Source organism: Hominiventricola aquisgranensis (genome assembly GCF_040096225.1).
Lineage (GTDB): Bacteria > Bacillota > Clostridia > Lachnospirales > Lachnospiraceae > Hominiventricola > Hominiventricola aquisgranensis.
The window spans coordinates 1-57671 of record NZ_JBBMFC010000020.1; the positions used below are offsets into that span (position 1 = coordinate 1).

Annotated in this window: 45 protein-coding genes and 1 pseudogene (1 of these 46 running past the window's edge); 42 read left to right on the forward strand and 4 right to left on the reverse strand. The window is 46.8% G+C overall.

The annotated features are described in order from the left end of the window. Positions 1 to 194: 194 nt before the first annotated feature. Together clpX and WMO62_RS11225 are read left to right on the forward strand one after the other, a co-directional pair. Complete coding sequence (clpX, locus tag WMO62_RS11220; protein WP_349144690.1) at positions 195 to 1607, forward strand: ATP-dependent Clp protease ATP-binding subunit ClpX; 1413 nt, start codon at positions 195 to 197, stop codon at positions 1605 to 1607. A 3-nt stretch (positions 1608 to 1610) separates the two neighbouring features. Further along, entirely contained in the window at positions 1611 to 2078 is a 468-nt protein-coding gene (locus WMO62_RS11225) for a signal peptidase II (RefSeq protein WP_118511283.1), read from the forward strand. A gap of 21 nt (positions 2079 to 2099) precedes the next feature. On the opposite strand, the gene WMO62_RS11230 is transcribed toward WMO62_RS11225, so the two are convergent. Continuing rightward, positions 2100 to 2534, reverse strand: a complete 435-nt coding sequence (locus WMO62_RS11230; RefSeq protein WP_117499137.1) for a hypothetical protein — start codon at positions 2532 to 2534, stop codon at positions 2100 to 2102. A 182-nt stretch (positions 2535 to 2716) separates the two neighbouring features. On the opposite strand from WMO62_RS11230, the gene WMO62_RS11235 reads away from it, so the two are divergent. Genes WMO62_RS11235 through ftsX form a run of 3 tightly spaced genes read left to right on the forward strand, consistent with a single transcriptional unit; the run spans position 2717 to position 5443 of the window. Beyond that, a complete protein-coding gene (locus WMO62_RS11235) occupies positions 2717 to 3802 on the forward strand; it encodes a helix-turn-helix domain-containing protein (protein ID WP_147601706.1) in 1086 nt (361 codons plus the stop codon). Between the two features lie 55 nt (positions 3803 to 3857). Beyond that, entirely contained in the window at positions 3858 to 4538 is a 681-nt protein-coding gene (gene ftsE / locus WMO62_RS11240) for a cell division ATP-binding protein FtsE (protein ID WP_117499133.1), read from the forward strand. After that, positions 4535 to 5443 carry a permease-like cell division protein FtsX gene (gene ftsX / locus WMO62_RS11245; RefSeq protein WP_117499131.1) on the forward strand — a complete coding sequence of 303 codons (909 nt, stop codon included), beginning with the start codon at positions 4535 to 4537 and terminating at the stop codon, positions 5441 to 5443. The genes ftsE and ftsX overlap by 4 nt, the downstream gene beginning before the upstream one ends. On the opposite strand, the pseudogene WMO62_RS15915 reads toward ftsX, so the two are convergent. Beyond that, positions 5422 to 5619, reverse strand: a pseudogene (locus WMO62_RS15915) (hypothetical protein); the annotation flags it as partial. The gene ftsX and the pseudogene WMO62_RS15915 overlap by 22 nt on opposite strands. Before the next feature lie 154 nt (positions 5620 to 5773). Here WMO62_RS15915 and WMO62_RS11250 point away from each other — a divergent pair. The 3 genes from WMO62_RS11250 to WMO62_RS11260 are packed head-to-tail and all read left to right on the forward strand — an operon-like array spanning position 5774 to position 10659. Next, the gene (locus tag WMO62_RS11250) at positions 5774 to 6733 is read left to right on the forward strand and encodes a murein hydrolase activator EnvC family protein (RefSeq protein WP_435390487.1); all 960 of its coding nucleotides are present in this window, start codon (positions 5774 to 5776) and stop codon (positions 6731 to 6733) included. Between the two features lie 42 nt (positions 6734 to 6775). Continuing rightward, complete coding sequence (locus tag WMO62_RS11255; RefSeq protein WP_118439515.1) at positions 6776 to 7963, forward strand: S41 family peptidase; 1188 nt, start codon at positions 6776 to 6778, stop codon at positions 7961 to 7963. 14 nt (positions 7964 to 7977) lie between these two features. Next, positions 7978 to 10659 (forward strand): transglycosylase domain-containing protein, encoded by a 2682-nt coding sequence (locus tag WMO62_RS11260; protein WP_349144692.1) that lies wholly within the window; start codon positions 7978 to 7980, stop codon positions 10657 to 10659. Positions 10660 to 10967: 308 nt separating this feature from the next. Here the strand turns inward: WMO62_RS11260 and WMO62_RS11265 are convergent, their stop codons facing one another. Next, entirely contained in the window at positions 10968 to 11687 is a 720-nt protein-coding gene (locus WMO62_RS11265; RefSeq protein WP_349144693.1) for a metallophosphoesterase family protein, read from the reverse strand. A gap of 209 nt (positions 11688 to 11896) precedes the next feature. On the opposite strand from WMO62_RS11265, the gene WMO62_RS11270 reads away from it, so the two are divergent. The 32 genes from WMO62_RS11270 (at position 11897) to WMO62_RS11425 (ending at position 52625) form a co-directional block, all read left to right on the forward strand. Then, complete coding sequence (locus WMO62_RS11270) at positions 11897 to 13873, forward strand: transglycosylase domain-containing protein (RefSeq protein WP_349144694.1); 1977 nt, start codon at positions 11897 to 11899, stop codon at positions 13871 to 13873. Positions 13874 to 13986: 113 nt separating this feature from the next. Then, positions 13987 to 15969: an excinuclease ABC subunit UvrB gene (uvrB, locus tag WMO62_RS11275; RefSeq protein ID WP_349144695.1), complete on the forward strand. Its 1983-nt coding sequence runs from the start codon at positions 13987 to 13989 to the stop codon at positions 15967 to 15969. 2 nt (positions 15970 to 15971) lie between these two features. Continuing rightward, positions 15972 to 18827: an excinuclease ABC subunit UvrA gene (gene uvrA / locus WMO62_RS11280; protein ID WP_349144696.1), complete on the forward strand. Its 2856-nt coding sequence runs from the start codon at positions 15972 to 15974 to the stop codon at positions 18825 to 18827. Between the two features lie 49 nt (positions 18828 to 18876). Next, entirely contained in the window at positions 18877 to 19773 is an 897-nt protein-coding gene (gene murB / locus WMO62_RS11285; protein WP_349144697.1) for a UDP-N-acetylmuramate dehydrogenase, read from the forward strand. A 23-nt stretch (positions 19774 to 19796) separates the two neighbouring features. Further along, positions 19797 to 20672 carry an RNase adapter RapZ gene (rapZ, locus tag WMO62_RS11290; protein WP_117499115.1) on the forward strand — a complete coding sequence of 292 codons (876 nt, stop codon included), beginning with the start codon at positions 19797 to 19799 and terminating at the stop codon, positions 20670 to 20672. A gap of 15 nt (positions 20673 to 20687) precedes the next feature. Beyond that, positions 20688 to 21635, forward strand: a complete 948-nt coding sequence (gene whiA / locus WMO62_RS11295; RefSeq protein ID WP_349144698.1) for a DNA-binding protein WhiA — start codon at positions 20688 to 20690, stop codon at positions 21633 to 21635. 5 nt (positions 21636 to 21640) lie between these two features. Next, the gene (locus WMO62_RS11300; protein WP_147601692.1) at positions 21641 to 21898 is read left to right on the forward strand and encodes an HPr family phosphocarrier protein; all 258 of its coding nucleotides are present in this window, start codon (positions 21641 to 21643) and stop codon (positions 21896 to 21898) included. Positions 21899 to 21985: 87 nt separating this feature from the next. Continuing rightward, complete coding sequence (locus tag WMO62_RS11305; RefSeq protein WP_349144699.1) at positions 21986 to 22747, forward strand: class I SAM-dependent DNA methyltransferase; 762 nt, start codon at positions 21986 to 21988, stop codon at positions 22745 to 22747. A gap of 58 nt (positions 22748 to 22805) precedes the next feature. Next, positions 22806 to 23684, forward strand: a complete 879-nt coding sequence (gene hslO / locus WMO62_RS11310) for an Hsp33 family molecular chaperone HslO (protein ID WP_117499107.1) — start codon at positions 22806 to 22808, stop codon at positions 23682 to 23684. A 1-nt stretch (position 23685) separates the two neighbouring features. After that, the gene (locus WMO62_RS11315) at positions 23686 to 25608 is read left to right on the forward strand and encodes an NAD(+) synthase (RefSeq protein WP_349144700.1); all 1923 of its coding nucleotides are present in this window, start codon (positions 23686 to 23688) and stop codon (positions 25606 to 25608) included. Positions 25609 to 25796: 188 nt separating this feature from the next. Further along, a complete protein-coding gene (locus tag WMO62_RS11320; RefSeq protein ID WP_349144701.1) occupies positions 25797 to 26912 on the forward strand; it encodes a galactose ABC transporter substrate-binding protein in 1116 nt (371 codons plus the stop codon). 74 nt (positions 26913 to 26986) lie between these two features. Beyond that, positions 26987 to 28495, forward strand: coding sequence for a sugar ABC transporter ATP-binding protein (locus WMO62_RS11325; RefSeq protein ID WP_349144702.1), 1509 nt, complete (start codon positions 26987 to 26989; stop codon positions 28493 to 28495). A 21-nt stretch (positions 28496 to 28516) separates the two neighbouring features. Next, positions 28517 to 29506: a galactose/methyl galactoside ABC transporter permease MglC gene (locus tag WMO62_RS11330; RefSeq protein ID WP_349144703.1), complete on the forward strand. Its 990-nt coding sequence runs from the start codon at positions 28517 to 28519 to the stop codon at positions 29504 to 29506. A 90-nt stretch (positions 29507 to 29596) separates the two neighbouring features. Then, on the forward strand, positions 29597 to 31228 hold the full coding sequence (locus WMO62_RS11335) for a response regulator transcription factor (protein ID WP_349144704.1): 1632 nt from the start codon (positions 29597 to 29599) through the stop codon (positions 31226 to 31228). Beyond that, entirely contained in the window at positions 31225 to 33069 is a 1845-nt protein-coding gene (locus WMO62_RS11340) for a cache domain-containing sensor histidine kinase (RefSeq protein WP_349144705.1), read from the forward strand. The genes WMO62_RS11335 and WMO62_RS11340 overlap by 4 nt, the downstream gene beginning before the upstream one ends. After that, entirely contained in the window at positions 33056 to 34033 is a 978-nt protein-coding gene (locus WMO62_RS11345) for a sugar ABC transporter substrate-binding protein (RefSeq protein ID WP_349144706.1), read from the forward strand. The genes WMO62_RS11340 and WMO62_RS11345 overlap by 14 nt, the downstream gene beginning before the upstream one ends. Before the next feature lie 10 nt (positions 34034 to 34043). Beyond that, entirely contained in the window at positions 34044 to 35075 is a 1032-nt protein-coding gene (locus WMO62_RS11350) for a galactose ABC transporter substrate-binding protein (RefSeq protein ID WP_349144707.1), read from the forward strand. 4 nt (positions 35076 to 35079) lie between these two features. Further along, entirely contained in the window at positions 35080 to 35385 is a 306-nt protein-coding gene (locus WMO62_RS11355; protein WP_349144708.1) for a hypothetical protein, read from the forward strand. A 101-nt stretch (positions 35386 to 35486) separates the two neighbouring features. Further along, positions 35487 to 36752 carry a peptidoglycan-binding protein gene (locus WMO62_RS11360; protein WP_349144709.1) on the forward strand — a complete coding sequence of 422 codons (1266 nt, stop codon included), beginning with the start codon at positions 35487 to 35489 and terminating at the stop codon, positions 36750 to 36752. Positions 36753 to 36874: 122 nt separating this feature from the next. Then, a complete protein-coding gene (locus tag WMO62_RS11365; protein WP_118627496.1) occupies positions 36875 to 37882 on the forward strand; it encodes a rod shape-determining protein in 1008 nt (335 codons plus the stop codon). Positions 37883 to 37993: 111 nt separating this feature from the next. Continuing rightward, a complete protein-coding gene (recD2, locus tag WMO62_RS11370; protein WP_349144710.1) occupies positions 37994 to 40216 on the forward strand; it encodes an SF1B family DNA helicase RecD2 in 2223 nt (740 codons plus the stop codon). Continuing rightward, positions 40207 to 40920, forward strand: coding sequence for a ComF family protein (locus WMO62_RS11375; protein WP_349144711.1), 714 nt, complete (start codon positions 40207 to 40209; stop codon positions 40918 to 40920). The genes recD2 and WMO62_RS11375 overlap by 10 nt, the downstream gene beginning before the upstream one ends. A 40-nt stretch (positions 40921 to 40960) precedes the next feature. Further along, complete coding sequence (locus WMO62_RS11380) at positions 40961 to 41407, forward strand: hypothetical protein (RefSeq protein ID WP_118627493.1); 447 nt, start codon at positions 40961 to 40963, stop codon at positions 41405 to 41407. Continuing rightward, entirely contained in the window at positions 41391 to 42344 is a 954-nt protein-coding gene (locus WMO62_RS11385; protein ID WP_349144712.1) for a hypothetical protein, read from the forward strand. Before WMO62_RS11380 ends, WMO62_RS11385 begins: the two co-directional genes overlap by 17 nt. Positions 42345 to 42386: 42 nt before the next feature. After that, a complete protein-coding gene (gene cdaA / locus WMO62_RS11390) occupies positions 42387 to 43256 on the forward strand; it encodes a diadenylate cyclase CdaA (RefSeq protein WP_147601677.1) in 870 nt (289 codons plus the stop codon). Then, positions 43237 to 44493, forward strand: a complete 1257-nt coding sequence (locus WMO62_RS11395; protein ID WP_349144713.1) for a CdaR family protein — start codon at positions 43237 to 43239, stop codon at positions 44491 to 44493. Before cdaA ends, WMO62_RS11395 begins: the two co-directional genes overlap by 20 nt. Before the next feature lie 79 nt (positions 44494 to 44572). Further along, positions 44573 to 47170: a DUF2142 domain-containing protein gene (locus tag WMO62_RS11400; RefSeq protein WP_349144714.1), complete on the forward strand. Its 2598-nt coding sequence runs from the start codon at positions 44573 to 44575 to the stop codon at positions 47168 to 47170. A 20-nt stretch (positions 47171 to 47190) separates the two neighbouring features. After that, positions 47191 to 48726, forward strand: coding sequence for a lipopolysaccharide biosynthesis protein (locus WMO62_RS11405; RefSeq protein WP_349144715.1), 1536 nt, complete (start codon positions 47191 to 47193; stop codon positions 48724 to 48726). 6 nt (positions 48727 to 48732) lie between these two features. Then, a complete protein-coding gene (locus WMO62_RS11410) occupies positions 48733 to 49743 on the forward strand; it encodes a glycosyltransferase family 2 protein (protein WP_349144716.1) in 1011 nt (336 codons plus the stop codon). Continuing rightward, positions 49740 to 50723, forward strand: coding sequence for a glycosyltransferase family 2 protein (locus tag WMO62_RS11415; RefSeq protein WP_349144717.1), 984 nt, complete (start codon positions 49740 to 49742; stop codon positions 50721 to 50723). Before WMO62_RS11410 ends, WMO62_RS11415 begins: the two co-directional genes overlap by 4 nt. Next, positions 50720 to 51796 carry a glycosyltransferase family 2 protein gene (locus tag WMO62_RS11420; RefSeq protein ID WP_349144719.1) on the forward strand — a complete coding sequence of 359 codons (1077 nt, stop codon included), beginning with the start codon at positions 50720 to 50722 and terminating at the stop codon, positions 51794 to 51796. Before WMO62_RS11415 ends, WMO62_RS11420 begins: the two co-directional genes overlap by 4 nt. Beyond that, entirely contained in the window at positions 51789 to 52625 is an 837-nt protein-coding gene (locus tag WMO62_RS11425; protein WP_349144721.1) for a Cof-type HAD-IIB family hydrolase, read from the forward strand. The genes WMO62_RS11420 and WMO62_RS11425 overlap by 8 nt, the downstream gene beginning before the upstream one ends. 58 nt (positions 52626 to 52683) lie before the next feature. Here the strand turns inward: WMO62_RS11425 and WMO62_RS11430 are convergent, their stop codons facing one another. After that, positions 52684 to 54087 (reverse strand): CotH kinase family protein, encoded by a 1404-nt coding sequence (locus WMO62_RS11430; RefSeq protein WP_349144722.1) that lies wholly within the window; start codon positions 54085 to 54087, stop codon positions 52684 to 52686. Between the two features lie 212 nt (positions 54088 to 54299). Between WMO62_RS11430 and WMO62_RS11435 the strand changes: the two genes are divergently transcribed. Beyond that, positions 54300 to 56171, forward strand: coding sequence for a DUF6020 family protein (locus tag WMO62_RS11435; RefSeq protein ID WP_349144723.1), 1872 nt, complete (start codon positions 54300 to 54302; stop codon positions 56169 to 56171). 623 nt (positions 56172 to 56794) lie between these two features. After that, a protein-coding gene (locus tag WMO62_RS11440) for an aldo/keto reductase (protein ID WP_349144724.1) crosses the window boundary here: on the forward strand, positions 56795 to 57671 show its 5' portion. Its footprint extends 305 nt past the window's final position; the window shows 877 of its 1182 coding nt (coding positions 1-877); its start codon is at positions 56795 to 56797; the stop codon falls past the right edge of the window.

Genomic DNA, 57671 nt, shown 5'->3' on the forward strand with positions numbered 1-57671 from the left:
TTTTTACTGAATAAAATAAACGCAAGAGAAAAGTGGTGCCTGGCCTAACGGTCAAACACCACTTTGTCTACAGTCTGGGGCTGAGGCAGTTACTGCCGCAGCCTTTTTTTAACAGGTTGTTTATAAAAAGTTCACTTGCGGATGGCAAAACGGTACTATATAATTGAACCAGTGAAAAGAGGAGAATAACAAGTATGAACATAGACGAAAAAGATACAGAATTAAAAGAAGGACAGAATCCGGATGACAACAGCAGCCAGGAGGCATGTTTTGTCTGCCACAGACCAGCCAGCAAAGCGGGAAAGATGATCCATCTGACCGATGAGATCTGCATCTGCCAGGACTGCATGCAGAAGACACTGGATATGATGAATAATGGCAATGTGGATTACAGTAAGATGGATTTCTCCAGAATGCCCAATATCAGTATGGTGAATCTGTCAGATCTTCAGAATATCTTTCCGGGTCGTCAGAAAGTAAAGAAAAAAGCACCGGACAAGGAAAAACAGCCGGAAAAAGTACTGGATATCCATTCAATCCCGGCACCTCATAAGATCAAAGCCAGCCTGGACGAATATGTAGTGGGACAGGAGCAGGCGAAAAAAGTGATCTCCGTGGCAGTGTACAATCACTATAAAAGAGTAGCTGCAGGACCGGATGCAGATGGTATCGAGATTGAAAAATCCAATATGCTGATGATCGGACCGACTGGAAGCGGCAAGACTTACCTGGTAAAGACTCTGGCCAGATTACTGGATGTACCGCTGGCCATTGCAGATGCTACGTCTCTTACAGAGGCCGGCTATATCGGTGACGATATTGAGAGCGTATTGTCCAAGCTTCTGGCAGCTGCAGACAATGATGTGGAGAAGGCAGAAAAAGGAATCGTATTCATTGATGAGATCGATAAGATCGCCAAGAAGCGCAATACCAATCAGCGTGATGTGAGCGGAGAATCTGTGCAGCAAGGACTGCTGAAGCTGCTGGAAGGTGCAGAGGTAGAAGTGCCGGTGGGAGCTAACAGCAAGAATGCCATGGTTCCGCTGGAGACTGTGAATACGAAGAATATTCTGTTTATCTGTGGAGGTGCATTCCCGGATCTTGAAAATATTATCAAGGAGCGTCTGAATAAACAGTCTTCTATCGGTTTCCGGGCAGATCTGAAGGATAAATATGATCATGAAAAGAATCTGATTCGGAAAGTGACTGTAGAGGATCTTCGTAATTTTGGCATGATTCCGGAATTTCTTGGAAGATTACCGATCATCTACACGTTGGATGGACTCAGTGAAGAGATGATGGTGCGTATCTTAAAAGAGCCGAAAAATGCGATCCTGAAGCAGTATCAGAAGCTGCTGGCGCTGGATGAAGTAAAGCTTGATTTTACAGATGATGCGCTGTCTGCGATCGCCAGAAAAGCGATGGAAAAAGATACAGGTGCGAGAGCACTGCGTGCGATCATTGAGGATTTTATGCTGGATATTATGTACGAGATCCCCAAAGATGATAATATCGGACAGGTGACGATCACCGGCGACTATATTGAACATAAGGGAGGACCGCTGATTACCATGCGCGGAGTGCCCGCACTGGAAATGCAGGGTTAAGAGATGAAATTATTATATGTACAACTTGCTTTGGGACTGTTTCAGCTGGATCATGCAGTGAAGCAGGAGATCGAGCAGCTGCCTGAACAGGAAGAAGAACATCTTCTTCCTGGAGGGCTGGCAGGGATTAAGCGATTACATAATTATGGAACAGCCGGAGGACATGCCAGGGGACACATGGACAAGATCATCCGCTGGAGTGGCTGTGTAACTGCAGGAATTGCTGCTATGTTTGCGTGGGTGCTGACAAAGCCGGATCGGAAGATGGAGAAGACCGGATATACGTTCCTGCTGGGAGGAGCATTGTCCAACCTTTATGATCGTTGCAGGAAAGGTTATGTAACAGATTATATCCGTTTCCATTCACCATGGAAACGGTTGAATGAGCTGGTATTTAATCTGTCAGACTTCTTTATTATGGCAGGTGCTGTGCTTGTCTGGCTTGGAAGAGAAGGCCATTCCCGAAGATAAGACTTCCGGGAGTGGCTTCTTTTATTTTTCGGCTTTTTCCAGAGCAGTGCGGATGGTACTCATGAGCATCATGGAGGTATACTGGCTGTCTTCGGAATAAGAGACATCCTCCGCAGACTGCTTTTCGCAGATCTGAGCAGAGAGATCATGAAGAGCTGGTTCCATCAGAGGATACATGGCTGCTACAGTCTCATCCAGCTGATGAAAGGTGATGGAAGAGATGTAGTCCCGGTCCACAGTGACTGCGATTTCCACCGGGCTGCCGCCAAGAGTCATGGAAGCAGTGTAGATCCCGGCTGTATATTTACCGGAGAGATCCGTAAGAGTGCGTTCTGAATGGTCTTCTGAGAACATAAAGATCAGGAGCAGAAGCAGTACGATGCCCAGTACAACAAAGATGGCGGTATAGATCAGTTCTTTCATATGGAAGACCCATATTCTGGTTTTTGAACTCATGGATGGACTCCTGTATCGGGGTTTCTTTGACTACACTTTATGTGAGCTGTCATGGATTTATGCATAATAATTCATAAAAAAGTTCTTTCTTTTTTTGCTATTTTGCATTATTATATAACGTAGATATTTAGTATCTAGGGGTTTCAGGGGAAAAAGAATCGTTGTAAAGGAGAGGACATGCTATGATTTCGAATCAGATACTTCAAAACACCATTGATGGACTGAAGGGGATTACTAGGATCGACCTGTGCGTACTGGACATGGAGGGACAGACCCTTGCGTCAACAGAAGCACAGCCGGAGAATTTTGGCGGTGAAGTCGCGGCTTTTATTTCATCACCGGCAGACAGTCAGGTGGTTCATGGATATCAGTTTTTTAAGGTATTTGATGAAAATCAGCTGGAGTACATTCTACTGGCAAAGGGATCCAGTGATGACGTTTATATGGTGGGAAAGATGGCGTCCTTCCAGCTGACCAGTCTTCTGACTGCTTATAAAGAGCGTTTTGATAAAGATAATTTTATCAAGAACCTGCTGCTTGATAATCTGCTTTTGGTAGATATTTATAACCGTGCAAAGAAACTGCATATTGCAACAGAAGTACGTCGTGTGGTATTTATTATAGAAAGCGACCGCGAGCGTGTGAATGCAGCACTGGACAGCGTGCGTAATCTCTATGGTGCGAAATCCAGAGATTTCATTACAGCCGTAGATGAGAAGAACGTGATCGTGGTAAAAGAACTGGCATTGAATGAAGGCTATGATGAGATGTTCCAGGAAGCAGAAGCCATGAAAGATGTAGTGGCACAGGATGGAGAAGATATTCATGTGGCGCTGGGAACCATTGTAGGTGAGATCAAGGAAGTATCCAGATCCTACAAGGAAGCCAAGATGGCTTTGGATGTGGGACGTATTTTCTTTGATGACAGAGATATTATTGCGTACAGCTCCCTGGGAATTGGCCGCCTGATCTATCAGCTTCCGATTCCGCTGTGCAAGATGTTTATCAGAGAGATCTTTGACGGCAGATCGCCGGATGATTTTGATGAAGAGACGCTGACAACGATCAATAAGTTCTTTGAGAACAGCCTGAATGTATCGGAGACTTCCAGACAGCTCTACATTCACAGAAATACTCTGGTATATCGTCTGGATAAGTTACAAAAGTCCACAGGACTTGACATTCGTGTGTTTGAAGATGCCATCACGTTCAAGATCGCACTGATGGTTGTAAAATATATGAAGTATATGGAGACTCTGGATTATTAAAAAGTCTCCCGCGGCAGTATGCCGCTGCTGAAGTAAGACACTTAGGAGGATTTCCATGATTGTACTGGAAAACGTGGTGAAAGAATATCCCAATGGCGTGGGCGCCATCAATGGGATCAGCCTGCATATTGAGCGGGGAGAATTTGTATTTGTAGTAGGTGACAGCGGTTCGGGTAAATCAACACTGATCAAGCTGCTTTTGAAGGAGCTGGAACCCACCAGCGGAACGATCCGTGTAAATGGTGTGAATCTTGGACGTATGAAAAAGCGCGCGATCCCCAAATACCGCAGAAAGATCGGATGTGTATTCCAGGATTTCCGTCTTCTGAAAGACAGAAATGTATATGAGAATGTGGCATTTGCCCAGAGAGTTGTTGTCACACCGATCAAAGAGATCAAGAAAAATGTTCCGGCCATGCTGTCGCTGGTGGGACTGGCAGAAAAATACAAGTCATTTCCAAGACAGCTCTCCGGTGGAGAACAGCAGAGAGTGGCACTGGCGCGTGCGCTGGTGAACAGCCCGGATATCCTGCTGGCAGATGAGCCGACCGGAAATCTTGACCCCAAGACCTCCAGAGAGATCATGAAGCTTCTGGAGGAGATCAATGCCCGCGGTACGACGGTGCTTGTGGTTACACATGATCAGGCAATCGTTAATACGATGAAAAAACGAGTGATCCGTATGCAGAAGGGAATCATTACGGAAGACGAGAAAGAAAGCGGGTACATCGGATGAGATTCAATACGATAGGATACTGCTTTAAGCAGGGATTTAAAAATATCTGGAGAAACAAGTTATTTTCACTGGCTTCCATGGCAACCATGGCAGCATGTATATTTATGTTTGGCATCTTTTTCTGTATGGTACAGAATTTTCAGCATTTTGTAAGAGAAGCAGAAGAGGGTGTTGCAGTAACGGTTCTGTTTGACGAAGGAACCACAGAGGATGAGATCCTGGAGATCGGGCAGGGACTGACCAAGCGTGACGGTGTCTCGGAGGTTGTCTATGTTTCAGCGGACGAAGCATGGAAAAGCTATCAGGAGAAATATTTTGAGGGCAATCCGGAAGTTGCCGAGGCATTTGTAGATGATAACCCGCTGGCAAACAGTTCGAACCTTGAGATCTATATGAAGGATATTTCCAAACAGGATGATCTGGTCACCTATATTGAATCACTGGATAAGGTAAGAAAAGTAAACCGTTCAGATTCAGTTGCATCCATGCTGACAGATTTCAACAGACTGGTCAGTTATGTGTCGGTTGCAATTATCGGGCTGCTGCTGGCAGTAGCGATCTTCCTGATCAATAATACAGTTGCTATCGGTATCTCCGTCAGAAGAGAAGAGATTGGTATTATGAGACTGATCGGAGCGAAGAATTCCTTTATCAAAGCACCGTTTCTTATTGAAGGTATTGTGATCGGACTGGTGGGAGCGATCTTCCCGCTGATCCTTCTGTATTTCCTGTATAATAAACTAATCACTTATGTGGGAACCCAGTTTACAGGACTGAGCAATGTGATGGATTTTCTTCCTGCAGCGCAGCTGTTCCAGACTCTGCTTCCGGTAGGTATGGCACTGGGTGTGGGAATTGGATTTTTTGGAAGTATAGTGACCATTCAGAGACATCTGAAGGTATAGAGGAGTGCAGGCCGGAGGCTGAACATGAGAAAAAGAACGATCGGTATCCTGCTTGGCATGGCAGTGCTGGCTTTTGCGTCTGGCAGGGTCAGCACAGCGATGGACAGTGTGTATGCGGCAGAAGAGTCGGACACGTCTGATGATGAAGAGGATGAAGATGAGGAAGAAGAGGACGACAGTTATACAAAAGAACTGGAACAGAAGCGAAATAATGCGCTTGACCAGATCAAGTCATTGAAGTCCGATATTTCCACTGTAGAGAGCAAAATCAAGGAACTGAAGAACAGTAAGAGCAATCTTCAGTCATATATCAATCAGCTTGACGGGCAGATGAATACTCTTTCTTCCCAGATCAAAAAGCTGGAAGATGATATAGCAGCTACGGAAGATGATATAGCAGCTCGTACAGAAGAGCTGGAAAAAGCAGAAGCGGATGCGCAGGATCAGTATGAGATGATGAAAACGCGGATCTGCTATTTGTATGAAAATGGGAATCCGTCGATGCTGGCTGCATTTCTGGAAGCGGACAGTATGGCAGATATGATAAATCGGGTAGAATATGCAAGACAGGTGTCTGAATATGATCAGCGGATGATGCAGAAGCTGAGTGATACCATGCAGGACATAAAAGAACAGAAGGAAGCTCTGGAGGAAGAAAAGCAGGAGCAGGAAGATCTGCTGAGTGAAGTACAGGCACAGAAGCAGGCGGTCAACAAAGCCATGGATGCCAAGACAGCCGAGATCAACAGCTATCAGGAGCAGATCAATTCCGCTTCCGGCGAACAGAGCGAATATGAAAAGCAGCTGAACGAACAGGAAAAGCTGTTGGCACAGGTGGAGAATCAGATTGCAGCGGCGGCAGCTGCCAAAGCGGCGGCCAGTGATGGAGACGGAGGAAGCTCCGGTTTCATGTGGCCATGTCCGGCCAGTCATCGGATCACCAGTACATTTGGTAAGCGTACGGCTCCGGTTGCAGGAGCATCCACCTATCATAAAGGAATCGATATTGGAGCATCATCGGGCTCTGCCATTGTAGCAGCGGCTTCCGGCAGAGTGACGACCTCAGCATATAGTTCTTCAGCAGGAAATTATGTGGTTATTTCCCATGGAAATGGGATATCAACGGTGTATATGCATGCTTCTGCACGCTATGTATCAGAAGGTGATGTGGTTTCCAAAGGGCAGACCATCGCTGCTGTGGGATCCACAGGATTTTCAACCGGACCGCATCTGCATTTCGGCGTGATCGTCAATGGAAGTTATGTGAACCCGTTGGGCTATGTAAACTGATTGGAACATAGAATGTGAGGAGTAAAAAAGGAGAGACAACAGATGGAAGAAAGACCGAAGCGGCATTCTTTTGGAAAAGGGCTTCTTTGTGGCATTCTGTTGTGTGTGGTTGCGATGGGCGTGGGCGGATGTGCTGCGCCCTATTTCTATAAAATGTTCACACACACCAGCTTGAACAAAAGTCTGGAAAATGAAGCAGAGATCACAGAGAAGATGGAGGAACTGAACGACTATATCAATCAGTACTACCTCTTTGATTACACAGATGAGAATGTAGAAAGCGGCATCTATAAAGGGATGATGGCAGGACTTGGAGATATATATACCTGCTATTATACACCAGATGAGTATGCAAGCTTCATGGAGAGCTCCAATGGTAATTACAGCGGTATTGGTGCTATGCTGAGCCAGGATTATTCCACCGGTATCATCACGGTTGTACAGGTGTTTGAAGGATCCCCGGCAGAAGAAGTGGGACTTCAGCCTGACGACATTCTTTACAAGGTAAAGGGGGAAGAAGTAACCGGACAGGATCTGTCTCTGGTCGTGACAGATCTGAAAGGGGAAGAAGGCACAGCTGTGGATATCAGTGTGATGAGAGGCACTGAGGAGATCGATCTTACGGTAACCAGAAGAAAGATCGAAGTTCCGACAGTAGAGAGCAGAATGCTCACAGATACCATCGGATATATTGGAATCACAGAATTTGATGATGTGACAGATGACCAGTTCTTAAGCGCGTTAGATGAGTTGAAAGAAGAAGGAATGCAGGATCTTGTGATCGATCTTCGCAACAACGGCGGCGGACTGGTGGATGTGACCTGTAATATTCTGGATGAATTGCTTCCGGAAGGTCTGATCGTCTATACAGAAGATAAATATGGAAATCGTCAGGAAGAATATTCCGATGCGGAGCATTATTTTGACGGAAAGATGGCTGTGCTGGTCAATGGAAACAGTGCCAGTGCATCCGAGATCTTCGCAGGTGCCATCAAAGATTATGGAGTGGGAACCCTGATCGGAACCCAGACATTTGGAAAAGGAATCGTGCAGAGCCTGTTCCCCTTAAGCGACGGATCTGCCATTAAGATCACTGTGTCCAGATATTATACTCCGGCAGGAAATAATATTCATGAAGTGGGAATTGCACCAGATATTGTTTTAGATAAAGATACAGAAAGTGCAGATGATAACCAGCTGCAGAAGGCAATCGAAGTATTGAGCGAATAAAAGGAGGCCAACGAATGAATTACAGTAAGAAAAGCACCTCCAGAAAACAGAAGGCTCTCAAAGGAAAAGGTACCAAGATGGGTAAGAAACTGGGAGTCGTCTTTATGAAGACACTGTTGGTGCTGATCATTGCGCTGGGCGTCGCCGGTCTGTGCGGCGGAATCGGTATTATTAAAGGTGTTATGGAAAATGCACCTGACATTACCAGTGCCAGTGTACTGCCAAGAGGTTATAAATCCGTTGTCTATGATGCGGACGGTAACAAGACGGCAGAGCTTGTGGCAGAAGGAACCAACCGTACGTATGTAAAACTGGATAATATTCCAAAGCATGTGCAGGAAGCATTTATCGCCATCGAGGATGAGCGATTCTATGATCACAATGGAATTGATATTCAGGGTATGGTCCGTGCGGGAGTCAAATTTGTAGTCAGCGGATTCAGAACTACACAGGGTGCAAGTACGATCACCCAGCAGCTGCTGAAGAATAATGTCTTTGACTTCATGTCGGAGGATGGCATGCTGGATAAGATAGAGAGAAAGCTGCAGGAGCAGTATCTGGCGATCCAGCTGGAAAAGGTCATGTCTAAGCAGGAGATTTTGGAGAGCTATCTGAATACCATTAACCTGGGGCAGAACTGCCTGGGTGTTCAGGCGGCAGCCAACCGATATTTTGGAAAGAGCGTCAGTGAACTGGATATTTCTGAAGCAGCGGTTATTGCGGCGATCACTAAGAGCCCCAGCGGATATAACCCAATCAAGCATCCGAATAAGAACAAAGAGCGTCGTGCACTGGTTCTGAAAAATATGATGGATCAGGGGTACATCTCAGAGAGTGAGTATGAAGACGCACTGGCAGATGATGTATATGCACGGATCCAGGAAAATAATGAAACAACAGAGACAACCAACACAGTATATTCTTATTTTGTAGATGAGCTGATTGATCAGGTAAAGGCTGATCTGGTGGAAAAAGCCGGATATACGGATTCCCAGGCGTCCAATGCGCTGTACAGCAGCGGACTGAAGATCTACAGTACACAAAGTCCCAGTATACAAAAAGCGCTGGATGAAGAATTTGCAAATGAAGAGAATTTCCCGAGCAATGTAAAGGTAGGTATTGAGTGGGCCATGACTGTGGTGAATCCTAACGGAGATACCACCAATTACAGTCAGGAAATGATGATCTCCTACTATAAACAGAACGACAGCAGTTATGAACCTCTGTACAGCTCCAAGGATGATGCACAGGCAGCTATTGATGGTTATGTGGCAACTCTTGGAATTACAGATGATGATACGGTCTATGAAGATTGTTCCTTTATCATGCAGCCACAGGCTTCCATGGTGATCATGGATCAGACAACTGGCGAAGTGGTTGCCATGATCGGAGGCCGTGGAGAGAAGACTGCGAACAAAACTTTGAATCGTGCATCTGATTCCCTCAGAAACCCTGGTTCTACTTTTAAGATCGTGGCAGCTTATGCGCCTGCTTTTGAGGAATTGGGTTATGGACCGGGAACTGTATTATATGATGGACCGTATGCATATTCCGGTGCGGACAGCCGACTGGTAAAGAACTGGGATAAAAATACTCCATACCGTGGATGGACAACGATTCGCGAGGCAATCACCCGTTCCATGAATATTATGGCAGTTAAGACCATTACGGATGTGACTACTCCGGTAGCGGTTGATTATCTGCTTCGGTTTGGATTTACCAGCCTGTCACTGGAGGGCTCTAATACAGACTATGGTCAGGCAACTGCTCTGGGTGGAATCACCAACGGTGTATCTAATCTGGAACTGACAGCCGCTTATGCAGGTATTGCCAACAAGGGTGACTATATCAAACCGAGAATGTACACCAAGGTTGTGGACAATGAGGGAAATGTAGTCCTGGACAATGAGCCGGAGGAGACGCAGGTCATCTCCGAGCAGAACGCATGGCTTCTCATTGACTGTATGAAAGATGTTGTCAATGGTGCAGGTGGAACTTCAGGTTCGGCGAAGATCACCAATATGACTACTGCTGGTAAATCCGGTACTACATCTGAAAACCGTGACGTATGGTTTGTTGGTATGTCTCCGTATTACACGGCAGGTATCTGGGTTGGTTATGATAACAACGGGTATAAGCATGAGCTGAGCAGTAAGGCCGGTGAGACCAGCTTCCACAAGAAGCTGTGGGCGAAAGTTATGAGCCGGATCCATGAAGGTCTGGAAAATAAAGATTTTGAGAAACCTTCAGGAATTGTGCAGGCAACCATTTGTACCAAATCAGGCAAATTGGCAGTGGCTGGCTTGTGTGACAGTGACGGTCGGGAAGGTATCGTGCGAAATGAATATTTTGCAGAAGGAACCGTGCCGACAGAGACCTGTGATCATCATGTGATCGTAAATATTTGTGCAGATACAGGACTTCTGGCAACCAGCATGTGCCCGAATCAGGTACCGCAGGTGAAACTGCTTCTTCCGGCAATGCAGGAGGGAGTGGCAGAGGCAGTAACGCAGGATACGGCATATGGTATCAGTGCCAATCTGCAGGCAGCAACCTGTACGGTTCATAGTGGCGGTGTCTATGTGCCGAGTGAATATGAATTGTCCGGCAGCGGAGCCGCTGGAACGGCAGCACCAGCGCAGGATCAAGGTGGAGCTGCGGCACAGGAAAGTAATGAACCGGCGCCAATTCCATAAAAAAATATAAAATATAGCAGCCCTGAGTGGTAGCATAAAGTTCGTATGAAAATATAGCAGCCCTGAGTGGTAGCATAAAAGCTCGTATGACGTGTATCGGACAGAAAAGTCCTGCTGTACTGCCTGCTTACGTACACTAAGGTGTACGCATCAGTCAGTACAACAGAACCTTCCTGTTCGCTCCAAGTCATACAGCGCAGTTTATTGCTACCGCTCAGGGCTGTTGTAGGTTTTCGAGAGTTTTATGCTGCTGTTCAGGGTTGCTGTATGTTTGGGGAGAAGTTTGGAGTGCCGCTCGGACGGAGAAATTACTTCTCATATCCCTTCACATACGCGCATTCTCCTGTCTCCAGGCAATAAGCTGCCAGATTTCCTCCGAAGACGCAGCCGCAGTCCACGGCGATATGTCCGGCACCTTCGTAGATCAGTGGTTCCATATCTTTCCGGATCAGCTGGGTGGGGGTGTGTCCGGTCACCAGATAGATGGAAGGATCGGAATAATATCGTCTTTCATAATCGGTCCGTTCGTAGATAAAGTCCTGAAGTTTATATTGTTCCAGAGGTTTCGACTCTTCAAAATCACGGATGCCGCCATGAACCAGAATGTAAGTTTTGTCTGCGGCTGTCACTTTCTGATAAGAAGGCATCTTCCGAAAATAATCCAGAAATTCACTTCGTTCATGAAGGCTCATATTTAAGAATCCCTGTACCGTTGACTTTCCGCCGTCTTTGATCCAGTATTTGCAGGTCAGCAGATCCTCGGAATTGATGATGGTTCCATGTGGGTTCGGTGTCTCGCCGATATCGAACCTCTCCAGGATCTGCAGTGCCCGGTAGTCATGGTTGCCCATGATTGTCACCACATTTTTTCGCCGCATCACGTCCTTGACCACTTCCATGGGCTCAGGTCCACGGTCTACCAGATCTCCCAGCAGATATAAAGTATCTCTCTCTGAAAAATGAATTTTATCTAATAATTTCATGTACTGCTCATAGCAGCCATGAATATCTGAAATCACGTAGTTCACAGTCAGTCCTCCGTCTGTAAGTGGCTTTTATTATAACAGACTGCACCGCAGAAGTGTAGAAATCTTGTTCTGCCATGGTTGAACTTCCTGCCAAAATATGAAATAATGAGCGCAAGAGAGTCAAAGAGCGCTTGCTCACTCTTGACGAACGGCGAAATTATTGAGTGATGAAATCACAAAATAATAGAGAAATAATAAAGGGGCCGATTATGGAGAACGAACATTTACCTGATAAACAGACAAAGAAAAGGGCACATCATAAAAAATCCCAACACAAAAAGACCACAACAAAGAAGCATTCCCGCAAGAACATGAACAGTTTTGTATTTCATCTGACACAGATCTGTGTATTGTGTATTGTACTTGGTGCGATCGGACTGTTTTTTGTGGCAGGATATCCGCAGAAAGTATTTTCTCTGTATCTGGAAGCACAGACCGTTGCCCGGGAGTCATCTGCCAGTGATTTTCAGACCGGGCAGGTGGGGGAAGTCTATGATTCCGACGGCAACCGGATCGCATTGCTGCAGAACGATAAAAATATTATTTATCTGACTTCTGACCAGATTCCAGAACTGGTAAAACAGGCATTTGTCAGTATTGAGGATAAGAGGTTTTACAAGCACCATGGTTCTGATTCATTCGCTATTGTGCGTGCGGTGACTTCACTGCTTGGAAAGGGGCGAATCACCCAGGGAGGCAGTACGATCACCCAGCAGCTGGTGAGAAATATTTATCTGACTCATACCATCCGCTGGGAACGTAAAGTGGAAGAGATCTTTATTGCTCATGCTATGGAACGGGAATATTCCAAAGACGAGTTGCTGGAATTTTATATCAATAATATTTATTTTTCCAATGGATGTTATGGTATCGAGGCTGCCAGTCAGAAATATTTCAGCCGCAGTGTGTCTGACCTGGATCTGTCGGAAACGGCATTTTTATGCGCAATTCCCAACAATCCAAGTATCTATGATCCGCTGACTCATGCGGACAAGACGATAGAGCGCCGGAATCTGATCCTTCAGAATATGCTGGATGACGGGATCATCAATGAGCAGCAATATACGGATGCGGTAAATGAGAAGATTACGCTGAGTCCGTACAGCCCGTCCTACACCCGTACATGGGCACATACGTATATCTATGAATGTGCAACGAGAGCATTGATGGAAGTGACGGGGAAGGATTATGATACCTGTCATGATATGCTGTACAACAATGGTTACAAGGTCTATACCTCCATTGATATGGAAGCACAGGAACTGCTGCAGACGACGGTAGATACGGAACTGGAAGATTATAATACGAGAAATAACAACGGTTCCTATGCGCTGCAGGCATCAGCTGTCACCATCGACAACACGACTGGTCTGGTCACTGCTATTGTAGGCGGACGCAGCCAGGATGATGTGTCTGCGGACTACAATCGGGCTTACTTAAGTTTTCGTCAGCCGGGAAGCTCCATCAAGCCATTGATCGTCTACACGCCGGCATTGGAGCGTGGCTACACAGCTTCTTCCACGGTGGTCGATTCCAAGGAGCCGGATGGACCTTCCAATGCAGGAAGTTATTCCGGAGCCATATCGCTTCGGACTGCAGTGGAACAGTCCAAGAACACGGTTGCATATAAAATGTTCCGGGAACTGACACCGGAGGTGGGGCTTCAGTATCTGTTGAATATGAATTTTTCATCGATCCAGGACAGCGATTATGTGTTATCCGCTGCACTGGGTGGATTGAGTAAAGGTGCAAGTTGTCTGGAGATGACATCTGCTTATGCTACATTGGAAAATGAAGGGGTGTTCCGTCAGCCAACCTGCGTCACCCTGATCACTGACAGTAAGGGCAATGTGGTCGTCAGGCCGGAAACAGAAGAGAAGCAGGTCTATCAGTCTTCGGCTGCTCATGAGATGACCAACATTCTGGAAGGAGTTCTGACTCGCGGAACCGCCCATGGAAAAGCACTGACCAATATGCCCTGTGCCGGAAAGACCGGAACCACCAACGACAACATTGACGGATGGTTTGTGGGATATACGGCTTACTACACCACTGGTGTGTGGGTTGGATTCGACTCCCCACGTAGTACCCACTCTCTGTCGGGAGCCACCTATCCGTTGGATATCTGGTACAATTATATGACGGAACTTCATAAAGACAGGTCTTCACGGAATCTGAATGATTAAGAAAAAGTACAGAACAAACATTCGAGTTTGTTCTGTACTTTTTTTCTTTTGAATGATATACTTGGTGAGTAACAATACTAGGAACAGAAGCAAAGATCAATCAGGAGAAGACAATGGATCACTTCAAATTAGTATCTGAATATCAACCTACCGGAGACCAGCCACAGGCCATCGACCAGTTGGTGAAGGGATTTGAGGAGGGCAATCAGTTCGAGACACTGCTTGGCGTGACAGGATCAGGAAAGACATTTACCATGGCAAATGTGATCCAGAAGCTGAACAAGCCGACGCTGCTGATCGCCCATAATAAAACACTGGCCGCACAGTTATATGGAGAGATGAAGGAGTTCTTTCCGGAAAATGCGGTGGAATATTTTGTTTCGTATTACGATTATTATCAGCCGGAGGCATATGTGCCTTCCAGCGATACTTATATAGCAAAGGATTCGTCTATCAATGATGAAATCGATAAACTGCGTCTGTCGGCAACGGCGGCACTAATCGAACGGCGGGATGTGATCATCGTCTCCAGTGTATCCTGCATCTATGGACTGGGTGAGCCGGAGAATTTTGAGAAGATGATGGTATCTCTGCGGCCTGGCATGGAACGGGATCGGGATGAGATCCTGCGGGCACTGATCGACATTCAGTATGACCGGAATGAGATGGATTTCAAGCGTGGTACCTTCCGTGTCCGCGGGGATGTGGTGGAGATCTTTCCGGCAGCATCCACGGATACTGCAGTCCGCGTGGAATTCTTCGGAGACGAGATCGAGCGGATCACAGAGATCGATGTACTGACCGGCGAGATCAAAGGAGAGCTTGAGCATGTGGCGATCTTCCCGGCATCTCACTATGTAGTACCCGGAGATCAGATCAAGCGGGCAGTGGTGGAGATTGAAAAAGAACTGGATGAACGGGTGCGTTATTTTAAGAGTGAGGACAAGCTGCTGGAAGCCCAGCGGATCGCAGAGCGTACCAACTTTGATATCGAGATGTTAAAGGAGACGGGATTCTGCTCGGGAATTGAGAACTATTCCAGACATCTGGCAGGTCTGAAGCCGGGACAACCGCCGCACACACTGATGGATTATTTTCCCGATGATTCTCTGATCATCATTGATGAGTCCCACAAGACCATTCCACAGATCCGCGGAATGTATTTTGGAGATCAGAGCCGGAAAAACACGCTGGTGGACTATGGCTTCCGTCTGCCGTCTGCCAAGGATAACCGTCCATTGAATTTTGAAGAATTTGAGAGTAAGATCAATCAGATGTTGTTCGTGTCGGCAACACCGGGAGACTATGAGGCGGAGCATGAGCTGTTGAGAGCGGAACAGATCATCAGGCCTACCGGTCTTCTTGATCCGGAGGTGTCTGTGCGTCCGGTGGAAGGACAGATTGACGATCTGATCGGGGAGATCCGCAAGGAAGTAGAAGGAAAACACAAGGTGCTGATCACCACTTTGACCAAGCGGATGGCAGAAGATCTGACCGACTATATGAAGGAACTGGGAATTCGGGTGAGGTATCTTCACTCAGATGTGGATACGTTGGAGCGGATGGAGATCATCCGGGATATGCGTCTGGATGTGTTTGACGTGCTGGTGGGTATCAACTTGCTTCGTGAAGGTCTGGATATTCCGGAGATCACGCTGGTAGCGATCCTGGATGCAGACAAGGAGGGATTTCTGCGTTCGGAGACATCCCTGATCCAGACCATTGGACGTGCGGCACGTAACAGCGAAGGTCATGTCATCATGTATGCGGACAACATGACGGATTCCATGAGGCTGGCTATCGAGGAGACCAACCGTAGACGGGAGATCCAGAAGGCATACAATGAGGAACATGGTATCACACCGCAGACCATTCACAAGGCAGTGCGGGATCTGATCCGTATATCTAAGGAAGTGGTCCAGGACGACCTGAAGTTTGAGAAGGATCCGGAATCCATGAGCCCGAAGGAACTGAAGAAACTGATCGAGCAGATCCAGAAGAAGATGAAGAAAGCAGCGGCGGATCTGGATTTTGAGACTGCAGCAGCCCTGCGTGATCAGATGATCGAACTGAAGAAGCTGCAGAATGAGGAGTAAGAATGTCTGAAGAGAGAAGAAAATTTATAAAGATTCGAGGTGCCAATGAGCACAATCTGAAAAATATCAGTCTGGAGATCCCCAGAAATGAGCTGGTGGTTCTGACGGGTCTGTCCGGTTCGGGAAAATCTTCCCTGGCCTTTGATACGATCTATGCGGAAGGGCAGAGACGTTATATGGAGTCCTTATCCTCCTATGCCCGTCAGTTCTTAGGACAGATGGAGAAGCCGGACGTTGAGAGTATTGAAGGACTGTCTCCGGCCATTTCCATTGATCAGAAATCCACCAACCGTAATCCAAGATCTACGGTGGGAACAGTGACGGAGATCTATGATTATTTCCGTCTACTCTATGCAAGGATTGGCACACCACACTGTCCCAAATGCGGCAGAGAGATCCACAAGCAGAGTGTGGATCAGATGGTGGATCAGGTCATGGCGCTGCCAGAGCGAACGAAGATCCAGCTTCTGGCCCCGGTGGTCAAAGGCCGGAAGGGTGAGCATGTGAAAGTGCTGGAAAAAGCCAGAAAGAGCGGATTTGTCCGTGTGAAGATCGATGGACATCTGTATGATCTGTCCGAGGAGATCAAGCTGGAGAAAAATAACAAGCATCTCATTGAGATCGTGGTAGATCGTCTGGTAGTAAAGCCGGGGATCGAGAAACGTCTGGCAGATTCTATTGAAACAGTGCTTGGGCTGTCGGATGGACTATTGGTGGTGGAAGTGATCGATGGGGAGATTCTGACCTTCAGTTCCAGCTATGCCTGCCCGGATTGTGGTATCAGCATTGAGGAAGTGGAGCCAAGAAGTTTTTCCTTCAACAATCCATTCGGTGCCTGCCCGGAGTGTTCCGGACTTGGTTACAAGATGGAATTTGACGAGAATCTGATGATCCCGGATAAAGCTTTGAGTATTGCAGAGGGAGCCATCCAGGTAATGGGATGGCAGTCCTGTACGGATCCGTCCAGCTTTACCTATGCGATCCTGAAAGCACTGTCAGAGGCCTATGACTTTGACCTGAATACTCCTTATGAGGAACTGCCGGAGGAGATCCGTCATATGCTGATCCATGGAACTGATGGCAGAGAGGTGATGGTCCATTATAAAGGGCAGAGAGGTGAAGGCATCTATCCGGTAGCATTTGAAGGATTGATCAAGAATTGTGAGAGACGGTATCGCGAGACGGGTTCCGACGTCATGAAGCAGGAGTATGAGAGCTTTATGAGGATCACGCCCTGCCGTGCATGTAAAGGACAGCGACTGAAACCGACTTCACTGGCGGTGACTGTCTGTGATAAAAATATTTTTGAGGTGACAGATCAGTCGGTGCGTGATCTGCAGCAGTTTCTGGAACAGATGACACTCACTCATCAACAGGAGTTGATCGGCGGACAGATCCTGAAAGAAATTCGTGCAAGAATCCGATTCCTGATGGATGTGGGTCTTGATTATCTGTCCCTGACCCGTGCCACCGGAACCCTGTCCGGTGGTGAAGCCCAGCGTATCCGTCTGGCAACTCAGATCGGTTCTGGGCTGGTAGGCGTTGCTTATATTCTGGATGAGCCAAGTATCGGACTTCATCAGAGAGATAATGATAAGCTGCTGCGAACCTTGTGCCGTCTGCGGGATCTGGGCAATACAGTGATCGTGGTAGAACATGACGAGGATACCATGCTGGCAGCAGATTATATTGTGGATATCGGACCGGGAGCAGGAGAACATGGTGGACAGGTGGTTGCCACCGGCACAGCCAGAGAGCTGATGGAGAATCCGGCATCTGTGACCGGAGCGTACCTTAGCGGCCGTCTGCAGATCCCAGTGCCTGAGACCAGACGGACACCGACGGGGTGGATGACCGTCCGTGGCGCAAGAGAAAATAATCTGCGGAATATTGATGTGCGGTTTCCGCTGGGAGTGCTGACTTGTGTGACAGGTGTGTCAGGATCTGGCAAGAGTTCACTGGTCAATGAGATTCTTTATAAGACGCTGGCGAAGACCTTGAACCGGGCAAGAACCATTCCGGGCAAACACCGCACTGTTGAAGGTATGGAGCAGCTTGACAAGGTAATCTGCATCGATCAGTCCCCCATCGGAAGAACGCCCCGGTCCAATCCGGCTACCTACACCGGTGTATTTGATATGATCCGGGACCTGTTCGCATCTACATCGGATGCAAAAGCCAAGGGTTACAAAAAAGGACGGTTCAGCTTTAACGTAAAGGGCGGCCGCTGCGAAGCCTGCTCCGGTGATGGAATTATCAAGATCGAGATGCATTTTCTGCCGGATGTCTATGTGCCATGTGAAGTCTGCCAGGGAAAACGGTATAATCGGGAGACTTTGGAAGTAAAATATAAAGGAAAGAGCATCTACGATGTGCTGGAGATGACAGTGGAGGAAGCACTGGACTTTTTTGAAAATGTGCCGTTTGTCCGAAGAAAGATCCAGACGCTCTATGATGTGGGACTTTCCTATATTAAGCTGGGGCAACCGTCCACTACATTGTCAGGTGGAGAGGCACAGCGGATCAAGCTGGCTACTGAGCTGAGTCGAAGAAGTACAGGTAAGACGGTATATATTCTGGATGAGCCTACCACAGGTCTTCATTTTGCAGATGTGCATAAGCTGACCGAGATCCTCCAGAGACTGGCAGAGGGCGGCAATACGGTGATCGTTATTGAACACAATCTGGATGTGATCAAGACTGCTGATTATATCATTGATATGGGACCGGAAGGCGGAGACGGCGGCGGAACGGTGGTTGCACAGGGAACACCGGAAGAGATTGCAGAAGTGAAAGAGTCCTATACAGGATATTATGTGAAACATTATTTGGAAAAAGCGACTTCTCAAAAACGATAAATTGATGTATGCTAATAGGTATGAAAAAAGAGACTTCAGGGGGAACAAGATGTTAACAAAGCTGGAAGAACTGATCGGCAAAGGGCATGTTTTGTATGATGAGCCTATGAAAAAGCATACCACATTTCGTGTGGGAGGACCGGCCCGTGCACTGGTGGAGCCAGGATCTGCAGAAGATGTAAAATCAGTGGTGGAGTTCTGCAAAAGTGAGCAGATCCCCTATTATATAGTAGGAAATGGAAGCAATCTGCTGGTAAGTGACAAGGGATATGATGGAGTCATTATTCATCTGTTCAAAAACATGTCCGCCATGCGGATTGAAGGAAATAAGGTCTATGTACAGGCAGGTGCGCTGTTGTCCAAAGTGGCTGTACAGGCAGGAAGAAAAGGGTTGACCGGAATGGAATTTGCTTCCGGGATTCCGGGAACCATCGGGGGCGCGCTGGTCATGAATGCAGGCGCTTACGGCGGCGAGATGAAGGATGTGGTCCGTCTGGTACAGGTGATGTGTGAGGACGGAAGCTTCCGGGAATACACAGGAGCTGAGATGGAATTTGGCTATCGCACCAGCCGTGTCTTACATGAGAAGAGTGTGGCGCTGGAAGCAGTGTTGGAGCTGACCCCGGGAGATCCGACAGCGATTCAGAATCGGATGGAAGAACTGAAAGAAGCAAGAATTACCAAGCAGCCGTTGAATTATGCAAGTGCAGGAAGTACCTTTAAGCGGCCGGAAGGATATTTTGCAGGAAAACTGATTCAGGATGCGGGACTCTCCGGATTTTCTGTGGGAGATGCCCAGGTATCAGAGAAGCACTGTGGATTTGTAATTAACCGTGGAGAAGCAACGGCTGCTGATGTGGCAGACCTGATCCGGAAAGTACAGGAACAGGTGTATGAGAAATTCCAGGTAAAACTGGAACCAGAAGTAAGAATGTTAGGTTTTTAAGATAAGAGAGGAAATGGAGACGAATGAGACTGGTGATCGTGACCGGTATGTCCGGTGCAGGAAGAACAACCGCATTGAAGATGCTGGAGGATGCAGGATATTTCTGCGTGGATAACCTTCCGGTTCCATTTATAGACAAATTTGCCGAGCTGACTGCTTCAGGAAATAGCGAGATCACAAAGGTTGCCATCGGTATTGACATCCGAAGCGGTAAATCCTTAAGCCAGCTGGAACAGATTTTGGAGCGCCTGACAGCAGAACATATTGATTATGAGATCCTGTTTCTGGATGCCTCTGATGATGTGCTTGTCAAGAGGTATAAGGAGACAAGACGTATGCATCCGCTGGCGGAATCCGGCCGTGTGGAGCAGGGGATCACGTTGGAGCGTGAACGGCTTGGATTCCTGAAAAAACATGCAGATTACATCATTGATACCAGTCAGCTCCTTACCAGGGAACTGAAGCAGGAACTGGATAAAATCTTTGTACAGAACCGGGAATTTAAGAATCTGATGATTACGGTGTTGTCCTTTGGATTCAAGTACGGAATTCCGGCAGATGCGGATCTGGTCTTTGATGTCCGTTTCCTTCCAAATCCATATTATTATGAAAATCTTCGGAAACTGACCGGTAATGATAAAGAAATCCAGGATTTTGTCATGGGTTATGACATGGCGCATATTTTTCTGGACAAGCTGGAGGATATGATCCGTTTTCTGGTGCCGAACTATGTGCTGGAAGGTAAGAATCAGCTGGTAATCGCCATTGGCTGCACCGGTGGAAAGCATCGTTCAGTGACGCTGGCGAATAAATTATATGAGCGTCTGTCAGATCAGACAGATTACGGCATCAAGCTGGAGCATCGGGATATTGGGAAGGATGCCGCCAGAGGAAAATAGGTTCAGGAGGCACATATGTCCTTTTCTTCGGAAGTGAAAGAAGAACTTTCAGAGCAGATTGCAAGCGGGCGGCACTGCCGTCTGGCAGAGACTGCAGCGATCTTAAGTCTGTGCGGAAAGATCGTCATTACAGAAAATGACAGATACTGTGTAAAAATACAGACAGAAAACCTTGCAGTTGCAAGAAAGTACTTTACATTATTGAGAAAAACATTTAATATTAGAGCTGAGGTTTCTGTCAGGAAAAGCAGAGAAGTCCGGTTTTACTCCGTGATCGTATCCAAGGATCCGGAAGCAAGGCGGCTTTTGGGTGAGACCTGTCTGCTGGATAAAGATGGAAACGTCTCTGAATGCATGTCACCTATGCACCATCGACTGTTGAGACAAAACTGTTGCAGAAGGGCTTTTATACGGGGAGCATTTCTGGCAGTTGGTTCTGTCAGTGATCCGGAGAAATCCTATCACTTTGAGATCGTCTGTACAGTACCGGAAAAAGCGCGACAGCTGCAGGAGCTGCTGGCTTCTTATGATGTGGATGCCAAAGTAGTTCTTCGCAAACGCCATTATGTGGTGTACATAAAAGAGGGATCTCAGATTGTAGAACTTCTGGGGCTGATGGGGGCGCATATATCTCTCATGCAGTTGGAGAATGTACGAATTGTGAAAGAGATGCGCAATTCGGTAAACCGAAAAGTAAATTGTGAGACGGCGAATTTAAACAAGACCGTATCCGCAGCAGTCAGACAGGCAGAGGATATCCGATATATACAGGAGAAGATCGGACTTGACAAACTGCCGATGGATCTGGAGGAGACAGCCAGACTCAGACTGGAGCACACAGAAGCCAGCTTAAAGGAGCTGGGGGATATGTTGTCCCCGAAGGTGGGAAAGTCAGGAGTCAATCATCGTCTGCGAAAGCTAAGTCAGATCGCAGATGATTTGCGTGAAGGCAAGGAGGAGTAGTATTTATGATTAAGAAACCAATTATCATTCAGCTTGCTTCCGGACTGGAGCCGAGACCGGTGGCAGTACTGGTTCAGGTAGCAAGCCAGTACAACAGTAAGATTTATGTGGAAGATGGGGACCGCAAAGTCAATGCAAAGAGTATTATGGGAATGATGACACTTGGACTGAGTGCCGGAGAATCCGTGGTAGTATCTGCTGAGGGTGAAGATGAGGCAGAGGCTATTGAGAATATCGAAAAATATCTGAGCAGCGGAAACTAAGCTGGAAGATAGATGGAATCGGGCAGGTTTTCCTGCCCGATTTATGCGTTACATGGGAATTATAATTACAGCACAAGGAGGAAGGCGATGGACGCATATACAGAGTTTGCGAAAGTATACGATCTGTTCATGGATAATATTCCTTATGAAGAATGGGGAGCCTATCTGAAAGGACTGCTTCATGAAAACGGAGTGGATGACGGACTGGTACTGGAGCTGGGCTGTGGAACAGGTACGATGACAGAAATACTGGCAGAAGCCGGATATGATATGATCGGAGTGGATCAGTCAGAGGAGATGCTGGAGGAAGCAGCCAGAAAGAGAGAAGAATCCGGACATGAGATCCTGTATCTGTGTCAGGATATGAGAGAATTTGAATTGTATGGAACGGTTCGGGCTATCGTCTGTGTATGTGATTCCATGAATTATATTCTGGAAGAAGAGGAAGTGCTGGGAATCCTTACCTCCGCGGCCAGAAATTATCTGGATTATGGAGGACTATTTATCTTTGACCTGAATACAGAGTACAAGTACAAGGAGATCCTGGGAGAGCAGACCATTGCAGAGAACCGGGAAGAGAGCAGCTTTATCTGGGAAAACTATTATGATGAAGACAGCCATATTAACGAGTATAATCTGACCCTGTTCATCAAAGAGCATGGAGACCACTATCGGAAATACGAGGAGACTCATTATCAGAAATCATATTCATTAGATACCATTCGGAAGCTTGCGGAAATGTCCGGACTGGAATTACTTCATATCTATGATGCATTTACCAATGAAGAACCAAAAGTTGATTCCGAGCGTGTGTATGTGGTATTGCGAAGACCCGGACAGCCAGAGTAAAGGGACAGAGGAAGCAAGGTACAGACAGTGATATAGAGTATGAGAGACAGGAGAGAATATGAAAGACTATATTGTAAGAGCAACAGCGGCGGATGATCAGATCCGCGCATTTGCCATCACATCCAGAGGACTGGTGGAAGAGGCAAGAACAAGACATAATACAAGTCCGGTTGCAACAGCAGCCCTTGGCCGTCTGTTAAGTGCAGGAGCCATGATGGGGGCTATGATGAAAGGGGATCAGGATCTGTTGACCTTACAGATCAAATGCAGCGGCCCGATCCAGGGACTGACCGTCACTGCAGATGCAAAAGGAAACGTAAAGGGATTTGTGGAGAATCCAGAAGTAATGCTGCCGCCAAACAGCAAAGGGAAGCTGGATGTGGGAGGAGCACTGGATCTGGGAATCCTGACCGTGATCAAAGACATGGGACTCAAAGAGCCTTACTCTGGTCAGACTGAGCTGAAGACTGGTGAGATCGCCGAAGATCTGACCTACTATTTTGCCAATTCTGAGCAGGTTCCATCTTCTGTGGGTCTGGGCGTTCTGATGGACAAAGACAATACAGTCCGTCAGGCAGGCGGATTTATCATTCAGCTTATGCCGTTCGTGGAGGATGGCGTGGTAGATAAGCTGGAACAGAAGTTAAACTCTATTGATTCCGTAACTTCATACCTGGATCGTGGATTTACACCGGAGCAGCTGCTCACAGAGATCCTGGGTGAGTTCGGTCTGGAGATCCATGACAAGATGGATGCACAGTTCCACTGCAACTGCAGCCGGGAACGTGTGGAAAAGGCGCTGATCAGCGTAGGAAGAAAGAATTTGAATGAGATGGTGCAGGATGGAAAGCCGATTGAGGTAAAATGTCATTTCTGCAATACCCCTTATACTTTTGATGTGGAAGATCTGAAAAACATGATTAAAAGGAGTAAATAACATGGAGTACGGGTTCGTAAAGACAGCGGCGGTATCGCCGAAGATCCGGGTTGCAGATCCGGTGTACAACGGAACAGAGATTATTCGACTGATGAAGGAAACCTGGGAAAAAGGCGCCCGTATCATCGTATTTCCCGAACTGTGCATCACTGGTTATACCTGCAGTGATCTGTTTCGTCAGGAGCTCCTGCTGAAGACAGCAAAAGAAGTGCTGATGGAGATCGTGGAAGCCAGCGCAGGAATGGATGGTCTGTTCTTTGTAGGACTTCCTCTGGAGAATCGCGGAAAGCTCTATAATGTGGCAGCAGCTTATTCGGATGGAGAGCTTCTGGGACTGGTTCCTAAGTCTTATATTCCTAATTACAGTGAGTTCTATGAGGCGCGTCATTTTACTGCTGCACCAGAAGGGTTAAGCTATGAAAGGTGGTCGGAAGAAGATGCAGTGCCATTTGGAACCAATCAGCTCTTCACCTGCCGGAGTATGCCAGAGCTGAAAGTGGCAGTGGAGATCTGTGAGGATCTGTGGACTCCCAATCCACCCAGTGTGCGTCATGCCATGCATGGGGCGACGGTGATCGTCAATCTGTCAGCCAGTGATGAAATCACTGGAAAAGACGCCTATCGAAGAGATCTGGTGAAACTTCAGTCCGGCCGCCTGGTATGCGGATATATCTATGCCAGCGCAGGAGAAGGAGAATCTTCTACGGATCTGGTCTTTGGAGGACATCATCTGATTGCAGAAAATGGTTCTGTCCTGGCAGAATCTGAGAGATTTACCAATGAGACGATCTACGGAGATCTGGACATAGAACGTCTGATCGGTGAAAGAAGACATTATACCACCTATGATGTGTCAGCTGCGCCGGATGGTTATATCGAAGTGGAATATGAGATGGATCCGGCAGATGCGCTATTTGATCGTTATGTGGACAAGGCACCATTCGTACCAGGAAGAAAAGAAGAGCGTGAAAAACGTTGTGAGGAAATCCTTGCGATCCAGTCCATGGGTCTGAAAAAACGTATGGAACATACCCATTGCCGCAGTGTGGTGATCGGTATCTCCGGAGGTTTGGATTCTACTCTGGCACTGCTGGTGGCAGCAAGAGCTGTGGATCGTCTGAACCTGCCCAGAACCTGCATTACAGCTGTGACGATGCCATGCTTTGGAACCACGGACCGTACTTACAACAACGCATGTGAGCTGACCAGACGACTGGGAGCAAACTTAAGAGAAGTAGATATTAAAGAAGCAGTTAACATTCATTTCCGGGATATCGGGCATGACAGCAGCGTACATGATGTGACTTATGAAAACTCTCAGGCAAGAGAGCGTACCCAGATCCTCATGGATATTGCTAATCAGACTTCCGGCATGGTCATCGGTACCGGTGATATGTCCGAGCTGGCACTGGGCTGGGCTACTTACAATGGAGATCACATGTCCATGTATGGTGTCAATGTATCTGTGCCAAAGACGCTGGTGCGCCATCTGGTTCGCTACTATGCGGATACCTGTGGAGATGAGAAGCTGACAGAAGTACTGCTTGACATTCTGGATACACCGGTGAGCCCGGAGCTTCTGCCGCCGGAAAATGGAGTCATTTCCCAGAAGACAGAGGATCTGGTAGGACCTTACGAATTACATGACTTTTACTTATATTATATGCTGCGTTTCGGCTTTGCACCGGATAAGATCTACTATCTGGCGAAACAGGCATTCAAAGGCGAGTACGACAACGAAGTGATCTTAAAGTGGCTGAAGACCTTCATGAGAAGATTCTTTGCCCAGCAGTTCAAGCGCTCCTGCCTGCCGGACGGACCGAAGGTCGGTACGGTGGCAGTATCTCCCCGTGGAGACCTGCGTATGCCGAGCGATGCATGCTCCAGAATCTGGATGGATCAGGTGGAAAAACTGGTTCCCTAGCATGCTAGTAGGAATGCATTAACAAAAACGCACAAAAAACAATGCATAAAATTATACAATATGCACAAATGAAAAAGTAGAATTTTTAAGAAAGACAGAAGAATTTTCTATGTTTTTTTCTCCTTCTGACTGGTATATTGTCATTAGTAACGGAGAGTTACAACATTCATTTGGGAGGTAGAATAACAATGAAAAGAAAAGCAGTAAGTCTTGTACTTGCACTGACCATGGTAGCTTCTGTAGTCGCAGGATGTGGCAACAAACAGGAAGCAGCAACCACCGAGCCGGCAGCAGAGGAAACCACCGAAGCAGCTGAGGATACCACAGCAGCAGATACCGCTGATGCAGCAGCAGATGCAGCTGGAGATGCTGATCTGGCAGACAAAAAAGTTGGTGTATGTATTTATCAGTTCTCTGATAACTTCATGACCCTGTTCCGTACCGAGCTGCAGAGCTATCTGGAGAGCAAGGGATTCAAAGCTGAGAACATTAAAATCGTAGATGGTGCTAATGACCAGGCTACCCAGTCCGGACAGATCGATAACTTCATCACTGAGGGTGTTGACGTTATGATTGTCAACCCGGTTAACTCTTCTTCCGCAGCAACCATTACTGATAAAGTAGTTGCAGCAAACATTCCGCTGGTATACATCAACCGTGAGCCGGATGCAGCTGAGGAGCAGAGATGGGCAGATGAGAACATGGATGTTACCTATGTAGGTTGTGATGCTCGTCAGTCCGGTACTTTCCAGGGCGAGATCATTGCTGATCTTGGACTTGATGCTATCGATCTGAACAAGAACGGTAAAGTTGATTACATCATGGTTGAGGGTGATCCGGAGAACGTAGATGCTCAGTATCGTACCGAGTTCTCTGTAAAAGCTCTTGAGGATGCTGGACTTGAAGTTAACTGCCTGACAGATCAGGTTGGTAACTGGCAGCAGGATCAGGCACAGCAGATCGTTGCTAATGCTCTTGGACAGTATGGTAATGATGTAGAAGTTGTGTTCTGTAACAACGATGCAATGGCTATGGGTGCTCTGCAGGCAATCCAGTCCGCAGGACGTACTGTAGGCAAAGATATCTACCTGGTAGGTGTTGACGCTCTGTCTGAGGCTCTTGAGGCTGTTATCGCTGGCAACCTGACCGGTACTGTATTCAACGATCACTTCTCTCAGTCCCACAGTGCAGCTGATGCAGCAATCAACTACCTGACCGGAGCTGGAAATGAGCATTACATTGGTTGTGACTATGTAAAAGTTACCCAGGACAACGCTCAGGAAGTTCTTGATATGGTTAAATAATTAATTCTGAAAATGGTGCGGGCGTTGGACAACGACGTCCGCATTTTTTAAGCTGATTGAAGAAGGAGAGCAAAATGGCTGAGTATAAACTGGAGTTGAAGGGCATCTGCAAGTCCTTTCCCGGCGTGAAGGCACTTGACAATGTACAGTTGTCAGTTCGTCCTGGCACAGTCCATGCGCTGATGGGAGAAAATGGTGCGGGTAAGTCCACTCTGATGAAATGTCTGTTTGGTATCTATAAGATGGATGCTGGAGAGATCTATCTGGATGGAGAAAAAATTGATATTAAGGATCCGGATGATGCTATGAGTAAAGGAATTGCCATGGTACATCAGGAGCTTCAGCCGGTTCTGGCTAGAAGCGTAGGCGAGAACCTTTTTCTTGGAAGATTTCCTACCAAGAATTATGGTCCGCTGAAAGTGATCGATCATAAGAAAATGTATGAAGATACGAAGATGTGGCTGGATGAGGTTGGTATGGATTTCGATCCGAAGGCTCAGCTGGGTTCTCTGTCTATCGGACAGATGCAGTCTGTTGAGATTGCAAAAGCAGTCTCTCATCAGGCGAAAGTCGTAATCTTCGATGAGCCGACATCTTCTTTGTCTGACAAAGAAGTAGATGCCCTGTTCCGTATTATGAATGATCTGAGAAGTAAGGGTGTAGCAATGATCTATATCTCCCATAAGATGGATGAGATCAAGAGAATTGCAGATGACATTACCGTCATGCGAGACGGTGGTTATGTAGGAACCTGGCCGGCAGCAGAGATGACCACAGAGCAGATCATTGCCAAGATGGTTGGTCGTGAGCTGACCAATGTATATCCTGACAAAGAGAATGAGATTGGTGACGTAGTTCTTGAAGTCAAAGACCTGTGTTCCATTCATCCGAAGTCTTTCCAGCACGTAAGCTTCAAGCTTCGTAAAGGCGAGATCCTTGGATTTGGTGGACTGGTCGGAGCTCAGAGAACCGAGCTGATGGAAGGTATTTTTGGAATCCGTGGTGTGGCATCTGGTGAGGTCTACATGCATGGAAAGAAAGTGAATATTAAGCACCCTATTGATGCTATGAACGCAGGTATCGGTCTGATCACTGAGGACCGTCGTGGAAATGGTATCTTCGGATGTCTGTCTATTAAAGACAACGTAGGTGTTTCCGTATATAATAAGTATTTGAAAGCAGGATTTGTGCTTGACCACAAGAAGATCAATACAGTTGTGGATGATAGTATTAAGAAACTGAGAATCAAGACTCCCAGCATGAAAGAGCATATTGCAAACCTGTCTGGTGGTAACCAGCAGAAAGTTATTGTATCCAGATGGCTGGCAAATGACCCGGATGTGCTGATCATGGATGAGCCTACCCGTGGTATTGACGTAGGAGCAAAGCATGAGATCTATGAGATCATGAATGACCTGGCAAAACAGGGAAAAGCAATTATCATGATTTCTTCTGAGATGGCTGAGCTGCTTGGTATGTCTGACAGAGTCTGTGTAATGTGTAACGGCCGCCTGACTGGTGAGATCACTGAGAAAGAAGAGATGTCTCAGGCAAATGTTATGCAGTTTGCAACACAATTCTGATGCTGAAGGAGGATGAATAGAATGGAAAAGACAAAGCAGAAACAGATTACAGATTTTCTGATCAATAATGGTGTTATTATTGTTATGTTCATTCTGGTTATTGTAGCCGGACTGACAACCCAGAACTTTTTTACCTTGAATAACTTAAACAACCTGTTAAACAACATGAGTTTCCGACTGGTAATCGCACTTGGTATCGCAGGCTGCGTTATTACCGCAGGATGTGACCTTTCCGCTGGTCGTCTGATCGGTCTTGGCGGATGTATCTCTGGTGTACTGCTTCAGAGAATGGACTATTCCGGAAAATTTTTCCCGGATATGCAGCCTTTGAATGTATTCCTGGCAGCTTTGGTTGCAATGCTGATCTGTGCAGTATTTGGAACCATTACTGGTTTCTTCATTGCTTATTTAAGTGTACCGCCGTTCATCGCAACGCTGGCTACCATGGAGATTGTATATGGTCTGAACATGCTGTTCACAAACGCAACCCCGCTTGGTGGCTTTACCACTGAGTATACCAACGTAGGTAGTGGTAAGTTCCTTGGTCTTAGCTATCTGGTATGGATCGCACTGGTTATAGCAGCTATTACCTGGTTCATCTTCAATATGACCCGTCATGGAAAATATATGTATGCAATCGGCGGAAATCCGCAGGCAGCAGAGGTTGCCGGTGTTCCGGTAAAACTGACCCTGATCCTGATCTATATGAAAGCAGCAGCTATGTATGGTCTTGCAGGATTCATGCTGGGTGCAAAATCCGGTGGTGCTTCCGTACAGCTTGGTTATGGTTATGAGATGGAGGCAATCGCAGCATGTACTATCGGTGGTGTATCCGTTACCGGTGGACGAGGAAAAGTATCCTCCGCATTTGTCGGTGTTGCAGTATTCGAGCTTCTGAAGATCGCTCTGCAGTACATGGGTGTTAACGCAAATGCACAGTACATTGCAATCGGTATCGTTATCTTCGTGGCAATCTCTCTGGATATCAGAAAGTATGTGGCAAAGAAATAAAATACATAGTATAATAGATAGCGGCAGGACGCATAAGCGTCCCGCCGCTATTTTCATATATGCAGGAACATATGTTATAAGGGAGATTTTATGGACACAAATAACAGATATTCGGTACTTCTGGTGGATGATGAAGAGGACGTGATCCAGATTATTGTAAAAAAACTGGACTGGGAAGCAATGGGTCTTAAGATCATTGGACACGCGGCCAACGGGGTGGAAGCACTGGAACTGGCAGAGGAGCTGCAGCCAGACATTGTCATGACAGATATCAAGATGCCATACATGGATGGACTGACACTCTGCCGGAAATTAAAAGAATTATCAAGAACCATCCGGGTTATTATTTTTTCTGGATTTGATGAATTTGAATATGCAAAAGAAGCGATCAAGATGGACGCAGCAGAATATTTGCTCAAACCTGTCAATGCCGGTGAATTAAAGGAAGTATTTGAGCGGATCAAAGCAGATCTTGACCGGGAACGGGATGAGAAGCGGAATACGGATAAGCTGCGGGAATATTATATGGAAAGTCTGCCGGTCTTGCAGGAAAGCTTTTACATGGCATTGTTAGAGGGCCGTGTGGCAGCCAGACAGATCGGAAAATATGCGAAGGATTATCAGGTGAATCTGTCAGCTCCTTACTATGTAGTGACAGTTTTGCATATCAGTACGCAGTCATTGCCGGAGGAAGAGAGGGAAGATCCATTTCTGCTTGCCATGGCAGTGAAGAAGTATGCAGAGGAGCAGGTGGATGAACGGTGGAACAGCCGTTTTGTAATCTATCTGGGGGATATTATTATGATCTCACAGCTGCAGGAGAAGGATGATCTGATCGCTTATACAGATGAGATGGACCGTCTGTGCCGGATGGCGAGAAAGGTCTGCAATGCAAGAGTGACTGCAGGCATTGGATATCTGTGCGATAGTCTGGAGCAGATACCATTCTCCTATCAGGGCGCCAAGCAGGCAGTATCTTATCGAGTACTTTATGGAAATACCAGATCTATCAGTATCTCTGAGGTGGAACCGGGAGAGACAGCAGAACTACAGCGAGTGGATGCGTATGCAGATCTGATCCAGAGGATCATTAAGAAAATCCGTGTGGGAGAGGAGAACGTGCTGCAGGAAGCGATTCATGATTTTATTCAGTGGCTCAACGAAGCACATCTTTCCATGCAGAATTACCGGATCGTTATGATGGAACTGATCTCCGAACTGGTGCGCTTCGCTGCCGGTCATGATCTGAGTATTGATAATGTATCAGGAACAGGGACGGATGCCTATCATCAGGCACTGCAGATGGAATCCACAGAGGCACTGGAGAAGTGGCTTCTGGATCTGTGCAGACATCTGCAGAGAGAAGTACTCCATGAGAGACAGGATTCTACGAAATCATTTGTGCAGAGCGCAGAAGAATATGTAAAAACAAACTATGCAGATCAGGATCTGAGTGTGGAAGTGATCTGCAAGAAGTTAAATGTAAGTGCTGCCTATTTCTCCACGATTTTTAAGAAAGAGACGGGAAAGACATTTGTGAGATATCTGACAGATTATCGGATGGAGCAGGCGGTGAACCTTCTGATGACAGGCAATGATAAGACCTATGTGATTGCTGAAAAAGTGGGATACTCGGAAGCCAATTATTTCAGCTATGTATTTAAGAAGCAGTTTGGCGTATCCCCGTCCAGATATCGTTCGGACAGACTGGAGAAGAAGTGAAGAAACTGACAGAATTCTTAAGTCTCAAGAAAAAATCAATATCGATCCAGGTGGGAATCGCCATATCCTTTACGGTTGTCGCTCTATTTGCCATGGGAGCTTTCGGTATTACCATGTACCATCTGTTCACTAACCGAATGGAAGCAATGATGTCTGAAAATGCAGTGCAGCTTCTGGATCAGACAGCGACCAATCTGGAAAGTTATCTTAAAAATATGCGTCGGATCTCGGATACCATGTATTATTCTGTGATCAAGGATAAGGATCTGGCATCGGAGGATATGGTGCAGGAGATGAATCTTCTGTATGATGCCAATAAAGAAAATTTAGTCAGTATTGCCTGTTATACCAGCAATGGTAATCTGGTAGAGGCAGTGCCGGTTGCCGGAGAAAAAGAAGATGTAGACGTGACAGAGCAGGAATGGTTCCGGGAAGCAGTGGGAAAGATGGAAAATTTTCATTTTTCCACACCGCATGTACAGAATCTGTTTGACGATGCCAATTATAGATATCACTGGGTAATCTCCTTAAGCCGTGCGGTAGAACTGACCAAGAGTGGAGATTCTGAACTTGGTGTTCTTCTGGTCGATATGAATTATTCCAGTATTGAACAGTTACTGGAAAAAGCAAATACCGGAATCGATGAAGAGTATGTGTATCTGATGGATGGAAATGGTGAGATTATCTATCATCCCAAACAGAAGCTGATCTATGCAGGACTTTATGAAGAAAATAATGAAGAAATTGCTGCCTGGGATGATGGAAGCCATAAGGAGGATTTTGGGAGTGAGAACCGGCTGGTGACGGTGAAGACAGTCAGTTATACAGGATGGAAGATTGTCAGTGTGATTCCAAACAGTGTCTTTAATATGGGTATGTATGAGACAAGGCTGTTTTTCGTGATGTTGCTGATCATATCCATGCTGCTCATTATTTTTGTAAACCAGATGGTATCTTCCAGTGTGGCAAGTCCGTTGGAAAAGCTCAATGAGTCTGTGAAGGAATGGGAAGCAGGTAATATGAATCCGGATATTTATATTGGCGGATTTACGGAGGTCGAGCATCTGGGACGAACATTGAAATCCACAGTGGAGCAGATCCGGAAACTGATGGATGACGTGCTTCTGGAACAAGAGGAGAAGCGAAAAAGTGAGCTGGATGCACTACAGTCTCAGATCAATCCGCATTTCCTTTATAATACATTGGAGTCTATTACCTGGATGATCGAGGGAGAACGTTATGAAGATGCTGTGTTTATGATCTCTCAGCTTGCCAGCCTGTTTCGCATCAGTCTTAGCAAAGGACGGACGATCATCCGTGTGGAGGATGAAATCAAGCATGCTACCAACTACATGAATATTCAGAAGATCCGGTATAAGAATCGGTTCCATGTGGATTTTCAGATTGATGAAGAGATTCTGAACTGTTGTACTGTGAAGCTGATCGTACAGCCTCTTCTTGAAAATGCTATCTACTACGGCGTGGAAGGGATGGATGATGAAGGAGAAATCTGGGTACGTGGTTACAGGGATGGCGATGACGTATGTATCGAGGTCAGAGATAATGGTCTTGGCATGTCTGAGGAAATACTGGATTCTCTGTTAAAAGAAAACAGCAGAGTACCAAGGAAAGGTTCCGGTGTAGGCGTGATCAATGTACATAAACGAATACAGATCCGTTTTGGAAAAAAATACGGGCTGGAAATCGAGAGCGAGCCGGATGAAGGAACGATGGTAAGAATTCGACTTCCGTATATCGAATATTCACCGGAGATCCTGGAATATCTGGATGGAAAGCGGACGAACAGACCGGAGGAGGGAACAGCAGATGAGAAGAAGTAAAGAAATATGGTATCTGCTGCTGTTTTCGCTTCTGATAGCAGCTGTGGCTGGATTGATCATGACAGTTGGGCGAAAGGAAGAAAAGAACAGTTATACGGTGTCTGTAATTGTAAACAACAGCAGTGACAGCCGGTGGACGTCTCTGAGAGAAGGAGCTGAAGCTGCAGCCAGAGACTACAATATACGTCTGAACTATGTAGCTACTGGAGAATTCTGGGGAAAGCAAAACGAACTGGAGATCATATACAAAGAACTGGAATCGGGTGTGGATGGCATGATCATTCAGATGTATGCAAGTGAAGGTGTCTATGAAGGGATAGAAGCCAGGCTGCCAAGAGAAAAATGTGTACTGCTGGAGACGGATATTACCCCGGAAGAATATTATCAGACGGTTGGCCCGGACAACAAGGAACTGGGCAGTGCACTGGCTGAACGGATCTGCCAGGATTTCGGAGAAAATCTGACGGGAAAGACAATCGGTATTCTCTGTGGAAACACTGGTCAGATCGCTCTGAGACAACGACTGGATGGGTTGGAGGAGACGCTTCTGAAAGCGGGAGCAAAGATTCAGTGGAAGCTGGCAGAGATGGGTCGGAATCCAGACAAGAAACTATTTGAAGAAAAATGGAATCTGGGAGCTGATATTGTGATCGCACTGGAAAACAGTGAGACTGAGCGGGCAGTGGATTATATGCAGGAGAATCAGATATCTGTCAATAACTGTGTCTTGTATGGAGTGGGTAACTCAGAAAAGGTTGTCTATGAGCTTGATAAAGGGAGAATTCAGGCACTGCTGGTTCCAAATGAATTTCACATGGGGTATCAGAGCGTGAAAGAGCTGGCGACAAAGCTGGAGTATCATACAGCGGAAATGAGAAATGTGACGACAGGATATTTGATGGTGGACAGAGAACATCTTTATGATGCCGAAAATCAGAAGATCCTGTTCCCAATCGTACAGTAGGGGGGATAAAATGTTTGCGAAGAAAATGACGATAGCAGGACTTGCCTGTCTGCTGGCAGTAGAAGCCTCAGGCTGTGGAAATACAGGTGGAGGACAGGTCACCAGCATCAGGATCGGTGTCAGTGTCTATGATCAGTATGATACATTTGTTTCGGAAATGATCAATCATTTTAATGAATATGCCAGTGAAGTGTCTGCTTCCATGGATTCGAATGTGTCGGTTAATATTGATGTTTACAATGCGGCAGCCAGTCAGACCACACAGAACAATCAGGTGAAAACCATGTTGGAAGATGGGTGTGATATTATTTGTGTCAACCTGGTGGACCGTACAGAACCGGTAACGATCATTGATATGGCGGAGAAGAAGGATGTGCCGGTGATCTTCTTTAACAGAGAACTGGTGGAACAGGATCTGGAACGATGGGATAAGCTCTATTATGTGGGAGCTAAGGCATTTGAATCAGGAATTATGCAGGGGGAGATAGCTGTAGATATCTTCAAAAACGATCCTGCGGCGGACAAGAATGGAGATGGTGTGTTCCAGTACATTGTGCTGGAAGGAGAAGCAGATCATCAGGATGCCATTGTTCGGACAGAGTATGCTGTCAGTACAATTACGGATCAGGGCGTGCCAGTGGAAAAGCTGGGTTATGCCATCGCAAATTGGAACCGTGCACAGGCAAATACCAAAATGAGTCAGCTTCTGACGGAATACGGGGATCAGATCGAACTGGTGCTGTCTAACAACGATGATATGGCACTGGGTGCTGTGGATGCCATGAAAGCGGCAGGCATCGATCAGGCAGAATGGCCGGTGATCCTTGGAATCGATGGAACAGACGTGGGCCTTGCGGCGCTTAAGAACGGTGAGATCAGAGGAACAGTCTATAATGATAAGGAAGGACAGGCAGAAAAGATGTTTGATCTGGCATTCTGTCTGGCAAGGGGACTGCCTCTTGATGATCTGGGACTGGAAGATGGAAAATATATCCGGCAGCCTTACACGAAGCTGGAAGAGGTACCGGAAGAACAGGAGTAGAAAAATGGATCAGGATACAAAAAAAATGACAAGGACCGCCATCTATGTGGCGGCGGGCGGATACCTTCTGTATCTGGCATATCAGTTATTTGGCAGACTGTCTGAAAGCACGGGCTTATCTTATACAGTCAGTCTGGCGGCTATGGTGCTGTTTGCAGCAGGCGGGGCAGGCATAATGATATTTGGCATTCGGCAGTTGATCTTACTGGCAAAGAATGGTGTCAGCGAGTTTGATAAACAGCCGGGTTCGTCAGAGCAGGATTTATCAGAAAATGTTTCGTCAGAAAACGAAGATAGTTCTGAGAAATAAGGAATATATAAGGAATATATACAAGCCTCGTTCATATATTGGTAGAAAGTGGGTACAGAGGAGCCTGTCCCACAGGATCAATGTAGAAACGAGGTTTTTATATGGCAGAAACAGAATTTACGAATACGCCGCGCCTTCCGGCAGAGACGGGGCAGCTTCAGGTGCGCCTGATGGAGGAGCGGACACGCCGTCCAATCGGAGGTGCACAAATCCACATCACCTATGAAGGAGAGCCTGATGGAGAAGAGCGTGATGCGGTGACTGATGAATCTGGAATGACAGAGATAATCACCCTTCCGGCACCAAACCGTGATTACAGTACATCTATCTCTGAGCAACAGCCTTATGCGGAGTATACCATTCGGGTAAATGCAGATGGCTATGAACCAACAGAGGTGGCTGGGACAGAGATCCTGCCTGACGAGACAGCCATTCAGGAGATTCTGATGAAGAGATCCGTGCAGACCGGGGAGTTTGACAGGATTGTGATAGGACCTCACACGTTGTTCGGTAACTATCCACCCAAGATCGCAGAGTCAGAGATCAAGCCGATGACTGAGTCAGGAGAGATCGTCTTAAGCCGGGTGGTGATTCCAGAGTATGTTATCGTCCATGACGGCGCCCCGTCGGATTCCAGTGCCCGTAATTATTGGGTGCGTTACCGGGATTATATTAAAAATGTGGCATCCAGTGAGATCTATGCTACCTGGACAGATGCGGCCATCCGGGCCAATGTGCTGGCAATCATGTCATTTGTGCTTAACAGAGTTTATACGGAATGGTATCGCAATCGTGGCTATGACTTCACGATCACTTCTTCTACTGCTTTTGACCAGAAATGGATCTATGGAAGAAATATTTACCAGAATATTTCCAATATTGTAGATGAGGTATTTGGAAATTATCTGTCACGGCCTAATGTGAAACAGCCGATCCTGACCCAATATTGTGATGGACGGCAGGTATCCTGCCCGGGTTGGATGACGCAGTGGGGTTCTCAGAGTCTGGGAGAGCAGGGATATTCTACGATTGAGATTCTGCGGTATTATTATGGAGAGAGCATCTATATCAATACAGCAGTGGAGATCTCCGGTGTTCCGTCCTCCTGGCCGGGATATGATCTGAGTGTGGGCTCCAGCGGAAGCAAGGTTCTGCAGATGCAGGAACAGCTCAATGTGATTGCAGAGGCATATCCGGCATTGCCCCGGGTGGATACAGACGGTATCTATGGACCGGCTACACAGGCGGCTGTGGAGAAATTTCAGTCGATATTTGGATTGCCTGTAACTGGCATTGTTGACTATCGGACCTGGTACAAAATCTCAGAGATCTACGTAGGAGTGTCCAGAATTGCGGAGCTTCGGTAAAAAATCCTTTTCAATTTGAAAAAAATTGGGTATAATCATAACATGAGCCTTGACACAGGACAAAATAAGATGCATTATTTCAGATAGACTTGTTTAGGAAAAGAACGAAAGGGGAAACGTATATGGCAGGAACTGATATTGGAATTGACTTAGGAACAGCCAGCATCCTTGTTTACATCAAAGGAAAGGGCGTTGTACTGAAAGAGCCGTCTGTCGTTGCATTCGACAGAGATACAAATAGAATTAAAGCGATCGGAGAGGAAGCGCGTCTGATGCTTGGCCGTACACCGGGCAATATCGTGGCAGTCCGTCCTCTGCGTCAGGGAGTGATCTCTGATTTCACAGTAACGGAAAAGATGCTGGATCATTTTATTAAGAAGGCAGTTGGAAAGAAGACGTTCCGTAAGCCGAAGATCGCTGTCTGCGTACCGAGCGGTGTTACTGAGGTAGAGAAGAAGGCAGTTGAGGATGCTACTTATCAGGCAGGCGCAAGAGAAGTATTTATTATTGAGGAGCCGATCGCAGCAGCTATCGGGGCCGGTATTGATATTTCCAGACCTTGCGGAAATATGATCGTGGATATCGGTGGTGGTACTACAGATATCGCTGTGATCTCTCTGGGCGGTACCGTTGTCAGCACATCTGTAAAGATCGCCGGTGATGATTTTGATGAAGCGATCGTACGTTATATGCGTAAGAAACATAATCTTCTGATCGGTGAGAGAACCGCAGAGGATATTAAGATCAAAGTAGGAAGCTGTTATCCGGGAACAGAGCCGAAGACTCTGGATGTCCGTGGACGTAACCTGGTGACTGGTCTTCCGAAGACGGTAACTGTTTCTTCTGAGGAGACAGAGGAAGCTCTCAAAGAGGCAACTGCACAGATCGTGGAAGCTGTACACAGCGTACTGGAGCGTACACCACCAGAGCTGACTGCAGATATTGCAGAACGCGGTATCGTTCTGACCGGAGGTGGAGCACTGCTTCGCGGACTGGAAGAGCTGCTGGAGTCCAAGACTGGTATCAACACTATGACCGCAGAGGATCCAATGCAGTGTGTAGCTGTAGGAACAGGTAAGTTCGTAGAGTTCCTGTCCGGCCACAGAGAAGAGGAAAGAAAAAAACTGTAAGTAATTCAGAACCATGTGAATGTGGTTCTGAATGTTGAATCACATACCGTCTATCAAGGACATGGCAGTGCGCCATGTCCTTTTCACACAAAATCCATGACAGGAGCGGGGATGGAAGTACGAAAGGGATATGTGGAGCACATTGTGTTCCGCAACAATGACAATGGGTATACGGTGTTCCAGCTGGTCAGTGAGGAAGAAGAACTGACCTGTGTGGGACTTTTTTCTGTGCTTGCAGAAGGGGAACTGGTACAGGTCAGCGGATATATGAAAGAACATCCGTTATATGGAGAGCAGCTTCAGGTGGAACAGTATGAGCTGCTGGCACCGGAAGACGAGACAGCCATGGAGAGATATCTGGGAAGCGGAGCTATCAAAGGGATCGGAGCTGCCATGGCGGCGCGTATTGTCCGCAGATTCAAAGGGGATACTTTCCGCATTATTGAAGAAGAACCGGAGCGCCTGGCAGAAGTCAAAGGAATCAGCGAGAAGAAAGCCATAGAGATCTCTGCCCAGATGGAAGAGAAGAAGGATCTGCGTCAGGCCATGATGTTCCTGACCCAGTATGGGATTTCAGTGCCGCTGGCGGTGAAGATCTATCAGCAGTATGGCAACCGGACCTATCAGGTAGTGGAGGAGAATCCGTATCGTCTGGCTGATGATATTTCCGGCATAGGATTCAAGATTGCAGATGAGATCGCCAGCCGGATCGGCATTCATACAGATTCCGATTATCGAATCCGCAGCGGTCTGCTCTATGTGTTGTTACAGGCCACCGGAGAGGGACATACCTGTCTTCCAAAGGAGGATCTGCTGCACAGAGCATCTGCACTTCTGGGCGTGGAGGAAGAGCAGATGGAGACTCAGCTCATGAATCTTTGTATGGATCGGAAGCTGGTCATGAAAGAGCAGAATGGAAAAGTCATGGTCTGGTATGGACAGTATTACTATATGGAGCTGAACGTAGCCAAGATGCTGCATGATCTGAATCTGGAATGTGAGATGGAAGAAAGCCAGATCGTGAAAAAGCTTTCTAAAGTGGAGAAGCAGGCATCGATCACTCTGGATGAGATGCAGCGAAAAGCAGTGGTGGAAGCAGTGAAAAATGGTGTGCTGGTCATCACGGGAGGACCTGGTACCGGTAAGACGACCACGATCAATGCCATTATCCGGTATTTTGAGACGGAGGATATGGAGATCCTTCTGGCGGCACCTACAGGCCGCGCAGCCAAGCGGATGACGGAAGCCACCGGCTGGGAGGCAGTGACGATCCACCGGCTTCTGGAGCTGTCTGGGGTGCCTTCTGACGACCGCAGCACAGCCTCCTTTGAACGGAATGAAGAAAATCCGCTGGAAGCGGATGTGATCATCATTGATGAAATGTCCATGGTAGACATTTTCCTGATGAATGCCTTGCTGAAAGCTGTCAGTGTGGGAACCAGACTGATCCTGGTGGGTGATATCAACCAGCTGCCAAGTGTCGGTCCGGGCTGTGTGCTGAAGGACATTATCAGAGCCGGAAGCTGTCCGGTAGTACAGCTGACCAGGATCTTCCGTCAGGCAAGCCAGAGCGATATTATTGTGAATGCCCACAAGATCAACCGGGGCGAGCATGTGACATTGGATAACAAAAGCCGGGATTTCTTCTTTTTGCAGCGGCAGGAGCCCAATGTCATTCTACGCGTTGTGCTTGCTCTTGTGCAGGAGAAGATGCCCAGATATGTGGATGCAAGACCTACAGATATTCAGGTACTGACGCCTATGCGAAAAGGAAGCCTGGGAGTGGAGAACCTGAACGAGATGCTTCAGAGATATCTCAACCCGCCATCTCCTGAGAAAAATGAAAAGGAGACTGCCAGAGGGCGGTTCCGCGAAGGCGATAAGGTTATGCAGATCAAGAATAACTATCAGATCGAGTGGGAAGCAAGGAACCGCTATGGAATCGCCATCGACAAAGGAACGGGTATTTTCAATGGAGATATGGGAATCGTGCAGCAGATCGACCTTCTGGCAGAGACCATGGAAGTGCTGTTTGACGATTACCGCACAGTCACCTACAGCTTCCAGATGCTGGAAGAACTGGAGCTTGCCTATGCGGTGACGATCCATAAGTCCCAGGGAAGTGAGTACCCTGCAGTGGTGATCCCGCTGCTTACAGGGCCGCGGATGCTTATGAACCGAAATCTTCTGTATACAGCAGTTACAAGAGCACGCTCTTGTGTGACACTGGTGGGAAGTCCGGAGACGTTTGCACAGATGATCGACAATGCCAGCGAGCAGACCAGGTACAGTGGACTGTATGACCGGATCAGAGAGGTGGAAGGATGCGAATAAAAGAAATTTTAATAGGACTTTTATATCCAAAAAGATGTCCGGTGTGCCATGACGTGGTAGAGGACAAGGGGGAGCTTGTCTGCAGGATCTGCAGAACAAAGCTTCCCCTTGTACGGCAGCCTGCCTGCAGGAAGTGTGGCAAACCGCTTCTGGAAGAAGAGCGGGAATATTGTCAGGACTGTACCAGAAAGCATCATGAGTACCGGCAGGGACGGGCAGCATTTATATACGATGAGAGGATGCGCCGCTCCATAGCAAAATTCAAGTATGAAGGCAGACGGGAATATGCTGCATTTTACGCAGAAGAGATCGTAAGAAGCTGTGGAAGAGAAGCCGCACTCTGGCAAGCACAGGCACTGGTTCCTATTCCGCTGCATCCATCCCGCAGACGGAAGCGGGGGTTTAATCAGGCAGAGGTGCTGGCAGAGGAACTGTCACGATGGATGGGGATTCCCGTGGAACGTAAAATATTGATCCGCAGCAAGAAAACCAGAGCGCAGAAGCAGTTGAACGATCAAGAACGTGTATCAAATCTTAAAAATGCCTTTTCTGTCAGAAAAGGATCCATTCCCCCTAAGACAATCATATTAGTAGATGACATTTATACCACCGGCAGCACGATTGACGAAGCGGCAAGGGTATTGCTGGAAAATGGTGCACAGACTGTATATTTTTTATGCATTTGTGTTGGAAGAGGAAGTTAATTGTGTTATACTATAGTCTATATGAGGTGGAGACAGTAGTATGATTAATGAAGAGAAGGTCATTTTAATGACACATGCCTCCCTCTATGAGAATGGAGAAGGCAAGAAACAGATGAAGATCGCCGACTACTACAGACATGACTATATCAGCGTCAGACTTCTGCTCGGCTGGTTCTGGGGAACGGTCGGTTTTGCTGCCATGCTGGCATTATGGGTCTTCTGCAAAATGGAATACTTAATGGAAAATCTTCATAATATGGATCTTAAGGGATTTGCAACTACGATCGTTGGACTGTATGTGGCAGCAATGGTCATATACTTAGGATTCCTCTATGGAGTCTATTTGTTCCGCTATCAGGCGGCTAAAAAGAGTGTGGGAGCATATTCCCATACGCTTCAAAAAATCTCTGAGGTCTATGCAAAAGAGGAAAAAATGAAGGATGCTGGATCTCTGACGGAGGAAATGGACCATGACGGAACTACTTGAGATGAAGCAGCGGCTGAAGATCTTTTACGGAAAATATGATGTATATCTGAAGCCTGCGTTAAAATTTTTACTGGCATTGTTTGCCTTTTTCATGATCAACGAACAGATCGGATTTATGCAGAAGCTATCGGGACCGGCGGTGTCTTTATTGCTGGCACTTTTGTGTTCTTTCCTTCCGGTCAATATGATTGCTGTATTTGCAGGACTTTTAGTGTGTGCCCATGCATATGCACTGTCACTGGAAGTATTCGCCATGGCAGCCGGGCTTCTGGCGGTTATGTATATTCTGTATTTCAGGGTATCGCCAAAATACGGATATGTACTGGTGCTGACGCCCATAGCATTTTTACTGAAGATTCCATATGCGGTTCCGCTGACCATGGGACTGCTTGGCGGACCGGCCTGTGTGGTGCCGGTAGCCTGCGGAACGGTTTTTTATTATTTGATTTATTACATGAAGAACAATGAGGCCATGCTGGCAAGCTCGGAGACCGAACAGATGACTTCCAGACTTAGTTATCTGGTGGAAAATGTGCTGAATAACAAGACAGTGATCCTGACAGTGCTGGTATTTGCCGTTGTCCTGATGATCGTCTATGCGATCCATCGCCTGAGCGCAGATCATGCATGGCATATTGCGATCGGAGCCGGAGCGGTGACGAATATAGTCCTGTTCCTGGTAGGAGCACTTGTGATGCAGGTGAAAGTGCCGATCATTCAGCTGATCCTTGGTACGCTGGTGTCCATCGTGATCGCCATGGCTGTGGAGTTCTTCGTATTCAGCGTGGACTATTCCAGAACAGAGTATGCGCAGTTTGAAGATGACGAATATTATTATTATGTGAAAGCTGTTCCGAAGATGTCGATTGCGGTTTCGGATAAGCAGGTGAAGAGGATCAACACCAGACACCGCACCGGTCAGCGGAAGCGTCACTAAGCAAAGTATAAGAGGAAAAACAGACAGAAAGGTTGTGAAGAGATGATACCAGAATGGATGGATCAGTATATGTCCATGGCGGCATTGAATATTACTTGGTCAGATGTGGTCGAGATTCTTATATTGGCATTCATTATTTATCATGTGATGATATGGATCAAATCAACCCGTGCCTGGAGTCTGATGAAAGGATCTGCGGTTCTGTTTGCATTGCTGATCCTGGCATATGTGTTCCATATGAACACGATCCTGTGGATCGCCAAGAACTTCTTCAGTCTTGGAATTATGGCGGTCATTGTAGTATTTCAGCCGGAACTTCGTCGGGCTCTGGAACAGCTGGGTGAGAATAACCTGCTGACATCCATCGTGCCTTTTGACAACAGCCGGAAAGTAGAAGAGACGTTGACAGACCGCACCATCGGAGAACTGGTAAAGGCCTGTTTTGAGATGGGAAAAGCACGGACAGGAGCATTGATCGTTCTGGAACAGGCAGTAAGCCTGCAGGAATATGAGAGAACGGGGATCTCTATTGATTCTCTGGTATCCAGCCAGCTGATCCTGAACATTTTTGAGAAAAATACACCCCTTCATGATGGTGCGGTGATCATGTCAGGCAACCGGATCCGTTCGGCAACCTGCTATCTGCCGTTATCAGATAATATGACGCTTAGCAAAGCATTGGGAACCAGACACCGGGCGGCAGTCGGTGTCAGTGAAGTCAGCGATTCTCTGACTATCGTAGTGTCTGAAGAGACTGGTTCTGTATCGGTGGCAAGAGGCGGAAGACTTTTAAGGAATCTTAATCAGGAGCAGTTGAAGAAGCAGCTTCAGGCACTGCAGCCAAAGACCGATGACAGCCGCAAGATCAGGCTCTGGAAAGGACGGGGAAAGAATGAAAGCAAAGATATTTGATAATCTGTTGTTTAAGATCCTCGCATTGCTCATGGCAGTCCTTCTGTGGGTCGTTGTGGTTAATATTGATGATGCGGTGTCTTATAAGAAGATCAGTGGTGTGAAGGTCAATCTGATCAATACAGATGTGCTGACGTCCCAGGATCAGACGATTCGGGTGGAAGAGGGAACCGATACCGTGAATCTGACGGTCTATGCCCGTTCCTCCGTGTTAAAGAGTCTGAAAGCAGAGGATTTTTCTGCCACTGCGGATGTGAAGAAGGATCTTCTCTATGACAACATGGTGAAGATCGGAGTCAGCTATGTGGGAAGTCTGCCATCCAGCAGCATTCAGAAGATTGAGCAGGATCGCAGCAATGTGCTGGTCAGCATTGAGAAACAGGTGACCGAGCAGTTCAAGGTAACTGCCAAATATACAGGAGAGCCCAGTGACGGACTGGTACTTGGCTCTCTGGTTCCGGAGCAGTCTCTGGTAGAGATCACGGGACCGGAATCGGTGGTTGAAAAGATCAAACAGGTAGTAGCAGAGGTAGATATTACCGGAATTACCGGTACGGCAGTGAGAAGCTGTAGTCTGAAGATTCAGAACAGTGATGGGGATGCTATTGATGGCACTTACCTGGATTATGTAGGTAAGAACGGGGATTTTGAAATGACGGCAACTACATTGAGCACCAAGCTGGTAGGCATCAGCTTTGATGTGAGTCAGGCAGCACCGGAGGGTTATGGGCTGTTATCCATTTCCTATAAGCCGGAGACTGTGACCATTGCCGGAGAGAAGACAGCACTGACCGCTATCTCGAATCTGGAGATCCCGGCGGAAGCACTGAATCCGGAAGGCAAGACCGGAAGTGTGCAGAATACGGTAGATATCAGTCAGTATCTGCCGACAGGCATTCAGATTCCGAAGGAAGATGATAAGAGTATTGTGGTGACTATGGAGATCCAGGAGCTTGAGACTGTGGATTATGCATTTGCACCGGCGCAGATCAGTTATGACAATCTGCCAGATGGACTGGCCGTGGACGAGGATGAGAGCCATACACTGGAGATCCCGATCCGGGGCATGCAGCACAATCTGGCGACCCTTTCCATGGATGCTGTGGAGGTTCATGCAGATCTGAGCAGTTACAGGAAAGCAGGTACTTATACGGTGCCGGTGGCCGTCACATTACCGGATGGATTTTCCTGTCCTTCCGATCTGACGGTGGATGTAAAGCTTGAAAAAGCAGATTAAAAAGAAGGAAAACAGATGAGACAGGGGAACTGCGGATAACAGCATCCCCTGCCTTTGTTGTTACATGAGGATGTGGAAAATGCGGAATCTGGAGAACAAGAAAAAATATCCGGCCATCTTGCTGCTGATCTGTCTGGCCGTGGTACTGACAGGTACAGCGATCCCGGTAAGAGAGGCACGGTCTTTGGGACTTTCCGGAGCCAATCAGGCCAATTTAAAATCAGCAACAGAAGAACTGACAGAGGGACATGAGCTGATATTTCAGGTGGACATGCCTTCGGAGACAGCCAGTCAGATTGGATTTTTCTTTACAATAAATAAACATCAGTTTACAGAAGGCGAGCTGTCGATCTGTGCATACGACGGGGAGGAGCAGATCGGTAAGACCGTTACTCCACTTACAGATATGGAAGCAGATCAGTTCTTGTTTGTGAAGTTTTCCCATTGTCCGGAGACTCTGACAGTGCGGATATCTTCTGACGCGCCTGAGGCAGGACCTTCTGTGTGGCTCAATGAGGTCACGGTCAATCCGGGAACGGCACAGATGGATGGAGGATCTATAGAGAAAAGTCTGGTCTACAATCTGACATATACCGTCATGGTACACAGGTTCCAGAAGCCGATGCTGATCGGACTGATCCTGCTGCTGGGAGGTATCGGTGTCTACGGAGCAGGCGGATTTGTACGACCTGTGAAAAAGGAAAAGATAAAGCTGCCAAAGAAAAAATGCAATCGAGTATGTCAGATGATCGGTCTTGGCTGTACCGTGCTGGCAGTGGCACTGATCTTCTTCTATCTCTATGATACGAAGATCCGGATCGCGCAGAATACAACAGAGCGGGTGACAATACTGGAGCCAGATGGGGAGACACAGGAAATCACCGAAGAGAACGCATATTATCAACAGCTGGTGCATCCAGAACAGGATTCACTGACAGGTCTTGGCGTGCGGTTCTTTGTGGAAGCGGATAACACATTGACGGATGAGGGAATCATGCATGCCAGAGTGACAGATCTGTCGACAGGAAAGGTCATGTGTGAGACAGATGTGGCTGCATCTGCCTTTATTTCCGGGGAATATGTGGGACTTCTGTTTGACGACTCTCAGACTGGCGTGGCAGATCATGACTACGAGATCGAACTTACTTTTTCGCCGGAGCTTCTGAACCGGGGCTTAAGTCTGATGACCAGCGAGGAAGGAGCCTGCGTCTGTGCGTACCTTTATTTTAATATTTTCCTGAAGAAATTTTTCTTCTTTTTATTCCTGGGTGCTGAAGCCTTTGCCTGCCTGTTTGTATATCTGACTTTTATACGGAAGACAAAGCTCACCACTGTATTTTTAGTGACGGTACTGTTCCTGGGACTGGTGTACAATGTGCTTCTTACCCCACAGATGGTGCCGGATGAAGCGAAGCACATAGATATGGCTTATCGGTACAGCAACGAGTTGCTGGGATACGAATCTCTGGGAGATACCACCTGCCTTATGAGAGCAGACGATGCGGCCATTGATTTTACATCCTCGCCGACCATTCATAATTACAGAAATGTATATTATGGACTGTTCTCTAAAGTGACAGATGACCGGATGGTAGAGACAGAGATCAACAGTAATATAGAAGGCAGCTTTCTGTTCTATGCGCCGGCGGTACTTGGCATGACGTTCGCCCGCCTGCTGGGACTGGGAACGGTTCCGATGCTGCTGATCGCCAGATACTTGAATCTGGTGGCATTTTCCCTGCTGGCATGGTTTGGCATGAAGCATCTGCCATTTGGACAGATGACCTTGTTTGTGCTGGCGATGTTACCGGTCAATCTACAGCAGTGTACATCCTTTTCCCATGATGCGATCACCCATGGGATACTCCTGCTCTATGGATGCCTTTGCCTGGAAGCTACTTACAAGGAAGAGAAGATGACCGGCCAACGGATGCTTCTGCTGGAAGTGATGGCATTGCTTCTGTTGTACTGTAAGAATGGAAGCTATGTGCCGCTTTGCCTGCTTCCAATACTGATCCCGGCGGCCCGGTTTGCCGGAAAACGGGAAAAATATCTGTCTGTGGGGGCGCTGGCAGGCATTCCGCTGCTTGCATTTGCAGGAAAGCATATGACAACAGTCAACGGAATCGTCACGACGACCGCGGCAACCAGCGTGGTCAGCACCGGAGATGGAACAGAATTTCTGACCGGTTATACCATTGGATATTTTCTGAAGGATCCGTTGGAATTTGTCTATATGATGGCAAATACATTTTTTGATAAGATTGGATTTTATCTGGAGTCACTGGTGGGTTATAAGCTTGGCTGGGTGGAGATTGAGACCTCTATGTTGGTGGTTCTGCTGTTCTGGTTCCTTTTGTTCTTGACAACGCTGGATACACAGGAGAAACAGGTGCGGATCCGCGGTTTTGAACGGTTCTGGATGATCTTCCTGTGTCTGGGCTGCACGGGGCTCATCCTTCTTGGCATGCTGTTCCAGTGGACACCTATGGGACATGTCTCCATTGAAGGGGTGCAGGGAAGATATTTTCTGCCGTTTATGCTGATCCTTCTGACAGCCGCAAGAGGCAGGTGGATCAGTCTGACCACGCGGATCGACCGGGGAATTGCAGCAGCTGCAGTGTCCGGCCAGCTTCTGACGATCATGTACGTGATCAAACAAGTGACGACGGTTTAACCTAAGAAAGAGGATAGATTATGGATAAAAAAAGACTGGCAATCAATATGGCTGCCCAGCTTCTGGCTTTTGCAGTCAATATGGGGATCAGCTTTTTCCTGGCACCCATTATTGAGGCGCAGATGGCAAATACGTACGGATTTGTGACGCTTGCCAATCAGTTTGTACTGTATGCTCAGATCGTAGTATCGGCGCTCAACACCATGGCAAGCCGTTTTGTGACGATCCACATTCATCGTGGAGAGGAAAAAGAGGCAGGAGAGTATTTCTCCTCTGTATTTTTCGGGAATGTGATCATGGCTGGCATTTTTCTGTTGCCGGCGCTGGTGATCGTGATCTTTATGGGGAACTTGCCGTTTCTGCATGTTCCGGCGGATGCGCTGCATGATGTACAGCTTTTGTGGGCTTTTGTATTTTTGAACTTTTTTCTGAGCATTATCATGTCTATTTACAGTGTATCCACTTACGCCATGAACCGGTTGGACCTCACATCCATCCGAAGCATGTATGCGGATATTTTAAGAATTATTTTCCTGTTTGGAACATTTCTGTTGTGGAGACCGGCTCTGTGGCTGGTGGGTGCAGCATCTCTGATCAGTACCTGCTACACAGCGTTCTGGAACCGCAGATATACGAGACAGCTTCTGCCAGGTATCACGGTGCGTCGGCAGGACTTCCGGTGGAAAAAAGTGTGGGAGCTGATCTCTCTGGGGGCATGGAATTCTCTGACCCGTCTTGGACAGCAGCTTCTGGACGGTGTGGATATTCTTCTGTCAGGTGCGCTGATCCTGGATGAGAGTGCTTCCATGACCATGCTGTCTCTGGCAAAAATGGTACCTACAGCCATCTCCAGCCTGATGGGCACGGTAGTGGGTGTCTTCAATCCCCAGATCACCATCGCATACGCAGAAGGTGACAAGGAAAAGCTGGTGGACATTATCAAGAGCTGCAATCGGATACTGATTTTTATTATGAGCATTCCCATTGCATTTCTGACAGCTTATGGAAGAGATTTCTACGCACTGTGGCAGCCAACGAAGGATCCTGATATGCTGCAGAGACTGTCTTTGCTGGCAGTAGGCGTGCTGTATGTAAGTATGAGTATTCAGGTGCTCTATCATGTATTTATTATTACGAAGAAAGTAAAATGGAACTCTCTGGTGGTTCTGGGATCAGGAATCTGTTCTTCGCTCCTGTCACTGATCCTGTTGTCAAAGACAGATCTTGGCGTGGCCTGTTTTCCTCTGTCCAGCATGCTTACCGGAGTTCTCCGGAATATGATCTTTACACCGATCTATGCGGCAAGATGTCTGGAGATCCGCTGGAATCGGTTTTACAGTGATATTTTCCTTGGTTTTGCGTCCATCGGTACAATTACTGTGCTGGGACTTCTGTCCAGAATGATTGTTCCAATCCATTCCTGGATAATCTTATTGTTGACAGGTGTGGTCATGGGACCGCTGGCACTGCTGGTGAATTTCTTTGTGATCCTGCGTAAACAGGAGAGAAACATGGTCATTGGCATGGTTCGTTCCCGGCTGAAAGGAGAGGCTTAAAGAGACATGTACAGTGTAGTCATTCCGGTGTACAATGCAAAAAGCAGTCTAAAACGATGCGTAGATTCCTGGCTTGCCCAGAGCAGGTCAGATCTGGAGCTTCTGCTGGTGGATGATGGTTCCACGGATGGAAGTGCCGGACTTTGTGATGAACTGGCAGACAGTGATCCAAGAATCCGTGTGATCCATCAGAAGAACAGTGGAGTCTCCGCTGCACGAAATGCAGGAATTCAGGAAGCCTGTGGGGAGTATGTACTCTTTACAGACAGTGATGATTATGTGGCGGTGGATTATCTGGAAAAGATGGCAAACTGTGTGGATAACGCCGGCGCAGATCTGGCCTTATGTGGATTTCATCATTTATTTGAGGGCGCAGATATTCCCAAGAGTCCCCGAAGCGGCGTCTGGGAACTGCAGCATTTTAAAGAGACGTTTCTGGAGCTTTACAGCATGAGCTATCTTAATATGCCCTGGAATAAATTATACCGAAAAGACTTGATGAGAACATTTGATACATCCTTAAGTCTTGGGGAAGACCTGTTGTTTAATCTGGATTATCTGAGCAGATGCAAAAAGATAGCAGTGCTTTCTGACAAGCTTTGTTATTATATTCAAGATCTTCAGAAGACCAGTCTTTCATCGGTGGTGAGAACGAACCGGCTGGAGCTGGCGCGCAGAGTCTGTGAGGCTGCGGAAGCATTCTACGAGAAGACATGGGGAGAGCACTGTCCGAATGGACAGATCTTTACACGCTATATGAATGAAGTACTGGATGAATGTGAAAAGCTGCCCCTGCAGAAAGAACTATCTTATCAGGAGAAGATTGAGACGATCCGACAATATGCTCAGGATGACTGGGTGAGAACCCGTGGAGGAGAAGCAAGGCTTACCCTTACGGATTACCGGATATTATTTCCGTTTCTTCGAAATAACAGACCCCGAATGGTCTATGCATTATGTGTTATGAGAAACTGGCTGGTAACGATTGTTCATTGGATACGGAGGAGAGAAAGATGACAGAACCTTTAATCAGCATCATAGTACCGGTGTACCGGGTGGAAAGCTATCTTTCCCGTTGTGTGGACAGTCTGCTTGCACAGACCTATCAGAATCTGGAAATCATCCTGGTGGATGATGGGTCTCCGGATCAGTGCCCGCAGATCTGTGAAGATTATGCAAAAAAAGAGGAACGGATCCATGTGATCCATCAGGAGAACCGGGGGCTTTCCGGTGCCAGAAATGCTGGCATCGATGTGGCAAAAGGTGAGTATCTGGCATTTGTGGATTCTGATGATTATGTGTCGGATGACTATATTCAGGTTATGTATGATGCGATCAAGGCCACAGGCTGTGCAATCAGCCAGTGCCGTTTTACTTATACAAAGGGAGAAAAGCTAAAAGAGAACCGTGGAACCGGTGCTTTTCGAATCTATCGCGGCAACAGCCTGATGGAAAAGCTTTATGGAAATGAAGAGGAAGCTACCTGGTTTGTGGTGGCATGGAACAAGCTGTATCGCAGGGATCTCTTCGAGACCATCCGTTATCCGGAAGGCAGAATCCATGAAGATGAGGCGACCACCTATCTGCTTTTTGATGAGGCGAAGAAGCTGGTATTTGTAGATCGTGTGTTATATGGATATTTTACAGAAAATACAGGAAGCATTACAGCTATATTTTCCAGAAAACGGCTGCAGTGGCTGGAGGCGCAGGAGGAACGGATCAGATTCTTTGATGAGCATGGATATACCGGTCTCATGCCGTCTGCTTATCGAAAATTATGTGATGCATGTATTACTTTTTATTTCCGTTGCACAGATAATGTGGAAGAAGCAGCAGCGCTTAAAAAGGAACTGAAGGACAGACTGAAAGCTTATGAACAGCAGGGGGCAGAATGGATCGAAAAGCTTCCGGCTAGGACAAGAATGGGATATAAACTGTTTGAGATCTGCCCGGCAATTTACGGAAAACTGCTGAGTCGGATGCAGGAGGCAGGATGAGAGAGAAGATCAGTGTGATCGTGCCGGTGTATGGCGTTGAAAAGATGCTGGCACGCTGCGTGGAGAGTATTCTGGCGCAGACCTATGAAAATATAGAATTGGTGCTGGTGGACGATGGATCTCCGGATCAGTGTCCGGCGATCTGCGACCAGTATGCAGAAAAATATAAAAATATCGTGGTGATCCACAAGAAAAACGGTGGACTGACTTCAGCCTGGAAAGCAGGCGTGACTGCTGCTACTGGTGATCTGCTTGGTTTTGTGGACAGCGATGATTGGATCGATCCGGATATGTATGAGCGTCTGTATGGGACCATGGAGAGATACGACGCGGATCTGTCTATGGCAGGTCTGGTATTTGATTATGAAGATAAGAACTATCCGCCTCGCAGAGAGGGGAACCGTCTGGAGCAGGAGTTCTATGATGAACAGAGCTGGCATGCTTTATTTCCGGTACTGTTAAATGACGGCAGTTTTATCGGCAGAACGATCCAGCCATCCCGCGTGACCAAGCTGTTCCGGAGAAAGCTGGTGGAACCCAATCTTCCTCTGTGGGATGACAGGGTATCTGTGGGAGAGGACCTTCAGATGGTATTTGCAGCGGCACTGGATGCCAGAAAAGTCTGTGTCGTGCAGGACTATTATCCCTACCATTACTGGTATAATATGTCTTCTATGACCGGCCAGTATGATGGGAAATATTTAGGAAAGATCAAACTGCTGCGGGAGAGGCTGGAAGCTATTTCTGATGACAAGGGCATCTATGATTTTGCCCCACAGATCCGCAATGATTTTTTGAGTCTGGCAGTGATGGCGGTAAAAAATGAGATCTGGAGGAACAAGAAAGATTCTGTCGGACAGATCCTGAAAAATGTACGGAGCATGTGTAAAGACCCGCAGGTGCAGGAAGCGGTGGGGCATCACACGATGAATCAGATTGGAATCTCAGTGAAACTGTATCTCTTCTTTATAAAACATGCCCTTGCCCTGCCCTGTTATTTGGTTACAGAAATATTTTTCTCACTTTATTATGGAATATTTGCAAGAATTCAGAATCGGAGGAAACATGGATAGAAAACTGATTTTTTTAGATATAGACGGAACGATTCTGGCACATGGGGAAGAAGTACACCCGGCAGTGCTGGAGGGGCTTCGGAGAGCAAGGAATAAGGGACATATGGTATTTATCAGTACAGGACGGTCTCATGGCAGTGTACCTCCTGAGATCCTTGATATGGAGACAGATGGTCTGATCTGCAGTGCGGGAAGCGATATCTGGATCCATGGACAGCGTGCGTGGAGTGCGGCACTGGACACAGCACTCGTGGAGAAGGCCTGTGAAGTGCTGGATCGTCTGGATGCGATCTGTCTGCTGGAGGGCAGTGAGAATATCTATATGTCAGAACGCGGAGGTGATTTCCTTCGTGAAAAAGACAAGCCAGGAGATAACTCTGAGCTGGCCCGATGGAAATTCTATTTCCGGACAGCAGGGAATTTGCTACCGATCAAAGAATGGCGCCAGACGCATATACCGATTCCGAAGGTGACCTTTCTGGTCTGGGGAAAAGAGCGGATGGAGCAGTTGATCGAAGAACTGAAGCAGGATTTCTACATTGCTTTTTTTGAGACAACTACAGAAGGAGTATATAACGGAGAACTGATCTCCTTGACAGAGAATAAGGGAACAGCGATCCGAAGAACGGCAGAGCTTCTTCATGAAAATGCGGACAACACCATAGCATTCGGTGACAGTATGAATGATTATCAGATGATCCGGGATGCAGCCTGTGGAGTTGCCATGGGCAATGCAGATGAGAAGCTGAAAGCGATTGCAGACAGAGTCTGCGAGACTGTCTGGGAAGATGGCGTGATCTGTGAACTGAAGCGGATGCACATCATATAGCAATATAAAACAAGATCCATACACATAGCTGCTGAATATGTGTATGGATCTGCATCATTTAAAAACCATTTTCAATACAATTGTTAATCAGCGCTGGCGTATTCACCAGATGATTTCGGAAATCTTCAATGAGGATCTGGCGGTCCTCCATAGTAATATAATCTTTCTCCTCCAGTGGGGAGCTGTTCACGGAGTACATCAGATATCCGGTGAATGCTTCTGACTGGAAATCATAGGCGGCCTCATCATGCATTCGCTCTTCTTCCTTTGCAAAAACAGAATCGATGACTTCCGGTGTAAAGGCATCTTCTTCCATCTGATAGATGAGATCCGTAAATTCTTTTTTGTATTCCGGATTTTTCAGCAATGCCGGAAGGATATTGTGATAATCGGCACTTTGGGTGGCCTGCTCAAAATTCATTACGACCAGATCAGAAAAACTGCCGATCCAGTCAAGATCGAACAGGAAAAATCGCCACTTTCCATCCTGATAGGGAAGACCGTTATCTTTGCAACGCCATACACGGAGATTATTATCCAGCCAGTCTCCGTTGCCAAGCAGCAGATTTACTGCATAATATTGCAGACATTGATGGACATCCAGCTGAGCTTCCACCTGTTCGATCACAGAAGGATCGGTCATATCTGCATTTTGCAGAAAATCTACAAACGTCAGATAGGATGCAAGGATCTCTGGTCTGGATTGCGTACCGGTCTTTTCTTCTTCAAATACAGAGACTACTTCAATATCCTCTTTTTTCTCAATATTGTAGAGCTCTGCCAGCGCGTTGTCGGTCTTTGCCGGCATCAGAAAATAAGCACCCTGATATTTGCCGTTGATATAGACAGCTGCAGGCGTGGTTGGGGATGCATCTACGATCCCTGCTTTCCTGGCCAGAGAATAACCAACGCTGTTGTGGATTCCGGTGGAGTCCATGGCAAGACGGACAGAATGAAGAATAAAGGAACTGTATTCCTGGATGGGCTTCGTAGCTCCATCCAGTGTGGTGCGTCCGTTCCACAGATCATAGGTAAATTTTGGATGCTGTTTATCGTATTCTATTCTGGCAATCACGCGGAAGGATTTGCGGATCGCATTTCTGGAGGTGGCACCGCTGATCCGAAGTCCTGCATTCTGAGCAATCAGAGGAGTTCCGCTCTGGTCGTATACAAAGACCTGAATCTCACATTCGCCTTCTCTGCCGGAACACATATATCTGGCAGACAGAAGGCCATTCTCTTCACCGTAAAGGGTGTCATTATCTGCTTGGATCGAAACAATAAGTCCAGGAAAAGATTCCCGGCTGGCAAAGATGTCTTCTGCGTAAGTATCATAAGCTGCCCGGCTGTAAACCTCGCGTGCTTCCGGGGTGTCGGAGGCAATACGGCGAAAGCCAAAGCATGAGAAAAGTAAAACGAAAGACAGGATTAATAAAGAGAAAACGGAAAGCTTCTGTTTCATGATTTTATCCCTTGTCGATTGATCGGATTCAGAGTTACATATACAAAACTCTGAACTTATAATATAAATTTTATATAAATAGAAAGTAGAGTTCAAGGAAAACGCCGGAAAACTTTGTAAATGTGACAAAACAGGGATATTTGGTTTACCTTTGGTTGACAAATATCGTGTAAAATAATAAAGTTATCGAAAAAAGTGGAAGGAGATATGATGTGAGAAAAGAAAATCTCAATTCCGTAATAAACTGGATCTGTGCAGCATTGGCATGTTTTGCACTGATGGTGAGTATGAATGCAGATCTTTCCGGGATCAGTGCAGAAGCAGCAGGCGGCGGCCTGTGGACTTTGCTGGCAGCGAATATAAAAAAACTGGAATATATTTTGCCGACCTTCTCCTATCGGGACGCTTTTTTTGCATTGATGATCCTGTTCTTTTTCTATAAAGTTCCGTGCCGCTGGCCGGAGCATGTGCCGCGTCTGTCATGCAGGATTCCGGCGGTACTGACAGCTTTTTTTCTGGTATTTGGGTATAGCTTCCGCTACACCAACTCCTGGGATCTGATCTTTATGGATTCGTTCCATTTGCTGATCTCTGGGGTTGTGTTTGCAGGATATTATGTACTTGCAGTGCGTCTGTTTCAGATGGTGATCAGATATCTGTGCAAAAAAGCGCAGGAAAGTAATACATCCTGTGGAAAATGGACGACACTGCTCTTTGAGACTCATGCATTTGCAGGACCGCTGCTGGTAATCATGATTTTCTGGAGTCCATACATTCTGGCAAAATTTCCGGGAGCGTCCATGCCGGAGACGCTGGCAGAGATGCGCCAGTTCTACTGGGGAACCATCAACAACTATTACCCGCCGCTTCATACGATCATGCTGAGCCTGATTATGCAGCTTGGCAATCTGCTAGGTTCCTATACATTGGGATTTTTCCTGAACCTGGTACTGCAGCTTGCCATGCTCTTGTCTGCCTTTTCCTATGGGTTCCTGTTGATGAAACGATGGAAGACGCCGTATCTGTTCCGCTATCTGGCATTGGGCATCATCTGCATGACCCAGTTCTTCCCTATGGAATCTACGGTGGTGGAGAAGGACATTCCGTATACAGCCTGTGTTGTATTTTTGATGCTTCTTCTGGCAGAACTGGTGCGGACCATAAAGGATTCGGAGCCACTTTCAAAGAAACAGATTGCAGGACTGATCCTTGTATGTCTGGGCACAGCAGGATTCCGTAATGAAGGCATCTATCTGGCGCTGGTATCCGCAGTGGCAGCGATCGCCTATGGCTGGTCTGTGATCGGAAAAGAGAACCTGAAAAAGTGGAAGAGTATTCTGGTTGCATTTCTGATTCCAGTGGTATTGATCCTGGGATACCAGAAGGTGCTTCTTCCGGCATGCGGGGTGGAGGATAACGGACCAAAGGAAGCATTGTCCATTCCTTTTCAACAGACGGCAAGATATGTAAGAGATTATGGTACAGAGGTGACAGCAGAAGAGGCGGAGATCATTGGAAAGGTGCTGGATTATGAGAATCTGGCAGAACTTTATGATCCAATCACCTCAGATCCGGTAAAATATACCTACCATGCAGAGACAACAGGTGAGTTGCTCGATTATTTCCGCGTATGGGCGATCCAGCTTGTGAAGCATCCGGCCAATGCGGTGGAAGCGACCATGAACAATGCTTATGGCTGGTTCTATCAGGAAGGATATACGCAGAATTATATGATGACTTCCAGAATTGACGGGCAGGATGTGCGCTGGGAGATCAATCAGCCTACAAAACTGGCCGGTGTCCGCCAGGTTATGGAACGGGTGGCAAAATTATTGTCCCGTGTGCCAGTGCTCAACTGGTTTGAAAATGCGGGAATGGTTTCCATGATGCTGATCCTTCTGGTGGCAGTATGGATCGGAGCAGGAAGAAAGCGGTATCTGGTGGCGGTAAGTCCATTGATCGTGGCGGTGCTGGTATGCATTGCTGGTCCGACATTCAATTATCAGATGCGGTATATTATGCCGGTGATGTTCAGTGTACCGTTTCTGGCAGGATTATTTGTGCAGAGTATGCGCGAATTGTAATAGAAGAGTACAAAGGAAGACATGATTAAGGCGGTGTAAGGATTTATTCTAAAAATTCTTACACCGCCTATTTAACTGTTATTTCCAATGGACTGTGACCTCATTTCTTGAAATCTATGTATTTATAGTCGCTTCCGACATTTTTTATTTTATCGTCTTATATGACTTTTCCAGTTTTCTCAACTGTTCATGTGGTTTTTTTATTAACAAGGTATATTTCCGTTACCTTCTATATCACTTACATGTGATTCCTGTTATCTAAACAAGGTTCTTAATTAAATAAATGTTATTCAGTTTTTAAAAGTAATCTTCGTATGCCGGTGGACCGTACCATCCTTTCTGATATATTATGGGGTGTTACGTTAAGTTTTGGTTGGACTCTCCTCCTTTTCATGCTCCGTTCGATGGATTATTTTTCTTTTTCGTTCTCTGTTGTTTTATGAGTTTATTATAACATGAAAAAATGATTTGTCAATATATTTTTATAAAAAATATAAATTATCTGATTTGAATAGAAAATAATAAAAATACACAGATAGAATGTACGCCATAGACAAACACCTGTCATTGACAGAGCATAAAGCCTTTGGTAGACTGTTACGAGAACAGAAACGAGGTGTATCATGCAGTATCGTAGTGACAGAAAAGGAACGAAGCTCTCCGTTCTGGGATATGGGTGCTTACGGTTTACCAAAGAAAATGGAAAAATAGATATTGATAAAACGGAAAAAGAGATCATGGAAGCAATCCGTTCAGGTGTCAATTATTTTGATACCGCTTATGTGTATGGAGGAAGTGAGGCTGCACTGGGCGAGATCCTTGAACGTAATGGGGTGCGGGAGCAGGTCTATATTGCGACCAAGCTACCCCATTATCTGATCAAGTCCAAGGCAGGTCTGGAGAAATGCTTTCAGGAACAGTTGAAGAGGCTCAGGACTGACCATGTGGATTATTATCTCATGCATATGCTCAATGATGTGCAGACCTGGCAGGGACTGTGTGCCAAAGGTGTAGATCAGTGGATCAGGGAAAAGCAGGCTTCCGGGCAGATCGGCAGTATCGGATTTTCTTATCACGGAAACAGTGCTAATTTCAAAGAGCTTCTGGATGCATATGACTGGGATTTCTGCCAGATTCAGTATAATTATCTGGATGAGCATACCCAGGCGGGGCGGGAAGGCCTTCTCTATGCAGAAAGCAAAGGAATTCCGGTCATTATCATGGAACCTCTGCGGGGCGGAAGATTAGTACAGCTTCTGCCGGAAGAGGCAAAGCTGTTATTTGCAGAAGCAGTGCCGAAGCGGACTCCGGCAGAGTGGGCATTTCGCTGGCTGTGGAATCAGACCGGGGTTACGGTGGTATTGTCTGGTATGAATTCGTTGGAAATGGTGCAACAGAACGTACAGGTGGCATCGGAATCCAAGGCAGGAGAACTGACAGGGGAACAGATGGAGCTTTATGAAAAGGTCAGACAGGAAATCAATCGGAAAATCAAGGTGG

What these genes read in the sequence shown, in the direction of transcription:
- WMO62_RS11430 (WP_349144722.1), bottom strand. Translation starts at nt 54,087, where the DNA reads ATGAAACAGAAGCTTTCCGTTTTCTCTTTATTAATCCTGTCTTTCGTT.
- WMO62_RS11230 (WP_117499137.1), bottom strand. Translation starts at nt 2,534, where the DNA reads ATGAGTTCAAAAACCAGAATATGGGTCTTCCATATGAAAGAACTGATC.
- WMO62_RS11380 (WP_118627493.1), top strand. Translation starts at nt 40,961, where the DNA reads ATGATTAATGAAGAGAAGGTCATTTTAATGACACATGCCTCCCTCTAT.
- WMO62_RS11350 (WP_349144707.1), top strand. Translation starts at nt 34,044, where the DNA reads ATGTTTGCGAAGAAAATGACGATAGCAGGACTTGCCTGTCTGCTGGCA.
- WMO62_RS11335 (WP_349144704.1), top strand. Translation starts at nt 29,597, where the DNA reads ATGGACACAAATAACAGATATTCGGTACTTCTGGTGGATGATGAAGAG.
- WMO62_RS11355 (WP_349144708.1), top strand. Translation starts at nt 35,080, where the DNA reads ATGGATCAGGATACAAAAAAAATGACAAGGACCGCCATCTATGTGGCG.
- rapZ (WP_117499115.1), top strand. Translation starts at nt 19,797, where the DNA reads ATGAGACTGGTGATCGTGACCGGTATGTCCGGTGCAGGAAGAACAACC.
- WMO62_RS11405 (WP_349144715.1), top strand. Translation starts at nt 47,191, where the DNA reads ATGGATAAAAAAAGACTGGCAATCAATATGGCTGCCCAGCTTCTGGCT.
- WMO62_RS11385 (WP_349144712.1), top strand. Translation starts at nt 41,391, where the DNA reads ATGACGGAACTACTTGAGATGAAGCAGCGGCTGAAGATCTTTTACGGA.
- ftsE (WP_117499133.1), top strand. Translation starts at nt 3,858, where the DNA reads ATGATTGTACTGGAAAACGTGGTGAAAGAATATCCCAATGGCGTGGGC.
- WMO62_RS11365 (WP_118627496.1), top strand. Translation starts at nt 36,875, where the DNA reads ATGGCAGGAACTGATATTGGAATTGACTTAGGAACAGCCAGCATCCTT.
- WMO62_RS11425 (WP_349144721.1), top strand. Translation starts at nt 51,789, where the DNA reads ATGGATAGAAAACTGATTTTTTTAGATATAGACGGAACGATTCTGGCA.
- uvrB (WP_349144695.1), top strand. Translation starts at nt 13,987, where the DNA reads ATGGATCACTTCAAATTAGTATCTGAATATCAACCTACCGGAGACCAG.
- WMO62_RS11395 (WP_349144713.1), top strand. Translation starts at nt 43,237, where the DNA reads ATGAAAGCAAAGATATTTGATAATCTGTTGTTTAAGATCCTCGCATTG.
- WMO62_RS11260 (WP_349144692.1), top strand. Translation starts at nt 7,978, where the DNA reads ATGAATTACAGTAAGAAAAGCACCTCCAGAAAACAGAAGGCTCTCAAA.
- WMO62_RS11420 (WP_349144719.1), top strand. Translation starts at nt 50,720, where the DNA reads ATGAGAGAGAAGATCAGTGTGATCGTGCCGGTGTATGGCGTTGAAAAG.
- WMO62_RS11375 (WP_349144711.1), top strand. Translation starts at nt 40,207, where the DNA reads ATGCGAATAAAAGAAATTTTAATAGGACTTTTATATCCAAAAAGATGT.
- WMO62_RS11410 (WP_349144716.1), top strand. Translation starts at nt 48,733, where the DNA reads ATGTACAGTGTAGTCATTCCGGTGTACAATGCAAAAAGCAGTCTAAAA.
- WMO62_RS11320 (WP_349144701.1), top strand. Translation starts at nt 25,797, where the DNA reads ATGAAAAGAAAAGCAGTAAGTCTTGTACTTGCACTGACCATGGTAGCT.
- WMO62_RS11360 (WP_349144709.1), top strand. Translation starts at nt 35,487, where the DNA reads ATGGCAGAAACAGAATTTACGAATACGCCGCGCCTTCCGGCAGAGACG.
- clpX (WP_349144690.1), top strand. Translation starts at nt 195, where the DNA reads ATGAACATAGACGAAAAAGATACAGAATTAAAAGAAGGACAGAATCCG.
- WMO62_RS11400 (WP_349144714.1), top strand. Translation starts at nt 44,573, where the DNA reads ATGCGGAATCTGGAGAACAAGAAAAAATATCCGGCCATCTTGCTGCTG.
- WMO62_RS11315 (WP_349144700.1), top strand. Translation starts at nt 23,686, where the DNA reads ATGGAGTACGGGTTCGTAAAGACAGCGGCGGTATCGCCGAAGATCCGG.
- WMO62_RS11250 (WP_435390487.1), top strand. Translation starts at nt 5,774, where the DNA reads ATGAATACTCTTTCTTCCCAGATCAAAAAGCTGGAAGATGATATAGCA.
- WMO62_RS11325 (WP_349144702.1), top strand. Translation starts at nt 26,987, where the DNA reads ATGGCTGAGTATAAACTGGAGTTGAAGGGCATCTGCAAGTCCTTTCCC.
- whiA (WP_349144698.1), top strand. Translation starts at nt 20,688, where the DNA reads ATGTCCTTTTCTTCGGAAGTGAAAGAAGAACTTTCAGAGCAGATTGCA.
- WMO62_RS11345 (WP_349144706.1), top strand. Translation starts at nt 33,056, where the DNA reads ATGAGAAGAAGTAAAGAAATATGGTATCTGCTGCTGTTTTCGCTTCTG.
- murB (WP_349144697.1), top strand. Translation starts at nt 18,877, where the DNA reads ATGTTAACAAAGCTGGAAGAACTGATCGGCAAAGGGCATGTTTTGTAT.
- WMO62_RS11255 (WP_118439515.1), top strand. Translation starts at nt 6,776, where the DNA reads ATGGAAGAAAGACCGAAGCGGCATTCTTTTGGAAAAGGGCTTCTTTGT.
- WMO62_RS11300 (WP_147601692.1), top strand. Translation starts at nt 21,641, where the DNA reads ATGATTAAGAAACCAATTATCATTCAGCTTGCTTCCGGACTGGAGCCG.
- WMO62_RS11235 (WP_147601706.1), top strand. Translation starts at nt 2,717, where the DNA reads ATGATTTCGAATCAGATACTTCAAAACACCATTGATGGACTGAAGGGG.
- uvrA (WP_349144696.1), top strand. Translation starts at nt 15,972, where the DNA reads ATGTCTGAAGAGAGAAGAAAATTTATAAAGATTCGAGGTGCCAATGAG.
- WMO62_RS11330 (WP_349144703.1), top strand. Translation starts at nt 28,517, where the DNA reads ATGGAAAAGACAAAGCAGAAACAGATTACAGATTTTCTGATCAATAAT.
- cdaA (WP_147601677.1), top strand. Translation starts at nt 42,387, where the DNA reads ATGATACCAGAATGGATGGATCAGTATATGTCCATGGCGGCATTGAAT.
- ftsX (WP_117499131.1), top strand. Translation starts at nt 4,535, where the DNA reads ATGAGATTCAATACGATAGGATACTGCTTTAAGCAGGGATTTAAAAAT.
- hslO (WP_117499107.1), top strand. Translation starts at nt 22,806, where the DNA reads ATGAAAGACTATATTGTAAGAGCAACAGCGGCGGATGATCAGATCCGC.
- WMO62_RS11225 (WP_118511283.1), top strand. Translation starts at nt 1,611, where the DNA reads ATGAAATTATTATATGTACAACTTGCTTTGGGACTGTTTCAGCTGGAT.
- WMO62_RS11415 (WP_349144717.1), top strand. Translation starts at nt 49,740, where the DNA reads ATGACAGAACCTTTAATCAGCATCATAGTACCGGTGTACCGGGTGGAA.
- recD2 (WP_349144710.1), top strand. Translation starts at nt 37,994, where the DNA reads ATGGAAGTACGAAAGGGATATGTGGAGCACATTGTGTTCCGCAACAAT.
- WMO62_RS11305 (WP_349144699.1), top strand. Translation starts at nt 21,986, where the DNA reads ATGGACGCATATACAGAGTTTGCGAAAGTATACGATCTGTTCATGGAT.
- WMO62_RS11270 (WP_349144694.1), top strand. Translation starts at nt 11,897, where the DNA reads ATGGAGAACGAACATTTACCTGATAAACAGACAAAGAAAAGGGCACAT.